Source organism: Brevundimonas sp. Root608 (genome assembly GCF_001427825.1).
Lineage (GTDB): Bacteria > Pseudomonadota > Alphaproteobacteria > Caulobacterales > Caulobacteraceae > Brevundimonas.
The window spans coordinates 1-55,389 of the sequence record NZ_LMGT01000011.1; the positions used below are offsets into that span (position 1 = coordinate 1).

Here is a 55,389-nt window from a genome sequence, read left to right on the forward strand (position 1 = left end):
CCCCGTCGGCTTGCGTGAACCGGTCGCGCGGAGCGAAGGCGGCGACGCCGAAAACACAGTCCGGTCCCCGTAACGCGAAAGCAGGGGGCCACATTCCGGTTCCGGGCTAGCCGCCCGCGCTCCGCGACCTCCCCGCACTTTCCGGCCCCGCGGTCGGAGAGGGCTTCAGCCTGCGGCAAAACATAAAGCTGTGACTGGACGCGCCTTCAATTCAGGCCATCATTCCCTATCTGCTCCATCTACTTCCCCAAACTGGACCACGAATGCCGCCGTCACGCAGGCCAGGTGAACAGAACGATGGAGGCCTCGGGGCCGCCACCGTCACCGAGACCAAGCCGAAACTTCAGAAGCCCTCGCTGTACCGGGTGCTGATCCTGAACGACGACTACACGCCGATGGAATTCGTCGTCTATGTGCTGGAGCGGTTCTTTCAAAAGGACCGCGAGGCCGCGACTCGCATCATGCTGCATGTGCATCAGCATGGAGTCGGGGTCTGCGGCGTCTTCACCTACGAGGTGGCCGAAACCAAGGTCGCACAGGTGATCGAGACCGCCCGCCGCCACCAGCACCCCCTGCAATGCACGATGGAAAAAGACTGAGAGGATCTGTCCATGCCCTCGTTTTCTCGTCCTCTCGAAGAGACCCTGCACCGCGCCGTGCACTACGCCAACGAGCGCCGGCATGAGTACGCCACGCTCGAGCATCTGCTGCTGGCGCTGATCGACGACCCCGACGCGGCCAATGTGATGACCGCCTGCAACGTCGACCTGGTGAACCTCAAGGCGGCGCTGACCCTGTATGTCGACACCGATCTGGCGGCGCTCGCCACCAGCGACGGCGAGGACGCCAAGCCCACGGCCGGCTTCCAGCGCGTGATCCAGCGCGCCGTGATCCACGTCCAGAGCTCGGGCCGCGAGGAGGTCACCGGCGCCAACGTTCTGGTCGCCATTTTCAGCGAGCGCGAAAGCCACGCCGCCTACTTCCTGCAGGAGCAGGACATGACCCGCTATGACGCGGTCAACTACATCGCCCACGGCATCGCCAAGAAGGCCGGCGGTTCGGGCGAGACGCGTCCGGCCAAGACCGGCGCCAGCCCCGAGGACGCCGAGGACGCGGCCGCCGCCAAGACCGGCGGAGAAGCGCTGGAGGCCTATTGCGTCGACCTCAACGAGAAGTCGCGCAAGGGCAAGATCGACCCCCTGATCGGCCGCCACGCCGAGGTCGAGCGGGCGATCCAGATCCTGTGCCGGCGCACCAAGAACAACCCGCTGCTGGTCGGCGACCCGGGCGTCGGCAAGACCGCTATCGCCGAAGGCCTGGCCCGCAAGATCGTCAACCACGAGGTCCCGGAGGTGCTGGAAGGCGCCACCATCTACAGCCTCGACATGGGGGCGCTGCTGGCTGGCACCCGCTATCGCGGCGACTTCGAGGAGCGGCTGAAACAGGTCGTCAAGGAACTGGAGACGCACGACAACGCCATCCTGTTCATCGACGAGATCCACACGGTGATCGGGGCCGGCGCGACCTCGGGCGGGGCCATGGACGCCTCCAACCTGCTGAAGCCGGCTCTGGCCTCGGGCAGCCTGCGCTGCATGGGCTCCACCACCTACAAGGAGTACCGCCAGCATTTCGAGAAGGACCGGGCCCTGGCCCGCCGCTTCCAGAAGATCGACGTCAACGAGCCGACGGTCGAGGACACGATCAAGATCCTCAAGGGGCTGAAGACCTCCTACGAAGGCCACCACAAGGTCCGCTACACCGACGCGGCCCTGCGCACGGCGGTCGAGCTGTCGGCCCGCTACATGACCGACCGCAAACTGCCGGACAAGGCGATCGACGTGATCGACGAGGCGGGCGCCAGCCAGATGCTGCTGTCCGAGTCGAAGCGGAAGAAGGTCATCGGCCAGAAGGAGGTCGAGGCCGTCATCGCCCGCATGGCCCGCATCCCGGCCAAGTCGGTCTCCAAGTCCGACACCGAGGGCCTGCGTCAGCTCGAGACCGACCTGAACCGGGTCGTCTTCGGCCAGTCGTCGGCCATCGAACAGGTTTCCGCGGCCATGAAGCTGGCCCGCGCCGGCCTGCGCGACCCGCAGAAGCCGATCGGCGCCTTCCTGTTCAGCGGCCCGACGGGCGTCGGCAAGACCGAGGTGGCCAAGCAGCTGGCCTCGACCCTCGGCATCGAGATGCTGCGCTTCGACATGTCCGAATATATGGAGCGGCACACCGTCAGCCGGCTGATCGGCGCGCCTCCGGGCTATGTCGGCCATGACCAGGGCGGCCTGCTGACCGACGCCGTCGACCAGCATCCGCACGCCGTGGTCCTGCTGGACGAGATCGAGAAGGCCCACCCGGACGTCTACAACATCCTGCTGCAGGTGATGGACAACGGCATGCTGACCGACGCGGTCGGCAAGAAGGTCGATTTCAGGAACACCATCCTGATCATGACCACCAACGCCGGGGCCGCCGACAACGCCCGCGCCTCGATCGGCTTCGGCCGGGGCAAGGTCGAGGGCGAGGACGACAAGGCCATCCAGCGCCTGTTCGCGCCCGAGTTCCGCAACCGTCTCGACGCCATCGTCGCCTTCAAGGCGCTGGACGCCGAGACCATCAAGTCGGTGGTGACGAAGTTCATCATCCAGCTGGAGGCTCAGCTGGCGGACCGGAACATCACCATCGAACTGACCGACGAGGCGGCCGACTGGCTGGCCAAGAACGGCTTCGACGAACTGTATGGCGCGCGGCCACTGGCCCGGGTCATCCAGGAGCACATCAAGAAGCCGCTGGCCGACGACATCCTGTTCGGACGCCTGACGCGCGGCGGCCATGTGAAGGTCACCCTGACTGACGGCAAGATCGCCTTCGACGTCAGCGGACCCAGCGCGGCCCAGACCAAGGCGGTCGAGGCCCAGGCCGCGGACTGACCGGCGTCGTCCGCCGCAACGATCGAGGCCCCGGCGGCGACGCCGGGGCCTTTTTCTTTGTCGCGGGCGGGGGCAAGGTCCCGGCGGAGCGGAGGAGCGGACCATGAAGAGCGGCGCGGGGCTGACCGAACGGCAGCGGAAATGGTTCGCCACGGTCGAGGCCAATTTCGAAACCGCCACCGGACGGCCGGTGGCGGTCTGGGTCGACATCCTCAAGGGCTGTCCGGAGACCCGGCCCAAGGCCCAGGCGGCTTGGCTGAAGGCGACGCACGGCCTCGGCGCCAACCACGCGGCCCATATCCTCAGCGCCGCGCGGCCGGCGGACGCCATGGGCTGGGACGACGCCGAGGGCCTGCGCGCCGCCCTGTGGGCGGAGCCGCGCTCGCTGGCCATCCTGGAAGCGCTGGAGCGCGCGGCGGCGGGGGTCGAGGGCGTCATCTCCGGCCAGCGGAAGGGCTACACCTCATTCTCGCGGGCGGTGCAGTTTGCGGCGATCCGGCCGCTGAAGGGCGGACGGGCCCTGCTCGGGCTGAAGCTGGATCCCGCCCTGTCGCCGCGGCTGGCTGAGGCTGTCCGCAGGGAGAGCTGGTCGGAGCGCCTGTCGGCCGTCGTCGAGCTGGATGGGCCGGGCGCGGTCGATGCCGAGATCGGCCGCCTGTTCGCACAGGCGGCCGACAACGGTTAGTCGGCGGTCTAGCGGCGGCGGCCGATGCCGCCCAGCAGGATGGCCAGACCGGCGACGATGCCGGTGGTCAGCAGCGGCTTGCGGCGGGCGAAGTCGAGGCCCTGGCGGGCCTTGTCCTGGTACTGGACCGGGGCCTTGGCGACGAGGCCGTCGAGGCCGTCGATGACGCGGCCATAGGCGTCGCGGGCCTGGCCCTTGACCTCGTTGAACTTGCCCTCGAGCTGCAGCTTGCTGTCGCCGGTCATGCGGCCGAGCCCGGACTGGGCCTTGCCTTCGAGTTCGGTGGCGGCTCCGTCGATGCGTTGGTCGGTCATGCGAGAATTCCTTGCTGTGAACAGGGCGGGGAGGCCTGCAACCGAAGCGTACGTCGGGGCCCGCGGTTCCTGCGGCAAGAGGTCCGGCGCGGATGTTTTCTGCGGCGGTCCAGGTCTGGCGTTCCTTCGCCGGCGGGGAGAGGAGGAATGGGTTACCCCACCTTCACCCGCGTCGCCGCCTCGGGCAGGTCCTCTCCGAACGCCCGCTGGTAGAACTCTGCGATCGTCGGCCGTTCCAGCTCGTCGCATTTGTTCAGGAACGTCAGCCGGAAGGCCAGGCCCACGTCGCCGGCGAAGATGATGGCGTTCTGGGCCCAGGTGATCACGGTGCGCGGGCTCATCACCGTGGAGATGTCGCCGTTCATGAAGGCGTTGCGGGTCATGTCGGCGACGCGGACCATGGCGGCGATGCGGCGGCGGCCCTCGGCGTCCTGCCATTCGGGGACCTTGGCGGCGACGATCTCGGCCTCGACGTCATGGTCGAGGTAGTTGAGCGTGGTGACGATGTTCCAGCGGTCCATCTGGCCCTGATTGATCTGCTGGGTGCCGTGGTACAGGCCCGAGGTGTCGCCGAGACCGATGGTGTTGGTGGTCGAGAACAGGCGGAACCACTTGTTCGGGCGGATGACGCGGTTCTGGTCCAGCAGGGTCAGGCGGCCCTGGGCCTCGAGCACGCGCTGGATGACGAACATCACGTCGGGACGGCCGGCGTCGTATTCGTCGAAGCACAGGGCGATCGGGCGCTGGATGGCCCAGGGCAGCATGCCCTCGCGGAATTCCGTGATCTGTTTCCCGTCCTTGAGGACGATGGCGTCCTTGCCGACCAGGTCGATGCGGCTGACGTGGCTGTCGAGGTTCACCCGCACCATCGGCCAGTTCAGGCGCGCGGCGACCTGTTCGATATGGGTCGACTTTCCGGTGCCGTGATAGCCCTGGACCATGACGCGGCGGTCGAAGGCGAAGCCGGCGCAGATGGCCGTCGTCGTCTGCGGGTCGAAGCGATAGGCCGGGTCGATCTCGGGCACATGGCTGTCGCGCTCGGTGAAGACCGGCACGACCATGTCGGAGTCGACGCCGAAGATCTCGCGCACCGTGGCGCGGCGATGCGGTTCAAGCGTCAGCAGGGGATCGGGGGTGGCGTCGAGCGGGGAGGTCATGAGGGTGCGATTACCGCACCGTCACCGGGTGGTCGAGGCCCATGCCGACACGAAGGCCCGCATTGAGCGCGAACGGCAGGTGCGAGAGCAGGGGCGGGACCACGCCCTTGAGCCAGTCGGCCAGCGGCGAGGTGTTGCGGATCAGGTTGGTCAGGCCGCGCACGCGCTCGACGACGGCGGCGTCGACGGGGTGGCGGATGCGGTTGTAGTCCTCGAGCCGGCCGGCCTCTCCGTTCAGGAAGTCGGCGGCGCAGGCGGCGTAGACGAAGGCGTCCTCGATGCCCAGGTTCATGCCCCGCGCGCCCATCGGCGAATGGATGTGGGCGGCGTCGCCGGCCAGGCAGATGCGGCCGACGGTCATGCGCTCGACCATGCGGTGCGAGATGCGGAAATCGCTTTCCCAGTGGATGGTCCCGACGGTCCATTCGGACGGCAGGTTCTCCAGCAGCGGGCGGCCGAAGCCGATCAGGCGGAAGGTCTTGCCCGAAAAGGGCAGGGCCAGCAGGACGCCCTCGTCGTGCAGGTCGACCCAGCCCTGGTCGGGCTGCAGCCCGTCGATGTCGACGTCCATCAGCTGCCATGGCTCGTCCCAGCCGTCGCCGGGGAAGTCGAGGTCCAGCGCCTTGCGGACGGTGGAATGCGCGCCGTCTGCGGCGAGAAGCAGGGGCGCGGTGATGGTCTCGCCGTGGGCGAGAGTCGCGGTGACGACGTCACCGGTCTGCGACACGGCGGTCAACGCACTGCCGCGCTCCGGGGCGACGCCGAACGGGGCGAGGGCTTCCGTCAGCAGGGCCTCGGTGCGGGCCTGGGGCAGGATGACCATCGGATGGGTCGCGCCCAGCGCCTTCCAGTCCGGCCTGACGGTCGTCAGCGGCTTGCCGTTGTGATGCACGAACAGGGTCCGCAATTCCTGCGCCTCGGCGAGGATGCGGGCGGTCACGCCCGTTTCCTCCAGCAGGACGTGGGTGCGCGGATTGACGCCCAGCGCCTTGGAGGTCCGGATCGGCTCAAGGGCCGCCTCGATGATGCGGACGGGCACGTCGCGCCGGCTGAGGAACAGCGCCGCGGCCAGTCCCGCGGGACCGGCGCCGACGATCAGGACCTGGGGCTGGGCCGCCATGACACGAGCCTAGATCGGAGCCGCGGACGGCTCAATCGGGAACGGCGCGTCAGGCCTTGTCGGCGGCGCGGCGAACGGTGCGGGCCCGCAGGAGCGCCGAAACCAGGGCGCCGAGCCTTGAGCCGAGGTCGTGGAGGTCGAAGGTGTGCAGGTCGCTGCCCCGTTCGCTGGCGAACCAGCGGGAAATCCGGGCCTTGCGGTTATTGCGGCGCGGGAATTTGCCGAACATGCGGGGGTAGCGCCTCCAAGCGCCGCGGATACCTCAAACCGTTCCGAAGAACGTTGGTTGCATCCGGGGCGTCAGCTCGCCAGCCCCGCCTTTTTCAGCGTCTTGTAGGCCTTGATGACGCTCTGCAGCTTGGCCTCGGCGCCGCGATCGCCCTGGTTCAGGTCGGGATGGAAGCGTTTCAGCATCTCGTGATAGCGCGCCTTGACCCCGGCCTTGTCCGTGCGGGCGTCGAGGTCGAGCACCGTCAGGGCCGCGCGCTCCAGCTTGCCGAGGCGAAGCGTGTCCTCGCCCGCGGGCCCGGCCTGCTCCTTCATGCGGCGGCCGAACAGCCCGAAGCTGTCCTGCCAGCTGCCGGTCCCCTTGTTATTGGCCGTGCCCATCTTCGAGGCGAAGGCGGCGGCCTCGCGGCTGAACTTTCCAGCTTTCATTTCCCAGGTCGGGCGACCGCCGGTCATGGCCTCGTTTTCCTTGGCCGCGCGGACCTCGCCGTCGCTCATGCCGGCGTAGAAATTCCAGCCCTTGTTGTACTCGCCCGCGTGGCGCTGGCAGAAATCATAGAAGTCGTTGAGCCGTTCGCGCGACTTGGGCGCCCGGGCCGTGGCGGGGGCGCGGCAATCGGGCCAGTTGCAGGCCTTCTCGCCGGGCTTCAGATGCAGGACGTCGGCCTCCGCCGCCTCCTCCTCGGGGCGCGGCGGCTTGATTCGCATGTCCTTGAAGCGGGGCTTGTATTCAAACTCGGATGACATCGGCGCCAGTGTAAGGTCGAATTGGTCACCAACAAGGACACAGCCATGCCGGAAGGCCCGATTGCGACGATTATCCGGGAAAAACTGACGGCGGGCCTGTCTCCCGCGCGTCTGGTGATCGAGGACGACAGCGGTCGGCACGCCGGACACCACCACGAGGGCGGACTGGATGGCCGGCCCGGGGGCGAAAGTCACTTCAACCTGACCGTGGTGTCGGCGGTGTTCGAGGGGCTGGGACGGGTGCAGCGTCAGCGGGCGGTCAACGACCTGTTGCGGGCCGAACTGGCGGGGCCGGTGCACGCCCTGTCGATCCGGGCGCTGACGCCGGCGGAAGCGGACGCGTGACGTTCGTCGAACCTCGACCTTGCAGAAATGTAATCGTTCATCTCGTCTTAGAGACTTCCCCATAGCGTTCGGCCCCGGGACCTAAAGGGGGCTGGGCGCGCGCATGGTGGAATCCGACGGCATCGGCAAGTCCATGAACGGCGAGCCGGGCGCTGGCGAAGCCGCGCAGGCGCTCCGTGCGATCCTGCAGACCCAATACCTGCGCTATATGATCATCGGCACATGGGCGCTCGGCCTGCTTGCCACGGTCGGCCTGGGCACCGCCGCACTCTGGTTCCTGGGGACAGTCGCCGCCGGCGCCGTCCGGGGCGCGGTCGAGAAACGCATCAGCGACCGGGTGGGCGCGGGCTGGGGCCTGGTGTTCCCCGCCGTGGCGACGGCGACCACCGCCGCATGGGCCACGGCGCCCTTGCTGGCCTGGTTCTCGGGCGCAGAGTTCGGCCACTCGCTGGCGATGGCCCTGCTGGTCTCGGGCTATGTGCTGGTGTTCGCCCAGCTGCGCAGTTCGCCGCGCCAGGCCATCGTGATTTCCTCGCCTTACGGCGTCGCCGCCCTCGTCATCGCCGCCAGCCTGTGGGGCACGCCGATCTTCTGGCAGTTCCTGGCCGTGGTGCCGTTCACCGGCGCGGGTCTGGTCGTCCTGGTCATGATGACCATGCTGCGGGAAGAACGCATCCGCGCCTTCCAGGAGCATCAGGCGCATCTGATCGAGGAGCTTGAAACGGCCCGCGACCGGGCGAACGCCGCCAACGAAGCCAAGTCCAGCTTCCTGGGCGTCATCTCCCACGAGTTGCGCACGCCCATGAACGGCGTCCTCGGCGCCGCCCAGCTGCTGGGCGCCACGCGTCTGGAGCAGACGCAGCGGGAGTATCTGTCGATCATCCGCAACTCCGGCGACAATCTGCTGAGCCTGCTGAACGACATCCTGGACATGACCAAGATCGAAGCGGGCAAGATGACCTTCGAGATCATCGACGTGTCCATCGACGACCTGCACAAGCGCGTCACGGGACCGTTCCAGGCCCAGGCCGAGGCCAAGGGCCTGACCTTCGCGACCCGTTTCGAGGGCGATATTCCCTCCGTGGTTCGCGGCGACCCGCTGCGGGTCTGTCAGGTCATCCACAATCTGCTGTCAAACGCCGTGAAATTTACCGACCGCGGCGACGTCACCTATGTCGTCCGCGGCGAACGTCTGGCCGAGGACCGGATCCGGTTCGACTTCGCCGTGACCGATTCCGGCGCCGGCATTTCACCGGAAGACCTGGCGCGGCTGTTCCAGCCGTTCACCCAGGTCGACGGCTCCTCGACGCGGCGTTTCGGCGGCACGGGCCTGGGCCTGACGATCGCCCGCCGCATGGCCAACATCATGGGCGGCGACATCACCGTGACGTCTGCGGTGGGCGCCGGCTCCACCTTCACCTTCTCGGTCGAGTCCGAGGTCGTCGAATGGGCGCGTCAGGAGGCGGCGGAACCGATCCACGCCGAGGTGGCCGACGGCCAGGCGCTGAACGTCCTGGTGGTCGAGGACCACCCCGTCAACCGAATGATCTTGGAGGCCTGGCTGGGCTCGGCCGGACACGCCTCGACCAGCGCCGAGAACGGCCAGGTCGCCGTCGCCATCGCGGCGGATCAGACCTTCGACCTGATCATCATGGATGTGAACATGCCGGTGATGGACGGCCTGACCGCCACCCGGGCCATTCGCGCGGGGGACGGAGCCAACCGCGAGACGCCGATCGTCGTTCTGTCCGCCTCGGCGCGGAGCGAGGACCACGCCGCCGGCCTGGACGCGGGGGCCGACGCCTATCTGAACAAGCCGATCGACTTCTCGGCCCTCGCCCATCTGATGAACCGCGTCGGCGCGGGCCGGGCCGGCCTCCGCAGCTGCGTCGAGAACCCCCAGGCCGCCGCGGCCTGAGCGCCAGTCGCTCCCGATAGCGTTCCAAAGGCGACCGCCGTCTGAACGACGGATGACCACGGGCGTTCACATCCGGCTCAAGGGCGGGGGACCAGAGTGCGGCCAAGTCGAAATCCTTCGGCCGCATCTGGAGACATCGGATGAAGAAGATTCTCACCGCCGCCATCGCCGCCACGCTCGCCCTGAGCTCGCTCGGCGTGGCCTCCGCGGCCGAAGCCCAATCGCGCGGCCATCACGAACACCGCCAGAACGGTCACGATGATCGCCGTGATGACCGCGGCGACCGCCGGGATGACCGCAGCGACCGCCGCGAATGGCGTCAGGACGCCCGCGAGGACCGTCGTGAGGCCCGTCAACAACAGCGCGCCTACGCTCGCTGGCAGCGGGCCGAGCGCCGCTACAACGCCGGCCGCTACCAGGCGCCGCGCGGATACCAGACCCGTCAGTGGGCCTATGGCCAGAGCATGCCGTCCTCCTACCGCTCGGACCAGTATGTCGTGGACGACTACGCCCGCTACGGCTTGCAAGCCCCGCCCCGCGGTTATCAGTACGTCCGCAGCGGCAATGACGCGGTCCTGTCCAACACGAACAGCGGCCTGATCGCCGCGGTGATCGCGAGCCTGTTCAACTAGACGGCTCCACGCCGGTGGACATGACGCCCCGGAGGGAAACCTCCGGGGCGTTTTCCGTTTGGGTCGGAGACACTTACATGAGGTCCGATGCGCGCCTTCGCCGAACTGCTGGACCGACTGTCGCTGACGGCGTCGCGTAACGCGAAGCTGGTGCTGCTGCGGGACTATCTGAGAGCGACCCCCGATCCGGACCGGGGCTGGGCGCTGGCGTCCCTGACAGGCGAGCTGAGCTTCGACGCGGCCAAGCCGGCGATGATCCGCAAGGCGGTCGAGGCCCGCGTCGATCCGGTGCTGTTCAGGTGGTCCCACGACTATGTCGGCGACCTGGCCGAGACGGTGGCGCTGATCTGGCCCCGCTATCCTGACTACCGGCCCAACCGGGAGCCGGACCTGGGGGAGGTGGTGGAGGCCCTGCGCACCGCCGGTCGGGGCGAGGTCAAGGATTTGCTGGAAGGCTGGCTGGACGCTCTCGAGCCCAAGGGACGGTGGGCCTTGCTGAAACTGATGACGGGCGGGCTGCGCGTCGGACTGTCAGCCCGCCTGGCCAAGACGGCGGCGGCGATGATGCGCCCCGCCGCCGTCAGCGAACCGCCGGATCCCGAAGGCGCGGAGGCCGTGACCGCGCTTGAGCCCGTAGACGCCTCGGACATCGAGGAAATCTGGCACGCGCTGGAGCCGCCCTACGCGGACCTGTTCGCCTGGCTGGAGGGAAGGTCCGAGCGCCCGAGCGGCGACGCCCCCGGCCGGTTCCGGCCGGTCATGCTGGCGGTGGCCATCGACGAGGCGGTCGACTTCCCCCGCCTGTCGCCCGCCGATTTCGCCGCCGAGTGGAAATGGGACGGCATCCGCGTTCAGGCGGTGCGCGAGGCCGGGGTGCAGAAGCTGTATTCGCGGACCGGCGACGAGATTTCCGGGGCCTTCCCCGATGTCATGGCGGGGCTGGCGTTCGAAGGCGCGCTGGATGGAGAGCTGGTGGTCTGGCGGGAGGGAGGGGTGGCGCCGTTCGGCGACCTGCAGCAGCGGCTGAACCGCAAGACGGTCGACGCTAAGACGATGGCGGCCTTTCCGGCGGCGATCGTGGCCTATGACATCCTGGCGGATCAGGGAGAGGACCTGCGGGCCCTGCCGCTTCGGGATCGGCGGGCGCGGCTCGAGGCCGTCGCCGGGCAGGGCGGGGACCGCCTGCACCTCTCGCCGGTGGTGACATACGCAAGCTGGGAGGACCTCGCGGTCCTGCGCGCCGATCCGCCCGTGGGGGCGGCGGCCGAGGGGCTGATGCTGAAACGCTGGGACAGTCCGTATGTGGCCGGCCGTCCCAAGGGGCCGTGGTTCAAGTGGAAGCGCGATCCGCACGTCATCGACGCGGTCCTGATGTACGCCCAGCGGGGTCACGGAAAGCGGTCCAGCTTCTATTCGGACTACACCTTCGGCGTCTGGACGGAGGAGGGGCCGCTGACCCCCGTCGGCAAGGCCTATTTCGGCTTCACCGACGAGGAGTTGAAGCAGCTCGACAAATTCGTGCGGGACCACACGGTCGAGCGGTTCGGCCCGGTGCGCTCGGTCCGGGCCGAGCGGGACTTCGGCCTTGTGCTGGAGATCGCCTTCGAGGGGCTGAACCGGTCGACGCGGCACAAGTCCGGGGTGGCGATGCGCTTTCCGCGGGTCAGCCGCATCCGCTGGGACAAGCCGGCGCGCGAGGCGAACACCATCGCCGACGTCATGGATCTGCTGGACGCGATCGAGAGCGGCGGCGGACGGATCGCTCAGCCGGCGGCGGGCTGACTCCGGCTCCGCCATGACGGGTCGCGCTGGTCGGTCAGGCCGCACAGTTGCAGGAAGCCGATCACGGGAACCTCGCGGCGCGGCTCGGCTCTGGCCAGAAACAGCTGCGGCGGCGCTTCGGCCCGCACCGTCAGGGGCAGCACAACCCACGACCGGGGGAAGGGGCGCACGTCGATGTTCGGATCGGCCTTCAGATGCGGGCAGTACCGCAGCGACCGGGTCGAACAGGCCTTGTGCAGGGGGGCGATGGCGCCGGCGTCGACGAGGACCCGGTCGTCCTCGATGTCGGCCGGAAGGGCGCCCCCGCGTCCGGTCGCGCGCAGGGCTCCCGCCGTGAACGGGTGCGCGACCTGGGTGTAGCGGTCTTCCGGCGACGTCGGCTTTCCGCACATCGGGCACAGCATGTCGCGAACCGACAGCCGCTGCCGCACCGCATGGTTCTGCGAATACAGCGGCTTTCCGTGGCCGGCGTGGTCGGCCTGGACGATGGCCAGCGCGCCGTTCACCGAAGGGCAGGGCCGCACGCCCAGCACCGGCTCGCCGGTCCAGCTGGTGACCCAGGGCACGTCGACGCCGACCTTGAGAGCCGAAAGTTTCGCGGAGTCGGTCATGGTCATGGTCTAGAATGGCGGCGGTCCGGCCAGAAGCGGAAATGCAGGGGCCGGGGTTCCAAATCAGGGCCAAGGCGTTAGACCCGGCTCATGTCCTCCCCCGTCGCTCCCCTGAACGAGGCGGTTTCCGCCGGCCAGAAGGCCGCCGCGGTGGACGCCGTCATGATCGCCAAGCTGACCGACATGGCCGGCGATTTCGCGGTCAATCTGACCGTGGCCCTGATCATCCTGATCGCGACGGTCTTCATCTCGCGCTGGGCCTGCGGCCTGACGCGCCGGGCCCTGTCCCGCGTGCGGGGGTTCCGGCACGATCCGACGGTGCTCAGCTTCGCCGTGCAGGTGGTGCGGGTGCTGGTCTACATCATCGGCCTGATCGCCGTGCTGCAGCGGCTGGGCGTGCAGACGACCTCGATCATAGCGGTTCTGGGCGCCGCCTCCCTGGCGGTCGGCCTGGCCCTGCAGGGGACGCTGTCGAACGTGGCGGCGGGCGTGATGCTGCTGATCCTGCGGCCGTATCGCGTCGGCGACCTGATCGACGTGGGCGGACGGGTCGGCACGGTCCAGCGCCTGGACCTGTTCCTGACCCAGATGTCGGACGCCAACAACGTCAAGATCGTCGTCCCCAACGCCAAGGTGTTCAGCGACACCATCCTGAACCTGTCCGGCCAGAAGACCCGGCGGATGGAGCTGAAGATCAGCGTCGGCTACGGCGACAATCTGAACACCGCGCGGGAGGCGCTGATCGGCGCCGCCTCGGCGCATGAACACGTCCTGGCCGATCCCGCGCCCTGGGCCGGGGTGACGCTGCTGAAGGACAGTGCGGTCGAGATGACGCTGCAGGCGTGGACGAAGTCCGACGACTACTGGCAGGCCAAGGCCGACGTGTTTCAGGCCGCCAAGGAGGCGCTGGACGCCGCCGGGATCGAAATCCCGTTTCCCCATCAGGTCGCCGTGCCCTATGGCGGGAACATCCCGGCCGAGGCGTCTCCGGCGCGCAAGGCGGGGCGGGGTACGTCCAGCGATCCGTCGCCGGGCGACGCCCATCAGGACAGCGGCAGCGAGGGCTGAGGCGTGCGCTACGATTTCGGATCCGACAATACGGCGGGCATGGCGCCGGCGGCGATGCAGTCGCTCATCGAGGCCAACGACGGCTTCGCCCGGGCCTATGGCTCTGACGACGTCACGGCGCGCGCCGCCGACCTGATCCGCCGCCGGCTGGACGCGGACGCGGACATCCGCTTCGTCTTTTCGGGCACGGCGGCCAACGCCATCGCCCTGTCCATGCTGGCCTGGCCGCACGAGGCGGTGCTGGCCCATCACGCCGCCCATGTGTGCACGGACGAGACCGGCGCGCCGGGCTTCTTCGGCTCGGGCGTGGGCCTGATCGGCCTGCCGGGCTTTTCGGGCAAGATCGATCCGCTGGCGCTGCACGCCGCCCTCGACGAGCCGGAGGTCGGCCATCGCCAGCCACCGGCGGCGCTGAGCCTGACCCAGTCGACCGAATACGGCACGGTCTACACCGAGGAAGAACTGCGCCACCTGATCGAACCGGTGAAGCTTAAGGGCTTCGGCGTGCATATGGACGGCGCCCGGCTGGCCAATGCGGCGGCGGCGGGCTTCGACCTGACCCAGATCGCGCGGCTGGGCGTGGACGTGCTGGTGTTCGGCGGGGCCAAGGCCGGAGCCAATTGCGCCGAGGCCATCGTCATGTTCGACAAGAGCCTGTCGCGGCGGATCGACAATCGGCTGAAACAGGCGGGGCAGACGGCGTCCAAGGCGCGCTTCCTGTCCGCGCCCTTCCTCGGTCTGCTGGAGACCAACGCCTGGGAGGACGGCGCCGCCCACGCCAATCTGATGGCCCAGCGGCTGGCGGCCGGCGTCGCCGCCCGCTCGCCCTTCACCCTCGCCCATCCCGTCGAGGCCAATGCGGTGTTCGTGCGCATGCCCCCCGCGGCGCACCAGCGGCTGAACGACATGGGCTGGGCCTGCTACCGCTTCGACGACGGTTCGGTCCGGTTCGTCTGCTCCTGGGCGACCGAAGAAGCGGCCGTCGACGAGGTCATCGAGGCCATCTCCACGCTTTAGGCGCCGCCGGGCGCTTGAAGCGTCACCGGGAGTTCCTAACTTGGAACAAACCGGGACCCCGGGCCGTTCGAAGCCCGAGCGCCGGTCCGGCGTCAACTGCCAGGGGCGGACCAGATGAACGCGCCATCGCCCATCCCCGACGGGATCGCCGGGGACCTGACGCGCTATCGCGAGGTCCGGGCGGCCATGCCCGCGCTGGCGACCGGTCTCGGCGCCGAGGATCTCTCGGCCCAGTCCATGCCCGACTGCAGCCCGGGCAAATGGCATCTGGCGCACAGCAGCTGGTTCTTCGAGGCCCTGATCCTGGCCGGGGAGCCCGGCTACCAGCCTGTCGATCCGCGGTTCCAGACCCTGTTCAACAGCTATTACGAAGCCCTCGGCCCGCGTGTGGAGCGCGGCGAGCGCGGCCTGATGACCCGGCCGTCGCTGGAGGAGGTCCTCGCCTATCGCCGCGAGATCGACCGGCGCATGACGGCCTGGCTGGGGCAGGGGGATGCGGACCCCCTGCGCCGCTATCTGTTCACCCTGGGCCTGCATCACGACCAGCAGCATCAGGAGCTGTTCCTGATGGACCTGCTGAACCTGATGTCGCGCTCGCCGCTGGATCCCGCGGCCTATGACCGGACGCCGCGTTCGAGCCCGCTGGAACCGCCGCGCGGCGGCTGGACGCGCTGCGACGGCGGCCTGGTGGAAATCGGCCACGGCGGCGCGGCCTTCGCCTTCGACAACGAGGGGCCGGCCCATCGCGTCTGGCTCGAGCCCTATGCGCTGGCCAACGATCTGGTCACCAACGGCGACTGGATCGCCTTCATCGAGGATGGCGGCTACGCCCGTCCGGAGCTGTGGCTGGCGGACGGCTGGGCGATGGTGAAGGCCGAGGGCTGGACCGCGCCCCTGTACTGGCGCGACGAGGCGGACCGCCGGACGCGGATGACCCTGACCGGCCGCGTGGACGTCGATCCGGCCGAGCCGGTCGCGCATGTGAGCTTTTACGAGGCCGACGCCTACGCCCGCTGGGCCGGCAAGCGGCTGCCGAGCGAGGCCGAGTGGGAGCATGCGGTGCGATGCCGCCCCGACGCCTTCGCCTTCGCCAACGCCTTCGGCGAGGCCTGGCAATGGACCGCCAGCGCCTACGCCCCCTACGCCGGTTTCCGGCCGACCGAGGGCACGGCCTCGGAATACAACGGCAAGTTCATGGCCAACCAGATGGTGCTGCGGGGTTCGTCCTTCGCCACGCCGCCGGGCCACGCGCGGGTCACGTACCGCAACTTCTTCTATCCGCATCAAAGGTGGGCGTTCATGGGACTGCGACTGGCCGAGGACGCCCCGGCGCCGCTGAAACGGGAAAACGAACCCGGCGAAACCGCCCGTTTCCGCAGGGACCTGATCGCCGGGCTCTCCCGCTCGCCCAAGGTCGCCTCGCCGAAATGGTTCTATGACGCCGAAGGGTCGCATCTGTTCGAGGAAATCACCCGGCTGCCCGAATACTATCCGACCCGGCAGGAAGCGGCGCTGTTGCGTCGCGTGGTGTCGGAATGGGCGGGCCGGTTCGGCCCGGACGCGGTGCTGGTCGAGTTCGGCTCGGGCGCCAGCGAGAAGACGCGGATCGTGCTCGATGCGGCCCCGGACCTGTCCGCCTATGTGCCGATCGATATCAGCGCCGACGCCCTGGACGCGGCCGCCCGGCGGATCGCCGAGACCTATCCGACGCTGAAGGTCGCCCCCCTGGTCGGCGATTTCCTGCATCTGGGAACCCTGCCGGCGGGGATCGGCCAGGGCCGGCGGGTCGGCTTCTTCCCAGGTTCGACCATCGGCAATCTCGAGCCGGAAGAGGCTGTCGCCTTCCTGAAGGCCGCGCGCTCGCTCCTGGGCGACGACGCCCTGTTCATTCTCGGCGTCGATCTGGTCAAGGCGCCGGAGACGCTGATCGCCGCCTATGACGACGCCGCCGGCGTGACCGCGGCCTTCAACCGGAACCTGCTCGTCCGGGCCAATCGTGAACTCGGGGCCAATTTCGACGTCGACGCCTTCGCGCACAGGGCCGTCTGGAATCCATCGCAGTCACGGATGGAGATGCATCTGGAGGCGACGCGCGACATGACGGTCGACCTCGACGGCCAGGTCATCCGGTTTGTCCGGGGTGAAACGATCCACACCGAGAACTCACGGAAATTCAGCGAGCAATCCGTGCGCGACCTTACGGGGGCGGCGGGTTGGTCCGTGGCTGCGTTCGAAAAGGGCGAGGAGCCCGCCGTGGCGCTGGCGCTCCTGGAGGCCTGACGCCACAAGGGACGGCGCCCTTGCGGACGCCGTCCCTCTGTTGGTCTGGATCGCGCGTCAGTCCGTCGCGCCGGGCTCGCGAACGCGAGAGCCGTGGGAGGCTTCACCCCCCTTGCGGCCGGCCTGTGCGGCGAGGCTGCGGTCCTGGGAGAAGCTGCGTTTCTCGCTGGGCACGCTGGCCCCGCCCTTGCGGGCGATCTCGCGCTGACGTTCCGGGTCCATCGAGGCGAAGCCCCGTTTGGACACGCCCGAGGCACGTGTGGGCTGACCTTGAGCCATCTGGGTTTCCTTTCGTGGCGGCGGTGGCGGTTGCTGGACTGAACCCTCCCGTCCGCGTCCGGTTCCGGCGTCCCGGTCACGGAATTGCGAACGAATCACAGGGTTTGCGTCATCACCCGCCATAGGGACGGGCGTCACCCGGCTCGCCGCCGGGAACATCCTGTTGCGGCATTTCCTCCGGAGCGGCGCCCGGATCCATGTCCGGCCCCGGCGTTTCCGGCGGCATGATCTCGGGCTGGCCGCCCGGGCTGTCTGGCTCGATATAGGTCATCGGGGTCTCCTTGCTGGAGAGGAAACGTCCCGCGGCAGGAAGCTGTTCAATCACGTTTCGGGAGGGCCGCGTTTTGCCCGGAACCCGGTCCCCTGGCGGCGGTTTGACCGGCTTACCCCCCACAGCCCGCAGGAGCCCTTCCATGACCGAGACCTACACCGGCCAGACCAACGTCGAGGACATCGAGGACGCCGCCGAAACCACGGCCGCGCTGGAGCGTCAGGCCGACGCCATTCTGGCGGAGGACGAGGCCCGGAGTTTCGGCGCGCGGCCGCTGCACCGGGCGATCCCCGAGGATGCACGGCATGCGCGCGACTGGGGCCGGGCCCGGGCCGAACGTTTGCGCGGGGCGGTCGAGGCGGAGCCGGTCAAGGCGACCCTCTACGCCCTCGGCATCGGCGTGGTGATCGGCCTTCTGGCCGCACGCTAGCCGCCCGCGCGCCAGGACAGGCGCATCAGGACGGGCCGGACGCCGGGCGCGCGATCGGCGCCCGGCGCATCGCCTCGTCCGAGACGAACGGATTGGTCCGGCGCTCGGCCCCGAAGGTCGAGGTCGGGCCGTGCCCCGGAACGAAGGCGACATCGTCGCCCAGCGGCCAGAGCTTCGTCGTGATCGCGTTCAGCAGGCTGGCGTGGTCGCTGCGCGGGAAGTCGGTGCGGCCGATGGAGCCCTTGAACAGGACATCTCCGACCTGGGCGAACCGGGCGGCGCGGTTGAAGAAGATGACATGGCCCGGCGTATGCCCCGGGCAGTGCCAGACCTCCCAGGTCGTCTCCCCCAGGGTCAGCACGTCGCCGTCGGCCAGCCAGCGGGTCGGGGTGAAGCTGCGGGCGTCCGGCAGGCCGTACATCTGGCCCTGGGCGGGGATGCCGTCGATCCAGAACTGGTCGTCCGGGTGGGGGCCGATGATGTCGAGGCCGGTCTTCTCCTGCATCTCCGCCGCGCCGCCGGCGTGATCGAGGTGGCCGTGGGTGATCCAGATGGCGTCCAGCGTCAGTCCCTGGCTGGCCACCGCGGCCAGCAGGGCGTCGACCGAGGCCCCCGGATCGATGACCGCGGCCTTCATCGTCTTGCGGCACCAGACAAGGGTGCAGTTCTGCTGCAGCGGCGTGACCGGGAAGACGGCGACGCCGATGGGGGCGGGGGAGGGGCTCATGGGGTCTGGATAGCGCGCCTTCGCCTCAATCGAAACCGTCCCTTGCCCCGCGTCTCACGTTGACCTTTGGGACCGTCCTCGACATAAGGGCGGGCTTCAAAGGCGCCGCCTCCAAAGGGCGGCCCTTGTTGCTTTACCCACACCGCGCAGCGCCTGCCTCAATGGCGCCGCCACAGAGCGTCAGAATCCCGGCCATGCAAGTTGTCGAAAAGTCCAACGAAGGTCTCAGCCGCGTCATCGCGGTGACCATTCCCGCCGCCGAGCTGAACCAGAAGCTGGACGCCAAGCTGAAGGAAGTTGCGCCGCAGATGAAGCTGAAGGGCTTCCGTCCCGGCAAGGTGCCGATGTCGCACGTCAAGAAGACCTTCGGCCGCGACCTGATGGGCGAAATCGTCAATGACGCGCTGAACACCTCGAGCCAGAAGGCCCTCGACGACGCCAAGGTGCGTCCGGCCGCGCCCGCCGAGATGAAGCTGACCTCGGACATGGACAAGGTCATCGCAGGGACGGAAGACCTGGCCTACGAAATGGCCTTGGAGGTCATGCCCGACTTCACCCCCACCGACGTCAAGAAGCTGAAGCTGGAACGCCCGACCTATGAAGCGTCGGACGCCGATCTGGACGAGGCCCTGACCGAACTGGCCGGCCAGGCCAAGTCGTATGTCGAAAAGACCGGCAAGACCGTGAAGGCCGCCGACGGCGACGAGGTCACCATCGACTTCCTCGGCAAGCTGGACGGCGAGCCCTTCGAGGGCGGCGCCGCCGAGGACACCCAGCTGGTGATCGGCTCCAACCGCTTCATCCCCGGCTTCGAAGAGCAGCTGAAGGGCGCCAAGGTCGGCGACGAGAAGGTCCTGAACGTGACCTTCCCGGCCGACTACCAGGCCGCCCATCTGGCCGGCAAGGCCGTGACCTTCGACGTCAAGGTCAAGGCCATCAAGGCCGAGGCCCCCGCCGTGGTGGACGAGGAATTCGCCAAGCGCATCGGCATCGAGTCGCTGGACAAGCTGAAGGAACTGCTGCGCACCAATCTGAACCAGCAGTACGTCGGCGCCGCCCGCTTCAAGCTGAAGCGCGCCCTGCTGGACGCCCTGGACAAGGCCCATGACTTCCCCCTGCCGCCCAAGATGGTCGAGGCCGAGTTCGACGGCATCTGGGGCCAGGTCCAGGCCGACAAGGAAGCCGGCCGCCTGCCGGAAGAGGACGCCAAGAAGTCCGAGAAGAAGCTCAAGGAAGAATACCGCAAGATCGCCGAGCGCCGCGTGCGCCTGGGTCTGGTGCTGGCCGAGATCGGCCGCGCCAACAACGTCCAGGTCACCGACCAGGAGCTCAACAACGCCATCATGAACGAGGCCCGCAACTATCCGGGTCAGGAGCGTCAGGTGCTGGACTTCTATCGCCAGAACCCCAACGCCGCCGCCCAGATGCGCGCCCCGATCTATGAGGAGAAGGTCTGCGACCTGATCTTCGACACGGCCAAGGTGACCGACACGCCGATCACCAAGGAAGAGCTGCTCAAGGAAGACGACGACATCTGATCGTCCGGTCCCGGCCGGCGCTGTGAACGGCGACCCCGGCCGGGCGTCTGCCCTGAGACATTGCGGCCCTTGTCCGGCCATCTTGTCGACCTAGCTCTGGCTCTCGTCATGCGGGAGGGAAGTCCATGTCGTTTTCAGCTCTGGCGTTAGCCTTGGGTTTGCTGGTCCAGACCCCCGGAGGACCCCAGGTTCCGCCGGCCCAGGAGCCGGCCCAGCTGGAGGACGTGGTGGTCGAGGGCCGTCGCCTGCGCTCGGTTATCCTGGATTTCGTGGGCGAGGTGGCCGCTCCGGCCGGGGTTCGCGGACCGGCTCGCTGGAACGGCCCGGTCTGCATCGGCGTCGTCAACCTGCGCGGCGAGGTCGCCCAGTATATCGTGGACCGGGCCTCGGATGTCGCCCGGGAGCTGGGCCTGACCGCGGGGGAGCCCGGCTGCAGCCCCAATGTCCTTATTATCGCCGCCGCCGACGGCCGCGCGGTGGCTGGCCGCATCGTCGAGGCGCGAAGATCGGCCTTCCGGCCCGGCGGCTCGGGGATGACGCGGTCGCTGCAGGCGCTCGAGGAATTCAGAACCTCCGAAGCGCCGGTCCGGTGGTGGCACGTCAGCGCGCCGGTGGATTCGGAGACGGGCCATTTGGCCACGCGCCTTCCCGGATACGACGCGCCCATGACCAACGTCTCGGCCGCCTCGCGCATTCGCACCGACATCCGCGATGATTTGCTGAAGGCCATCATCGTGGTCGACGTGCAGAAGACGGCGGGGGTTTCGCTGGCGCAGCTGGCCGACTACTGCGCCCTGGTGGCTCTGGCCCAGGTGGATCCCCTGGCGGACGTCGCGTCGTTCGAGACGGTGCTCAACGTCTTCTCGGACCCGGCGGTCCCGGGTCTGACGCCTTGGGACATGGACTATCTCAGGGCCCTTTACAGCGTCGAGCAGAACAGCGTGGGGGCCAATGCGCGCGGCGCGGAGATCGTCGATCAGATGATGCGGCGGGCGCGCGCGGCCGAGGCGGCTCCGGAAGCGGAGTAGCGCGGTCGTCGACCCGATCTCCAGCCCCGCTTCGGTTCCGCCGGGGCGGGGCTCTGCATTTCGGGAACCCGGCGATTGACGGCGCCGGTTTTCGGGACGAGGGTTCAACTCCGGCTCCGGCGTTGCTGCAACCTGTGGGACCAAGATGATCAGCGCATCCCTGATCGCGGCCCTGACCTTCGCGGCCCTGTTTCCGCAGGATGCGGCCCCGACGCCGCGGACTCCGCCCGCCGTCGCGGGCGCGCCGACCGGGGACCCCGCCACCCTGACCGATGTCGTCGTCGACGGTCGACAGCTGGACCAACTCGCGCAGGACTACGTCGAGGCCGTCGCCGCCCCCGCCAGACGCCGGGGCCTGGCGCGCTGGCCGGGCCGGGTGTGCGTCGGCGCCGTCAACATGCGCGCCGAGGCGTCCCAGGCGGTGATCGACCATGTATCGCGCCGCGCGCTCGAACTGGGCCTGCGCATCGGCGAACCGGGTTGCCGGCCCAATGTCGTGATCATCTTCGCGGCGGACGCCCGGTCGCTGGCGACCAGCCTGGTCGAGGCGGACCGCCGGGCCTTCCATCTGGGCGTCGGGGGCCTGGACCGCGGCAGCGTCGCGCTGGACGCCTTCGCCAGCTCGGACCAGCCTGTCCGCTGGTGGCACGTCAGCATGCCCGTCATCGGCGCCAGCCACGCCCGCGCCATCCGCATGCCGGGCGACACGGGGCCGATATACGTGCCCGGCGAAGGGATCGTGAACCGCGGGCGGCCGATCAGCGATGATCTCAACAAGGCGATCATCATCGTCGATGTCGATCAGCTGGCCGGCACGACCCTGGCCAGCCTCAGCGAATACCTTTCTATGGTGGCCCTGGCCCAGGTGGATCCCGACGGCGACACCGCCGGGCAGGACACGATCCTCAATCTTTTCGAGGATACGGCGTCCGTGCAGTCCATGTCGGAATGGGACATGACCTATCTGCGGGCCCTGTACGCCGCCCCGTCCGAACGCCTCAATCCCGATCGGCAGGCCGGCGCCCTGGCCCGGCGCCTGAAGCGCGAGCGTCAGGCCGCGCCTCCCGAGGGCGCGTCGTGACCGGCCCGTCCGGCGCTCACGGACCGGTCTTTTATCCATCATGGCTTCCAGTCTGATCAGGAGTTCAAGATGCTCGCCGCACTCATGATGACCGCCGTCCTGTCGGCCCTGCCGCCGCAGGACGGTCAGGCCGCCGGGACCCGCACGCCGCCTGATCCGGCCGCCGCCGTTCGCCTCGAGGATGTCGTCGTCGACGCCCGCCGGCTGGAGGACGCCGCGCGTGAATTCGTCGACGAGGTCGCCAACCCCGTCGGTCGGCGCGGTCTCGCGCGCTGGCATCGGGGCGTCTGCGTCGGCGTGGCCAATCTCCGGCCCGAGCTGGCCCAGCAACTGATCGACCGGGTTTCGGACGTGGCGCGCGGGATCGGGCTGACGTCCCACGAACCGCCGTGTCACCCCAGCATCCTGATCATGGCGACGAGCGACGCGGACGCCTTCACCGAGAGGTTCATCGCCATGCGACCGGCGCTGTTCCAGCCCGGCGGCTCCGGCATGAACCAGGGCCCGGCGGCGCTGGAGCGGTTCAGGAGCTCGGATCAGGTCGTCCGGTGGTGGAGCGTCAGCCAGCCCACGGACTCCGACACAGGGGTGTCGGCCGTGCGGATGCCGGGTCAATGCAACCTCAATTGCATCGGGGCCGGTTCCGCCGTCCAATATGCGCCCAACACCGCGGTCCGCGGCACGGCCCGGCTGTCCTCGCAGTACCGTCAGGACCTGAAGCGGACCTTCGTCATCGTCGACGTCGACCGGCTGGGCGGCGTCACCCTGACCCAGCTCGCCGACTACATCGCCATGGTCGCCCTGGCGCAGATCGACCCCGACGCGGACACCAGCCGGTTCGAAACGGTCCTCAACCTGTTCGACGACCCCGCCGGCGTGCAGGGTCTGAGCGGCTGGGACCAGGCCTATCTCGAGGGCCTGTATGGCGCCTCGTGGTACCGGATCAGCCAGAACAGCCAGGTCCATGCGGTCTCGGACAACATCGCGCGGGAATACCGCCAGGACCGGGCAGCCGAGGACAGGGACGAGGGCGGGGACGGCAGATAGCGGTCGCCCCGCCGGCCTTGCGTCAACGCTCTGGCAAGACGATATCCTGTCCAACAGGGCAGCGGCCGGTGAGTCGCGCCAGAAGCATCCCGAGAAGGCCTGAATGCGCGATCCGATCGAACTGATGAACATGAACCTCGTCCCCATGGTGGTGGAGCAGTCCAGCCGGGGCGAGCGGGCCTTCGACATCTTCTCGCGCCTGCTGCGCGAGCGGATCATCTTCCTGACCGGGCCGTTCGAGGACTCGATGGCGTCGCTGATCTGCGCCCAGCTGCTGTTCCTGGAGTCGGAAAACCCGAAGAAGGAAATCAGCATGTATATCAACAGCCCGGGCGGTCAGGTGACCTCGGCGCTCGCGATCTACGACACCATGCAGTACATCCGCTCGCCGGTGTCGACGGTGTGCATGGGCATGGCCGCCTCGGCCGGTTCCCTGATCCTCGCCGCCGGCGCCGCGGGCCAGCGCGTGGCCCTGCCGAACGCGCGCATCATGGTGCACCAGCCCTCGGGCGGCTTCCGCGGCCAGGCCTCTGACATCGAACGTCACGCCGAGGATATCCGCTACACCAAGCGCCGCCTCAACGAGATCTACGTCCATCACACCGGCCGGACCTATGAGGAGGTCGAGAAGACGCTCGACCGCGACCACTTCATGAGCGCCGAAGAGTCCAAGGCCTGGGGCATCGTCGACCACGTCTACGACCGCCGCGAACAGGCCGAGGGCGACGGCGTCAAGACGGTCTGACCCGACCTCGTCAGCAACTATGGAAGGGGCGCGCCGTGATCGGTGCGCCCTTTTTCTTTTGTGCTATCAGGCCGCCATGGAACAGACGCGCGAAACCAGCGGGACCGTCGAGGTCGACGGCGAGACCTATGAGTGGGCGATCCGCCGCCAGCCCCGCCCGCTGCCCGGCGGCAAATGGGACGGGATGGGGCTGAGCCTGCGCCTGAAGGACTTTCCGCGCGAGGCGGTTGTCCTGTTTCCCATGCCGATGCGGCCCAACGGACGGCCCGACATGGAGAAGCAGCGGGTCGATCTGGACAGCGTGCGCAACGCCGTGGCCTCGGCGATCGCGGCGGGCTGGAACCCCACGTCGCGCGGCAAGGCCATGGTGTTCGACGTCGACGCCGACGGTCGCTGACGGTCAGGCCCGGTCCTTGAACCGTCGGAACCCGGCCTCGTCGGCGATGGCCAGCATTTCGGTGTCGCCGCTGGTGTCGCCATAGGCCGCGGCCAGCTTCATGTCCTGGCCGAAGGCCGCGCGCAGCCGCCGCACCTTTTCCTCACCCCGGCAGTTGGGGCTGGCGAAGGCGCCGGTGACGCGGTCGTCGGCGTCGAATGTCAGCGGCGTGCCCAGCAGGGCCTCGGCGCCCAGCCGGCGGGCGAACGGCGCAACCGTCGTCTCCGGCGAGGCGGTGACGATGACCCGGTAGGCGCCCCTGGCGCCCCAGTCCTTCCAGCAGGCGAGGGCGTCGTAGCGCAGGAATCCGGGCCAGACCTGGCCGGCGAAGGCTTCCGCGTCGGCTTCCAGCTGACTGCGCGGGACGCCCTTGAGGAATTCCCGCACCGAGGCCGCCTTCAGCCGTCCGCGGTCCCGATCCGAGACATAGGCCGCCAGATCCGGCGCCATCCGCGCCAACCCCCGGTACCAGGCGCCTGAACCCGCCCGCCAGCGCAGGAATTGGGTGAAGCTGTCGCGAACCGTCAGCGTCCCGTCGAAATCGAAGGCGACGATGGCCTGATCCTTGCGGGGCGGCTGGCGAACCAGCCCCGGACTTCCCATGTCAGACATTCGCCGCGATCTCCCTCAACAGTGAACCGTCCGCTTCGCACTCCGGCCACGCTTGGTCGGGGTTGTGGCGGGCGTCCGTATGGGTGATTGTCAATTTTTGAAGACCTTTGCGCCCATGTTCGGGGAATCAACGCGAAGGATGCGCGTTAGCCCCATATCGGGGTGAACCGCGGGAGTGAGAAGGCTCGATGACCAAAGCCGCCGGCACAGACGCCAAAAGCACGCTCTACTGCTCGTTCTGCGGCAAGAGCCAGCACGAGGTGCGCAAGCTCATCGCCGGGCCGACCGTGTTCATCTGCGATGAATGCGTCGAACTCTGCATGGACATCATCCGTGAAGAGCACAAAATCTCGTTCTCCAAGGCCAAGGACGGCGTTCCGTCGCCCAAGGAGATCCGCGAGGTCCTCGACGATTATGTGATCGGGCAGAGCCACGCCAAGAAGGTGCTGAGCGTCGCCGTTCACAACCACTACAAGCGGCTGAACCACGCGACGAAGAACAACGACGTCGAACTGGCCAAGTCGAACATCATGCTGATCGGGCCGACCGGCTCGGGCAAGACGCTGCTGGCCCAGACGCTGGCGCGCATCATCGACGTGCCCTTCACCATGGCCGACGCCACCACCCTGACCGAAGCCGGTTATGTGGGCGAGGACGTCGAGAACATCATCCTCAAGCTGCTGCAGTCGTCCGACTACAACGTCGAACGGGCCCAGCGCGGCATCGTCTACATCGACGAGATCGACAAGATTTCGCGCAAGTCGGACAACCCCTCGATCACCCGCGACGTCTCGGGCGAGGGCGTGCAGCAGGCCCTGCTGAAGATCATGGAAGGCACCGTCGCCTCCGTGCCGCCGCAAGGCGGCCGCAAGCATCCGCAGCAGGAGTTCCTGCAGGTCGACACCGCCAACATCCTGTTCATCGTCGGCGGCGCCTTCGCCGGCCTCGAGAAGGTGATCGCGGCGCGCGGCGACGGGGCCTCGATCGGGTTCGGCGCCAAGGTCAAGGAAATCGACGAACGCCGCACGGGCGACATCCTCAAGGGCGTCGAGCCGGACGATCTGATGCGCTTCGGCCTGATCCCCGAGTTCATCGGCCGTCTGCCGGTGCTGGCCACGCTGGAGGACCTCGATGAGGAAGCCCTGGTCACAATCCTGACCGAGCCCAAGAACGCCCTGGTCAAACAGTACAAGCGGCTGTTCGAGATGGAGAACGTCGACCTGACGTTCACCGACGACGCCCTGATCGCGGTGGCCAAGAAGGCGATCACCCGCAAGACCGGCGCCCGCGGCCTGCGCTCCATCCTGGAAGGCATTCTGCTGGAGACGATGTTCGAACTGCCGACCTTCGAGGGCGTCGAGGAAGTCGTCGTCAACGCAGAGGTCATCGAGGGCAAGGCCCAGCCGCTGCTGATCTATTCGGAAACCAAGTCCAAGAAGGCCGCGCCCGACAGCGCCGCCTGATCCTCGGATCGGAATGAAACGAGGGCGGGTCCAGCGATGGACCCGCCCTTTTTGCTTGGCGCAGCGGATGTTGTGTGATCGGCCGATGCGCCTCAGGGGACCAGATAATTGACCCTCAGGCCCAGCGCGAAGTTGTTCTCCATCAGCCCCTGCCGGGCGTATCCATACCGGCCTTCAACCTCCAGCGACCAATCGGGGTTGAACTGATGGGCGACGCCCAGGCCGAAGAACGGCGCTGCTACATTGGTACGCGTCGTAATCGTTCCCACCTGTTCGCCGATGGACCTCAGCTGCGCCGCCTCGATCCCGATTCTGGAATAAAGCAACGTGTCTCCCAACGCCCAGCCGAGTTCCCCGCTCGCCGCTACCGCAACGGTGCGGCGATGATGATAGAGCGCATCCGGACTGCTGAACGGCGGCTGCACGTCGTACAGCTCGGATGGACTGGGCCCTATCGGCGCGCTGACCGACACCTCGCCGCCAAACACCCACGACCCGCTCTGCCAGCGCCTGCCGAACTGGACACTCACAAATCCCGCCGATGTTTCCGGCGCGCGGTAGGCGTAAAAATCGGACACATAAGGCTCGTGGTTAAGCACTTCGCTTCGGCCGATCTGGCCACCGACGTAGCTTACGTCCCATGTATCCCGTGACGACGTTGACGTTGACATCGACCCAGGCGTAGGCGGCGGAGACGCCGTTACGATCGCGGTGGGGGGAGGGGCAGGCCGCTCCTGTTCTGTCACCAGCCGCTCAAGACGGGCCTCCAGGTCGCGGTTGCGGGCCTCCAGCGCCTCGATCCTCGCCACCAGTGATGCCGGGTCCTGAGCCGCTATCCCGCCCGCGAGTGTCACCGCCAACAAGATTGACATAGCTCTTCGCTCCGCAATGTGACCGGTAGCGTATGTGTATTTGACAAACCCGCCGGGAGATAGTTCCGGACAGCAGCGGGACTCTCTGGCAGTATTGCCGGATGGCTCGAGGGTTGTTGCTCATCCCACATGGCGATGAGGCGGAGCGGGTCGCGGCCATATGCCGCCAAGCGTTCGGCCAGGTTGAAGCCTTTCACAGCAATTGGGGCGACCCGCTTCCCGGGGCGCTCGCCGACTGGCAAGGGGATTTGATCCTGTCCTACTGCTCGCGCTGGATCGTCCCGCAATGGCTGCTCGACCGCGCGCCCCTCGCTCTCAACTTCCATCCCGCCCCGCCGGAACATCCCGGCATCGGCGGCCTGAACTGGGCGCTCTACCACGGCGACACCTCCTTCGGCGTCACCTGTCACCACATGACCCGCAAGGTGGATGCGGGGCCGATCGTTGACGTCCGGCGCTTTCCGATTTTGCCCGAGGATGACGCGCCGGCCCTGTTCCATCGGACTCATCACCAGCTGGAGGCGATGGCCCGAAGCGTCATCAGGCGGCTGGCCGAGGGCTGGGATGCTCCAGCTGGCGGTCACGAGTGGGCGCCCGTTGCCCGACTCCGGAGAGAGCTGGACGCCATGATGGATGTGCCTCGAGGAACGGGATGCGGCGAGGTTGAAAGGCGGCGGCGGGCGTTTGAATTCGGGCGCTGGAAGCTACTTGAGCGAGCCTGACTTCCCCGGTGCTCGCCGGATCCGGACCGGTGGCTTCTTCGGCCGGCTTCTGGTCAGGCGGCCGGGGGCCAGGGCGCCGGCGGCACAGATGATTAGTGTCGCATGGTTGGTTCCTCCCGGATTGCCCTTTCCCAACGGCCAAGCTGGGTCAGGGTTGCGCCGCGTCACGCCTGATGCCGCCGCGCCACAGGGGGGCGAGGGCGAGTTTTGAACGTTCCGGCGCACCAAGCGCATGATTTCCGCGGCATCTCTCCCGGAGAGCGCCCATCCGTGCAGCTTGAGCGCTTGTGGATGGAAGCGCGTCGCGCTTACCGGCGACGCTTGAACCCGGCGTCGGCAGAACCACATACTCAATCGAAGGCCGCCGAATGGCGGGCCGAGTCGAAACGGGGAAGCACAGGCGCTCCCAACGTCGGCGCGGCGGGTCCGAGATCAACGAGGACCCCGTAGAAAGTACGCATCCATGTCCGAGACCAAAACCCTGCCCGTCCTGCCGCTGAGAGACATCGTCGTCTTTCCGCACATGGTCGTGCCGCTGTTCGTGGGACGCGAGAAGTCGGTCAAGGCGCTCGACGAGATCATGAAGGGCGAAAAGCAGATCCTGCTGGCCACCCAGAAGAACAGCGTCGATGACGACCCGTCCGCCGACGCCATCTATCCGATCGGCGTCCTGGCCACCGTACTGCAGCTGCTCAAACTGCCCGACGGGACCGTCAAGGTGCTGGTCGAGGGCAAGAGCCGCGCGCGCCTGACCAAATTCACCGACCGCACCGAGTATTTCGAGGCCGAGGCCGTCGAGATCGCCGACGATCCGGGCGAGCCCGCCCAGTCGGAAGCCCTGCTGCGCGCCGTGATCGAGCAGTTCGAAAACTATGTGAAGCTGAACAAGAAGGTGCCGCCCGAGGCCCTCAGCTCCATCCCCCAGATCACCGACCCGTCCAAGCTGGCGGACTCGGTCGCCGCCCATCTGTCGGTCAAGATCGCCGACAAGCAGGGCCTGCTGGAAACCATCGCCGTGCCGTCGCGGCTGGAGAAGGTCTACGGCCTGATGGAGGGCGAGATTTCCGTCCTGCAGGTCGAGAAGAAGATCCGCTCGCGCGTGAAGCGCCAGATGGAGAAGACCCAGCGCGAATATTATCTCAACGAGCAGATGAAGGCGATCCAGCGCGAGTTGGGCGAGACCGACGACGCCCGCGACGAGATCATGGAGCTGGAGAAGCGCATCCGTAAGACGCGCCTCTCCAAGGAAGCCCGGATCAAGGCCGAGGCCGAGGTCAAGAAGCTGCGCAACATGAGCCCGATGTCGGCGGAATCGACGGTGGTGCGGAACTACCTCGACTGGCTGCTGTCGATCCCGTGGGGCAAGGCCAAGACCAAGCCGATCGACCTCGACAAGGCCGAGGCCATCCTCGAGGAGGACCACTACGGCCTCGAGAAGGTCAAGGAACGGATCATCGAATATCTGGCCGTCCAGGCGCGCACCAACAGCCTGAAGGGGCCGATCCTGTGCCTCGTCGGCCCTCCGGGCGTCGGCAAGACCTCGCTGGCCAAGTCGATCGCCAAGGCCACCGGCCGGGAATACATCCGCATGTCGCTGGGCGGCGTGCGCGACGAGGCCGAGATCCGGGGCCACCGCCGGACCTACATCGGCTCCATGCCGGGCAAGATCATCCAGTCGATGAAGAAGGTGAAGACCACCAACGCCTTCATCCTGCTGGACGAGATCGACAAGCTGGGCGCCGACTGGCGCGGGGACCCGTCCTCGGCCCTGCTGGAGGTGCTGGATCCGGCGCAGAACAACGCGTTCGGCGACCACTACCTCGAGGTCGACTACGACCTGTCCAACGTCATGTTCGTGACCACGGCCAACAGCCTGAACATGCCCCAGCCCCTGATGGACCGGATGGAGATCATCCGGGTCAGCGGCTACACCGAGGACGAGAAGGTCGAGATCGCCAAACGGCACGTCCTGCCCAAGGTGACGGCCGAGAACGGGCTCAAGCCGGCCGAATTCGTCGTGCCGGACAGCTCGATCCGCGACCTGATCCGCTACTACACCCGCGAAGCCGGCGTGCGGTCGCTGGAACGCGCCCTGGGCGGCCTGGCGCGCAAGTCGGTGCGCGAGATGTCGAAGAACAAGACGCTGTCGGTCACCATCGACGAGGCCAAGCTGGCCGAGTTCGCCGGGGTTCGTAAGTTCCGCTACGGCGAGACCGACGAGGAGGATCAGGTCGGGATCGTCACCGGCCTGGCCTGGACCGAGTTCGGCGGCGAGATCCTGACCATCGAGGCGATCAAGATGCCAGGTCGCGGCCGCATGACCGTGACCGGCAACCTGAAGGAGGTGATGAAGGAGTCCATCTCCGCCGCCGCCTCCTACGTCCGGGCCCGGTCGCTCAGCATCGGCGTCAAGCCGCCAGCGTTCGAGAAGACCGACATCCACGTGCACGTGCCGGACGGCGCGACGCCCAAGGACGGTCCCTCGGCGGGCGTGGCCATGACGGTCGCCATGGTCTCGGTCCTGACCGGCATCCCGATCCGCAAGGACATCGCCATGACCGGCGAGATCACCCTGCGCGGCCGGGTCACCGCCATCGGCGGCCTGAAGGAGAAGCTGCTCGCGGCGCTCCGTTCGGGCATCAAGACGGTGCTGATCCCGGAAGAGAACGAGAAGGACCTCGCCGATGTGCCCGACAATGTGAAGTCGGCGCTGGAGATCGTCCCGATCAAGACGGCGGACGAGGCCCTGAAATGGGCCCTGACCGGAACCCTGACCCCGGTGGAATGGGACGAGGCGACCGATCCGCTTCCGGCCGCTCCGCCTATTCAGGATGTGGGCACGGTGCCCGCGACGCACTGACGGTCTGAGCCTGACAAAAGAACCCCGCCCGGAGCGATCCGGGCGGGGTTTTTCGTTGGGGCACGCTTCATTCCGTTTTACGCCGTCATCCTCGGGCTTGACCCGAGGATCAGAGGCGGCGGCGGTCTGGCAGCCGGGGGATGGCCCACGGGCCGTCGGGTCTCCCCCGACCACTGCGCACCGGACGGTCCGGCCCTCGGGTCAAGCCCGAGGGTGACGGCCGTGCAAGTTAGAGCGAGTCCACCATCACCAGCTCCGCGTCCGCCTTCGCCGTGATCGTGATCTCGGCCTCGTCCCTGATGGCCGCGCCGTCGCGGGCGTTCAGGGGCACGCCGTTGACCTCGACTGCGCCGACGGCGGGGACCAGATAGGCGTGGCGGCCCTCGGCCAGGCTGTAGGTCAGGCTCTCGCCCGCATTCAGCGTAGCGCCCAAGACCTTCGCGTCGGCGTTGATGGTCAGGGCTTCGTCGGTCGGATCGCCGGACGCCAGGACCGAGAATTGGCCGGTGCGGTCGTGCTTCGGAAACACCTTGGCGCCCCAGGCCGGTTTCGCCCCGCGCACATCGGCCTCGATCCAGATCTGGAACAGGGTGGTGGTCTCGTCCTCGAGATTGAACTCCGAGTGCCGCACGCCCGTGCCCGCACTCATCACCTGGACGTCGCCGGCGCCGGTGCGGCCCTTGTTGCCCATGGAATCCTCATGGGTGATGGCCCCGGTGCGGACATAGGTGATGATCTCCATGTCGGCATGGGGGTGGGGCGGAAAGCCGGACTTCGCGGCGATCTCGTCGTCGTTCCAGACGCGCAGCCGGCCCCAGCTCATGCGGCTCGGGTCATAGTAGTTGGCGAAGGAGAAATGGTGTTTGGCGTTGAGCCAGCCGTGGTTGGCGCCACCGAGGCTGTTGAAGGGTCGAACGTCGATCATGGGGTTGCTCCCGGGACTCCGAGGGTTATGAACCTCGCTGGCGCCTATATAAGCAACAGTGTCGGTGACGAAAAGGGGTCAGCCGACCTGCGCCCGATGCCTCAGCATTGCGTCCGCCAGAACGCAGGCCGCCATGGCCTCGACCACGGGCACGCCGCGCAGGGCCACGCAGGGATCGTGACGGCCTTTGGTGCGCAGGTCGGTTTCCTCGCCGTCCCGGGTGATGGTCTGTCGCGGCGTCAGGATGGAGGAGGTGGGCTTGAAGGCGATCCGGGCCGTCAGCGGCTGGCCGGTCGAGATGCCGCCCAGCACGCCGCCGGCGTGGTTGGACAGGAAGACGGGCCGGCCGTCGTCGCCCATCCGCATCTGGTCGGCGTTTTCCTCGCCCGACAGCTCGGCCGAGCCGAAGCCGGCGCCGATCTCGACCCCCTTGACCGCATTGATCGACATCAGGGCGGCGGCCAGTTCGGCGTCGAGCTTGCCGTAGACGGGGGCGCCCCAGCCGGCGGGAACGCCCGTGACTTCAAGCGCCACCACGGCGCCGATGGACGAGCCCGCCTTGCGGACCCCGTCGAGGTAGTCTTCCCACGCCGGCACGACCGAGGCGGACGCCGCGAACAGTGCGTTGTCGTAGACCGCGTCGAAATCCACCGCCCCGGGCGCGATCCGGTGCGGGCCCAGCTGGACCACGCCGGCGCGAATCCGTACGCCGTCGCCCAGGATCCTGCGCGCCACCGCTCCGGCCGCGACCCGGACGGCCGTCTCGCGCGCCGACGACCGCCCGCCGCCGCGATGGTCGCGGACGCCGTATTTGGCCTGGTAGGTGTAGTCCGCGTGGCCGGGCCGGAAGGCGCGGGCGATCTCGCCATAGTCCTTCGAGCGCGCGTCCTCATTGTCGATCTGGATGGCGATGGGGGCGCCGGTGGTGACCGGGCCGTTTCCGTCGTCGAATACGCCGGACAGGATGCGGGCGGTGTCGCTCTCCTGCCGCTGGGTGACGAAGCGGCTGCCGCCCGGCTTGCGCCGGTCAAGCCACGGCTGGAGGTCCGCCTCGGTCAGCGGGATCAGCGGCGGACAGCCGTCGACGACGCAGCCGATCGCCGGCCCGTGGCTCTCGCCCCAGGTCGTCACGCGGAACAGATGGCCGAAGGTGTTGTGCGACATCCGGCGACGCTAGGCCGCCAGCCGGTCCGGCGTCCAGACGCGCGTGAACCGGACCAGCAGATCCTCGGCCGCCGACGGCGCGTCCTGGGAGGGCTCCAGCGTCACGAACAGATGGCCTTGTGGTCTCGCGCCGCGCGCGGGCAGACCCAGGCCCTTGAGGCGCAGCCGCAGAGGTTGATGGCCGCCGACCAGCCAGGCCGAGCGCGGCCCGGCGTGGGTCTCGATCTCCAGCCGCCCGCCCTCGTCAAGCAGGCGTGGAGCCACGGGGCAGGTCATGTAGAGGTCGTCTCCAACGGCGCTGAGCCGCCCGTCGCCGCGCACCAGAACCGGCAGATAAAGGTCAGCGCCCGCGTCTCCCGCGGCCTTGAGCCGCAGATGCTCGCCGCTGCGCAGGCCCGCTGGCACGCGAACGCGAAGCTTGCGGCCTCCCAGCCTCACCTCGACCACGCCGCCGTTCAGGGCCGCGTCCGGGCTCAGGCCGACGACGGGCAGGGCGGGCGCGCGAGGCGCGGGTGCGGCCAGCGCCAGCGGGGCCGTGTCCTGCCGGATCAGACCCCAGGCGGCGATGACCTTGCGGAACCGGGCCTCGCTGCCGCCCGGCGTATCGGGCCGCGCGGCCTTGATCGCGGTGCGGAAGGCGGCCGTCAGCACCTCGCCCTCGGCGGGGCCCGTCAGGCCGAGCACGGCGTAAGCCTCGCGGGTCGAGGCGACCTCAGGAACGGACCGGGCGCGCATGCCGCCACTAAGGCGCGACATAGAGTCAATGCCCGGTTAACCGTGACGCTCTCGCCCGCCCGCGCGGGATGCACTATCTGAGGCTCATGACCGCACCCGTGATCCCGTCCAGCCCGACCCGTGAAGAGTATGCCCGCGACTACGCCGCCGCCCTGGCGGCGAACGGCGATGAGACGATCTTCGAGCGGCCAGAGCCTGTTGCGCTGTTCATCGACTGGCTGAACGACGCCAGGGCGACAGAGCCGAACGACGCCAACGCCATGACCCTGTCCACGGTCGATGCGAACGGAACGCCGGACAGCCGGGTGGTGCTGCTGAAGGATGTCGATGCCGGCGGCTTCACCTTCTATTCCAATGCCGAGAGCGCCAAGGGCGAGCAACTGGCGGCGCAACCGCGGGCGGCCCTGCTGTTCCACTGGAAATCGTTGCGGCGTCAGGTGCGGGTGCGCGGACGGGTCGAGCCGGTGACCCCGGCCGAGGCCGACGCCTATTTCGCCAGCCGGGCGCGCGAGAGCCGCATCGGCGCCTGGGCGTCGGAGCAGTCGCGGCCCCTGGAGAGCCGCGAGGCGCTGGAACTGGCCGTGGCGCGCGAAACGGCCAGGTTCGAAGGCCAGGACGTGCCGCGGCCCGAACGCTGGAGCGGCTGGCGCATCCGCCCGGACCAGGTCGAATTCTGGCGGGACCGGCCGTTCCGCCTGCACGACCGGCTGCGGTTCGACCGGGACGGCGCGGGCTGGACCCGGACCCGGCTTCAGCCCTGACGCATCAGACGCCGTAGCGGGCGAGGAAGGTCTCGACAGCGTCGGCGGCGATCTGGTCCAGACCGCGCGCGGGCATGACCTCGTCCCCGGTGACCAGGGGCATGAAGAAGACGGGATGCTCGATCATCCCCATCAACTGGCCCGCCGCCCAGGACGGACGCTCGATCCGGAGCTCGCCCCGCTCGACCAGTTCGCGCAGGGCGTCGATCAGCACCTTGCCGAAGTCCGCCTTGCCACGGTCGAAAAACTGCATGGCGACGTCCCGAAACCGGGGCCGCTCGGCCACGACCAGACGGAACACCGAGCGGATGAAGGGGTCGGCCATGAAGCCGGCATAGGCGGTGGCGAAATAGGTGAGCCGCTGGCGCGCGGGACCGCCGACCGTGCGGACGTGGCGCATCAGGCGGTCGAAATCCACGGCCGCGTCCTCGATCACCGCTGTGAACAGCTCGGCCTTGCCGTCGAACAGGGCATAGAGGGTCGCCGTGGAGACTCCGGCGTCGCGCGCGATGGGTTCGATCCGGGCTCCGGCATAGCCGTCCGTGACGAACGCCCGCCGTGCGTGCCGCAGGATCGCCTCGCGCTTCGGATCCGTGGGGGAGGGGTGTCGCGCCGCCGTGGCCTGCATGAATTCGCTGCTCGTTGAGACCGCCAAGGTGGCCGGTCATCGAGCGGGGAGCAAGAGGGAGCGGTCCGCTCTGGACAATCAGCGGTCGAGCAGGGCCGCCAGCAGCGGATGGGCCAGCACCGGGGCGACCAGCCGCACCACGGCCTGGGGATCCTCCAGCCGCACCGCGGCCGTGGCGTCGGCGACCACGAAGTCGGCGTTCAGGCGCGACGGTTCGGTCAGGCGCTCATGTCCGGGCCGGACCGTGGCCAGATACTGGTCGATGACGGAGTCCGCCGTGCGTCCGCGCTCGGCCTGGTCGCGCAGCAGGCGGCGAATGAAGCGGATGTCGGCGGGGGTGTCGACGAACACCCGGATGTCGAACAGGCTGACCAGGCCGGGCGTGCACAGCACATGGGTGCCCTCGACGATCACCACCTCGGCCGCCGCGACGGCTTCTCCGCCCGGTTCGCGCCCGTGCCGGATGAAGGAATAGACCGGGGCCGTGACGCCCTCGCCCGCCTTCAAGGCGGTCAGGTCGCGGATCATCAGGTCGTGGTCGCGCGCGGCCACGTCGTCGAAGTCGAAGGTCCGCGGGTCGAAGTCCGGCAGGTCCGCCGCGTCGCGGTAATAGGAGTCCTCGCGCAGCAGGACCGCGCTGCCGTCCGGCAGGGCCGAGACCAGGGCTTCGGCCAGGGTGCTCTTGCCGGAGCCGGAGCCCCCGGTGATGGCGATCAGGATGGACATGATGTGCTTCTAGGACCCCGCGGCCGGTTTCGCCAAGCCGGGCGGGCCTCCGGCTGACCTTGCGTCACGTTGCTTATCGGTGATCACGCCGATAGCGTGACTTTCAAAGCGTCTCGAAAGCAGGCGCGGGCTTGAGGGATCGTGATGCTCGGATTGATGCAGGACTGGCCGTTGACGGTCGACAAGATCCTGGACCATGCGAAGAACTGGCATGGCCACCGCGAGGTGGTCACCCGTTCGGTCGAGGGCCCGATTGTCCGCGCCACCTACGCCGAGATTCACGCCCGCGCCAAGCGCGTCTCCAGCGTGCTGAAGGACTGGGACGTCAAGGTCGGCGACCGCATCGCCACCCTGGCGTGGAACTCCGGCCGTCACATGGAAGTCTGGTACGGCATCATGGGCATGGGCGCCGTCTGCCACACCCTGAATCCGCGCCTGTTCCCCGAGCAGCTGGCCTACATCATCAACCACGCCGAAGATAAGATCATCTTCGTCGACCTGACCTTCATCCCCCTTCTGGAAGCGGTTCTGCCCCATTGCCCCTCCGTCGAGCGGGTCGTGGTCCTGACCGACGAACTGACCATGCCGGCGACGAAACTGCCGGGCGCCGAATGCTATGAGGCCCTGCTGGCCACGGCCTCGGAAGACGTGGCCTGGGGCGGGTTCGACGAGCAGACGGCCTGCGGCCTCTGCTACACCTCGGGGACGACCGGCAATCCCAAGGGGGTGCTGTATTCGCACCGGTCCAACTTCATCCATACCCTGCTGGGCATGCAGTCGACCGTGCTGGGGCCGTCGCCGAAGGAGGTGATCCTGCCGGTGGTGCCGATGTTCCACGCCAACGCCTGGGGCATCGCCTTCGCCGGACCCGCCTCGGGGGCCAAGCTGGTCATGCCCGGCGCGCGGATGGACGGCGCGGCCATCTATGAGCTGATCGAGAGCGAGGGCGTGACCTTCTCGGCCGCCGTGCCGACCGTCTGGCAGGGCCTGCTGACCCATCTGCGCGAGAACAATCTGCGCATCCCCACGGTGAAGAAGGTTCTGATCGGCGGCTCGGCCGTGCCCGAAAGCCTGATCCGCGCCTTCCAGGAGGAGTTCGGCATCGAGGTGCTGCAGGGCTGGGGCATGACCGAGACCTCGCCGATCGGCACCCTGTCCAACCTGCCGCCCGAACTCCTGGCCCTGCCGTACGACGAGCAGATGAAGTGGCGGGTCAAACAGGGCACGCCGCCGCTGGGCGTCGAGCTCAAGCTCAAGAACTACGCCGGCCAGGAAATGCCCCACGACGGGGTCACCTACGGCCGGCTCATGATCAAGGGCCCGACCATCGCCGGCGCCTATTTCAGGGGCGAGGGCGGCGACATCCTCGACCACGAGGGCTTCTTCGACACGGGCGACGTCTCGACCATCGACGAGCAGGGCTTCATGCAGATCACCGACCGCGCCAAGGACGTGATCAAGTCCGGCGGCGAGTGGATCAGCTCGATCGAGATCGAGAACATCGCCGTGGGCCATCCGAAGGTCGAACTGGCCGCCGTCATCGGCGCCGCTCACCCCAAATGGGACGAACGCCCGGTGCTGGTCATCAAGCTCAGGCCGGGCGAGACCCCGGACAGGCAGGAGCACCTCGATTTCCTGCAGGGCAAGATCGCCAAATGGTGGATGCCCGACGACGTCGTCTTCGTGGACGACATCCCGCTGGGGGCCACGGGCAAGGTCGACAAGAAGCTGATCCGCGACCGGATGAAGGACTATCGCCTGCCGACGGCGGGGGCCTGACGCCGTGGCCCGGGGGCAGGCCAGGGGTCAGGGCGCGGTCGGGGCCTTGCTGGCCCTCAGCCTGGCCGCGCCCCTGCTGGTGCTGGGCGCCGCGCTGGGGACCCGCGCGGGTGGCCTGTCCCCGGAGACGGGTTATGACCTGCTGACGATGCGCGTCGGCTGGGGACTGGCCATCGTCGGCGCGCTGGCCGCGCTCGCGGCCGTCGTCCTCGCCCTGCGGGATGTCAGCCGGCTGGGCCTGCTGGCCCTGGCGGCGGTTCTGGCGGGTGGAGGAACGCTGGCCGGCTACGTCTGGCACAACGGCCGCATGGCCGCCGCCCCGTCCGAGGATATCAGCACCGATCTGGTCGATATCCCCGGCTTCGGCGATCTGGCCGACGAACGCCGCGGGCAGGGGCCCCGCGCCAGGGCGGGGGTCGAGGCCTGTCCGGGCGCCCTGCCGGTGATGCGGCAGATCGCGCCCGGTTCCGCCGTATGGGCGCTGCAGCAGGCGGGCTTCACGATCCGCGGGGCCGGGGTGGCGCGCGCGGACGGAAGCCGGGAGAGCTTCTGGTTCGGCTTCGACCATGACGCCGTGATCCGCATCCGTCCCGGGCGCACCGACATCCGCGTCGCCGCGCGCGACGACCGGCCCCATGGCGGCGACGCCTGCCGCATGGCGTCGCGCATCAGCGAGGCGCTGCGGACCAGCCGCTGAGTCTCAGGTCAGGGTCCAGTCGGCGTCGATCGCCGGACCGGGCCGGGCCCGCACGCGTCCGGCGGCTTCCAGGGCGATCAGATGCGCCCAGACCGACAGGCTGGCCGCCGGCCACAGGCGCGCGTCCACGGCCGCGTACAGGTCCGGCACGATGTCCGATATGCGCCGGTTTCCGGCCGTCAGCCGTTCGACGATCTGGGCTTCCCGCGCCAGGCGGTGCGCCCTGCAGGCGGCCAGGAGGGGTTCGGGCTCTGTCACCGGCGCGCCGTGGGTCGGCCACAGGGTGTCGAAGCCGCGGGCGATGACCCGGTCGAGGCTGTCCATATAGGCGGCCATGTCGCCGTCAGGCGGAGCCACCACGCTGGTCGACCAGCCCATCACATGGTCGCCGCTGAACAGGGCGTTCTCCTCGCGCAGCACGAAGGCCATGTGGTTCGAGGCGTGGCCGGGCGTGGCCATCGCCTCCAGGGTCCATCCGTCGCCCGCGATGACCTCTCCGCCGGCCAGCAGGACGTCCGGCGCGAACGCCTCGTCGTCGTCCTCGTCCAGCATCGCCGAGGCGTGGACCGTTCGGCCCGGCGGCCGCGCGGCCAGGATCGGCGCCCCGACCACCTCTGCGAACGGCCGGGCGAGGGGCGCGTGGTCGCGGTGGGTGTGCGTCACCAGCACATGGGTGACGCGCCGGTCCGCCACGGCCGCGCGCAACGCCGCCAGATGGGCGTCGTCCAGCGGCCCGGGATCGATCACCGCCACGCCCGCCCCGGCCTCGGAACGGCCGACGATATAGGTCCCCGTCCCGGTGAAGGTGAACGGCCCCGGATTGTTGGCGATCACGCGCTGGATCAGCGGCGAGACCGCGTCGGCGCGGCCGTATTCGAACGGGGGCATGGGAACAAAGGGGATCATCCGCGGCGGCCCGGGCCTTGCGTTAGGACTTCGTAAACCTTCTGCGGAGTGCGCATCGTGGCCGTTTCCATCGCCCTGGCTGTCTCAAATCGGCTCCAGCCCGTGGCTGCGGCCTTCCTGTGTCTCATGGCGATGCACCTGGCCGTGGCCTCCTGCACGCCGGAACCCGCCCCCTACGCCGCCCGCGCCGCGATCCTTCGCTGATCCTCAGAGCGGCAAACGGCTGAGGTCGTAGCCGGCGCCCGCCGCCGCCGCGCGCAGCTCATCCGCATCGACGCCGCGGAGTCGTTCCGACATCGCCCAGGCCGCGGCGGAGCGCGTGCCCGAACGGCAGAACATCACCGTCGGTCGACCGTCGGCCAGCAGCTCGGCCACGGCGGCGGCCTGCGCCGGTCCCGGCATCCCCGATACGGGAACCCAGGCGAAGTCCATGCCGGCGTCCCGGGCCGCGTCTTCCATCTCGGCGGCCGTCGGTTGTCCGGGGTCCTCGCCGTCCGGCCGGTTGCTGATAACCTGTTGAACGCCCGCCGCGGCCAGGGCCGCCAGGGTCTCCGGCGCCAGCTGGGGCGAGGTCCAGACGGTCGGGGAAAGCGGGCGGGGCGCCATGGCTATTGCCGCCGCACCCGCACGGCGCGGCTGCCGCCGACGGTCATCAGGAAGCTGCCCAGGCTGGCCTTGCGCACGCGCACGGCGTCGCCCTGGCGGGGCCGGATCCGCAAGGGATCTGAATCGATCTGGCGCCACACTCCGCCGTCCGCCAGGCGGAAGACCCAGCGGTTGTCGGCGTTCTGGGTGGCGCTTTGAAGCGTGGTCTCGATCGAGTCGATCTGGGCCGCGCCGTCGGCCCCGAACAGGCGAGGCAGGGTCGGCATCTCGAAACCGAAGAGCTGGCGCCGGGCCTCGCCGAGCTGGGCGCGGTCCATGACGACGACCTCGCCCTGCCGCTCGGCGGAGTCGAGCGCGCTGACGGCGGTGTCGTAGCAGCTCAGGCGCGCGGCGCTGTCGGCGATGGCCCGGCAGGCGGTCAGGCGGGACAGGGTTTCGGCCCGCTCCTGCGGCGGCGCGGCCTGACCGGACAGGGATGCGACGGCCACTGCGGCCGCAAGACCGGATATGAATGACATGGTTGGTCCTCGTCCGAGCTGTCGGCTCGCCCTGATCTAAGTCGGACAAGTCGTTCCCAGCGTCAACCGGATTGGCTGCAACCGCGGCGGTGACCGTATCGTGGCCTAAATACGACAGTCGCGCTTCGACAGGGTTACAGCCGTGTAATTATGGTGGCGAACGGTACGGCGCAGAGCATAACGTCTGGCAACTGCGGCGGGGGAATCTGTCCGTGGGAGAAGGGAATATTCCATTCTAAGGCCTCGACGCCCCGGAAACGGGCGATGTCGAACATCAGGAGACGACCTTTGAGAACCCAGAAAACCCGTATTCGGCTGCTGTCGACGACGATGATCGGCGGCTTCGCCGCCCTCGCTTTCGCCGCACCCGCCATGGCGCAGACCGCGCCGGCGCCGCAGGACGAGGCGCAGCTTGACGAAGTCGTCGTCACCGGCTCGCGCATTCCGCAGACCAACCTGGTCACCACCAGCCCCGTCACCCAGGTGACCGGCGAGGACATCGACATCGCGGGCGTGACCCGGGTCGAGGACCTGGTTTCGCAACTGCCGCAGGCTTTCGCCGCGCAGAACTCGACCGTCTCCAACGGCGCTTCCGGCACGGCCACCGTGTCGCTGCGCAACCTCGGCTCGTCGCGCACCCTGGTGCTGATCGACGGCCGCCGCATGGGCTACGGCTCGCCCAACGACGACGCGGCCGACCTGAACCAGATCCCGGAACAGCTGGTCGAGCGCGTTGAAGTCCTGACCGGCGGCGCCTCGGCCGTCTACGGTTCGGACGCCGTCGCCGGCGTCGTCAACTTCATCATGAAGAAGGACTTCGAAGGCCTTCAGATCGACGCCCAGTACGGCTTCTATCAGCACCACAACGACTATGACGGTCCGGGCAATCTGCGGAGCGTCATCGCCGGCCGCGCGGCCAGCAACCCGTCGCAGTTCCGCCTGCCCGACGATGACGTCGCCGACGGCGAGAGCCGCTCGATCAACGTCATGATGGGCGTGTCCTCGCCGGACGGCAAAGGCAACATCACGGCCTACGCCGGCTATCGCAACAACAACCCCGTCCTCGGTGGCGACCGCGACTACTCGTCCTGCTCGCTCGGCGGACAGAACGCCGCCGGCACCGAATTCACCTGCGGCGGCTCCAGCACCGCCTTCCCGGGCCGCTTCATCTCCCTGACGAACGGCGCCAACCTGACGGTCGGCGGCGCAGCAGGGGCCGGCAACGGCACCTTCACGCCCTTCAGCGCCGCGACCGGCCAGTACAACTTCGGCCCGCTGAACTACTATCAGCGTCCGGATGAGCGTTACACCCTCGGCGCCTTCGGCCACTACGAAGTCAACGACAAGGTCGAGGCCTTCGCCCAGCTGATGTTCTCGGACTACGAGTCCGTGGCGCAGATCGCTCCGTCGGGCGCCTTCCTGGGTCCGATCATCCCCCTCCAGTGCTCCAACCCCCTGCTTTCGGCGCAACAGCGCACGGCGGTCGGCTGCGTGGGTCCGGTGACTTCGGTCAACATGCTGATCGGTCGCCGGAACGTTGAAGGCGGCGGTCGTCAGGACTCGCTCAACTACACCTCCTACCGCGGCGTCGCAGGCATCCGCGGCGAGATCGCGGAAGGCTGGAACTACGACGTGGCCGCGCAGTTCTCGCGCGTTCGCCTCGCCCGCACCTATCTGAACGACTTCTCGAGCACCCGCATCGGTCGCGCGCTCGACGTCGTCAGCGTCGGCGGCACCCCGACCTGCCGGTCGGTCGTCGACGGGACCGACCCCAGCTGCGTGCCCTACAACATCTTCTCGCCGGGCGGCGTAACCCAGGCGGCTCTCGACTACCTGCAGATCCCGCTGATCCAGACCGGCGAGACCACCCAGCAGGTGATCACCGCCGCGGTCACGGGCGACACGGGCTGGTCCATGCCCACCGCATCGCGCAACGTTCAGGTCGCCTTCGGCGCCGAGTATCGTCGCGACTCCCTGGGCTCGGTGACCGACACCTCCTTCGCCACCGGCGACGGCGCCGGTCAGGGCGGCCCGACGATCGGCTTCACCGGTGATACGGACGTCGCCGAAGTGTTCGGTGAAATCCAGATCCCGCTGGCCGACGATCAGCCGTGGGCCTATTCGGCCTCCATCGACGCCGCCTACCGTCGGTCCGAGTACGAGACCTTCGGCGCCGACACCTACAAGGTCGGCGTGGACTACGCGCCGATCGAGGACATCCGCCTCCGCGCCAGCTACTCGCGCGCCGTGCGGGCGCCGAACGTGATCGAACTGTTCACCGCGCAGGGCTTCAACCTGTTCGACCTGGACTTCGATCCCTGCTCGGCTCCGGGCCGTGCGGCGGCCGGCGCGGGCCCCGTCCCCGCCAGCTGCGTCGGCGCCAACCCGTGGCAGGTCACGACTGGCGAACGCGACGGCGGACTGCTCGACAGCCCGGCCGGCCAGTACAACTTCCTCCAGGGCGGCAACCCCAACCTGGAGCCGGAGTCGGCTGACACCTACACGGTCGGCGTGGTCCTGACGCCTTCGTTCCTGCCCCGCTTCAACCTGTCGATCGACTACTACAAGATCAAGGTCGACAACCTGATCGGTTCGATCGGCGCGCAGAACACGCTCGACGCCTGCTACACGGCCGGCAACGCGCTCGCCTGTTCGCTGATCGTGCGTGACGGTCCGACGGGGGCCCTGTGGCTCAACACCGGCAATGTCATCGACACCAACGTCAACATCGGTGGCGTTTCCACCTCCGGCGTCGACGTCAACGCGAACTATGCGGTCGATCTGGAAGACTGGGCCATGCCCGCCTACGGCTCGCTGCAGTTCTCGTTCGTCGGCACCTGGCTGGAATCGCTGGAGACCGACACCGGCCTCGGCTTCGCCAACAGCGTGTATGACTGCAAGGGCTTCTATGCGAACCAGTGCGGCGTGCCGAACCCCGAATGGCGTCACCGCGCCCGGGTGACCTGGGTCTCGCCGTGGGACATGAACCTCTCGGCCACCTGGCGTCACTATGGCGAGGCTGAAATCGGCGTCCTCGGCGCTGACGGCAGCCTGAACAACAGCGCCCCGCGGATCGACAAGGTTCTGGACTCCCAGAACTACCTCGACCTGGCGGCGACCTGGCAGGTGATGGAAACCGTCAGCCTCCGGGCCGGCGTCAACAACGTCCTGGACAGCGATCCGCCGCTGTCGCCCAGCGTCGGTACGACCGGCAACAACAACACCTATCCGCAGCTCTATGATGCGCTGGGTCGTTACGTCTTCTTCGGCATCACGGCCAACTTCTAGGCCACGTCGGGAAGAAACAATCGGGGCGGCGGACCATGGTCCGCCGCCCTTTTTGCTGTCCGGATGTCTGCGACCGGCTCAGCCGTTCATGCCGGGCGGGTTCTTGTTCCATTGCGTGCAGGGTTCGGCCGACAGTTCGATGTAGTAGGGAGTGACCTCGCCCCAGCCGCGGAACTGCCGCTGGCAGTTGTTCATCCAGTAGCCGACCTGGACTGTGTAGGTGGCGTCTGAATAGTACTCCCGCTCGCGGATATAGTCTGTCGCGCTCGCGGGGGCGGCATAGGCCGCTGACAGCGCCGTGGCGCCGATGACGGTGAGTTTCATCAGTCTGGCAAACATCAGATAGTCCTCCGGGCGACCGAACGCCGCCTAACCATAGAGTGCGCCGTCGCGTGTATACCCGTCAAGGTCGTCCGCTGGCGGGTATTTCGCCGCCGTACAAAAACCATCCGGCCTGTTCAGACGTTGCTGTCTGACCGTTCCTCGAAATCGGATTCCCATGCTGATCACCCTCGTCTCCGCCCTGATGCTGTCCACCCAGACGCCCGCCCCCGCGCAGGACGGCGGCGTGGTCTCCACCGCCCCCGGCGTGGAAGCGGTGGAAACCGAGCGCTTCCGCGAAGCGGTCGCCTACGCCAATCCGATGCCGCGCGGCGCGCCCGAGAGCGACTATCCGCTGGTGGCCTGGTGCGAGGCGCTGGTGAACGGCCACGTCGCCCTGGGCGAGACCCTGACCAATCGCGATCCGCTGGATCTGGACATCATCCGGCTGGGCAAGCTGGAGGCCGCCGACTTCCGCGCGGCCCTGGACGCCGCCGAGCCGCGCCAGACCGCGTCCAGCCGCGCCGCCGCCCGCGCCGCCGCCGCCGAGGCCACGGCCAAATGGACGCCCCTGATCGGGCAGGACGAGGTCGTGCGCAGCCAGGCCTTCGGCCTGTTCTTCGGCCTTCCGGGCCGGTGCGAGCACGCCGCGCGCCGCATCCGCGGCAACATCACGACCGCCCCGGCGACCCCTGCGGACGTCGGTCTGGAATAGACAGGGAATTCGACGACGGATTCGCGGGGAATTCGAAGACTCTTCGCTGAGACTTCGACGACTTGAGCGAACCGGTCGCTCAAGTCGTCGGTATTCAGCACCGTCATCCTCGGGCTTGACCCGAGGATCAGACGTCGGGCCGTGCTGGGTCGCGGGGCCGGCCCGACGATCGCGACCGCACCCGCGACCACCCCGCACCGGACGGTCTGATCCTCGGGTCAAGCCCGAGGATGACGGCCGGGTGGACGGTCAGGCCGCGTCGCTGCGGGCGGGGGCGCCGGGATCGTAGTTGAGGATCGGCGACAGCCACCGCTCGGCCGTCCCCACATCCCAGCCCTTGCGCCGCGCATAGTCCGCGACCTGGTCGGGGTCGATCTTGCCGACGCCGAAATAGTGGCTCTCGGCATGGCCGAAATAGAGGCCTGACACGGACGCCGGCGGCGTCATGGCGAAGCTTTCCGTCAGGGCCATGCCGGCGTTTTCCTCCGCCCGCAGCAGGCGGAACAGGGTCGCCTTCTCGGTATGGTCGGGCTGGGCCGGGTAACCGGGGGCGGGGCGAATGCCCTGATATCGCTCGGCGATCAGGTCCTCGACCGTGGTTTCCTCGTCCGGCGCGTGACCCCACAGCTCGGTGCGCACCTTCTTGTGCAGCGCCTCGGCGAAGGCCTCGGCCAGACGGTCGGCCAAGGTCGTCGCCATGATGGCGGAATAGTCGTCGCCGGCCGCCTTGAACCGTCTGGCGATCTCCAGCTCGCCATGGCCCGCAGTGACGGCGAAGGCGCCGATATAGTCCCGGCCCGTCCCGGCGACGAAGTCCGACAGGGCGAGGTTGGGCTTGCCGTTCGCCTTCCGGATCTGCTGGCGCAGGGTGTGGAAGCGGGCGATCTCCTCGCTGCGGCTCTCGTCGGCCCAGACCACGATGTCGTCGCCGACGGCGTTGGCGGGCCAGAAGCCGACCACGCCGCGGGCGGTGAACCATTTCTCGTCGACGATCCGCTTCAGCATCGCCTGCGCGTCCTTGAACAGATCGCGCGCGGCCGAGCCGACGATCTCGTCCTCGAGGATCAGCGGATAGCGGCCAATCAGCTCCCAGCTGGCGAAGAAGGGCGTCCAGTCGATGTGGTCGGCCAGATCGCCCAGATCCCAGCTGTCGAAGGCGCGCACGCCCAGGAAGGACGGGGCCGGGGGCAGGGGCGTCGCCGGGTCGGGTTTGAACCGGTTCTCACGCGCGGCGGGCAGGGCGGCGCGCGCCTTGACCTCCTGACCGCGCGCATACTGTTCGCGGATGCGGACGTATTCGTCGCGCGTGGCGGCCTCGTTCTTCGCCCGCTCGGTCTTCGACAGGAGGCCGGAGACGACGCCCACGGCGCGGCTGGCGTCGATGACATAGGTGGTCGAGCCGCTGCGATAGCCGGGCTCGATCTTGACCGCCGTATGGGTCCGGCTGGTGGTCGCCCCGCCGATCAGCAGGGGAATGTCGAAGCCGCGCCGTTCCATCTCGCGGGCCACGAACACCATTTCGTCCAGCGAGGGGGTGATCAGGCCCGACAGGCCGACGATGTCGACCTTGTGCTCGACGGCGGCGTCCAGGATGCGGTCGGCCGGAACCATGACGCCCAGGTCGATGACCTCGTAGTTGTTGCACTGCAGGACGACGCCGACGATGTTCTTGCCGATGTCGTGGACGTCGCCCTTGACCGTGGCCATCAGGATGCGGCCCGCCTGCTCGCGCGGCTTGCCGGCCTTTTCGGCCTCCATGAAGGGCTCCAGCCAGGCCACGGCCTGTTTCATCACCCGGGCGGACTTCACCACCTGCGGCAGGAACATCTTGCCCGAGCCGAACAGGTCGCCGACCACGTTCATCCCGTCCATCAGCGGGCCTTCGATGACGTGCAGCGGGCGGTCGAAGGACAGCCGCGCCTCCTCGGTGTCGGCGTCGATGAACTCCGTGATGCCGTTGACCAGGGCGTGTTCGATCCGCTTGCCGACCGGCTGGTCGCGCCATTTCAGGTCGACGACGCGGGCCACGCCCTTGTCGCCCTTGTAGTTGGGGGCGAGGTCGACGAGGCGTTCGGTGTTGGAGACGTTCGTGCGCTGGCGGCGGTTCAGGATCACGTCCTCGACCGCCTCGCGCAGGACCGGGTCGAGCGTGTCATAGACCGGCAGGTCGCCGGCGTTGACGATGCCCATGTCCATGCCCGCCTGGATGGCGTGGTACAGGAAGACGCTGTGGATCGCCCGCCGCACCGGTTCGTTGCCGCGGAAGCTGAACGAGACGTTCGACACGCCGCCCGACACCCGGGCCCAGGGCAGGGTGGCCTTGATGACCTTCGTCGCCTCGATGAAGTCGACGGCGTAGTTGTCGTGCTCCTCGATCCCCGTCGCCACGGCGAAGATGTTGGGGTCGAAGATGATGTCCTCGGGCGGGAAGCCGACCTCGTCCACGAGAATCCGGTAGGCGCGGGTGCAGATCTCGATCTTGCGCGCGGCGGTGTCGGCCTGGCCGACCTCGTCGAAGGCCATGACCACCACGGCGGCGCCGTAGCGCAGGCATTTGACCGCCTGTTCGCGGAACTCGGTCTCGCCCGCCTTCATCGAGATCGAATTGACGATCGGCTTGCCCTGAACGCATTTCAGCCCGGCCTCGATCACCTCCCATTTCGAGCTGTCGATCATCACCGGTACCCGGGCGATGTCGGGCTCGGCCGCGATCAGGTTGAGGAAGGTGACCATGGCCTGCTTCGAATCCAGCAGGCCCTCGTCCATGTTGATGTCGATGACCGAGGCCCCGGCCTCGACCTGCTGACGCGCCACCGACAGGGCGGCGGAATAGTCGCCGTCGATGATCAGCTTCTTGAACTTGGCCGAGCCGGTGACGTTGGTCCGCTCGCCGACGTTGATGAAGGTGGGACGCATCAGCTCGGATTCAGCGGGTGAAGGTTGCGGAGAGTCACGAACATCTGTCTGTCATCGTGCCCGTAAGGCACTGTGAGGGCGCCTTGGGCCTTGGCGAGGTGGGCCGCTGCGACCGTCATTTCCCAGCCGAGATCAACGACGCGATCAGACGTCCACCGAGGCTTGATCAACAACTCTACGCCGCGCTGGATTCCGAACTGATGGATGCCTTCCGCGTCCCGCGTGACCTCCGTTGGTATGGATTCATTGGCCCATGCCCAAAGCCAGTCGCCGTCTCCGCCTGTCGTTCCGATCACCTGTACATCGGCCTTCAGACGCGCAATCCGGTCATCATAGAAGGTCAGCTCACCATTGAGCAGATCGCATTGTCTGTCTTTGTACGGGGCGCAGATTTCGTCAGTCGAACGCCAGGTGCCTTGGAAAGACGCATAGGCGTCATCCATCCACGTATCGAACTCGTCTTCGGTCATCACGCCACCAGCTCGAACGGTTCCAGCCCCGCCAGCCGCATCGCCACCGGCCGCTCGGGAATCTCACGCGTCGGCAGTTTCGACACCGCCTCCGCCGTGTGCCGGATATGCTCGGGCGTGGTGCCGCAGCAGCCGCCGACGATGTTGACCAGGCCCGAGGCCGCCCATTCCTCGAGGAAATGGGCCGTCTCGTGCGGCTGTTCGTCATACTGGCCCATGGCGTTGGGCAGGCCGGCGTTGGGATAGGCGGCGACCAGGGTGTCGGCGACCCGGCTCAGCTCGGCGATGAAGGGCCGCATCAACTCGGCGCCGAGGGCGCAGTTGAAGCCGACGGCGAAGGGCTTGGCGTGGCGCACGCTGTTCCAGAAGGCCTCGGCCGTCTGGCCCGACAGGGTCCGGCCCGAGCGGTCGGTGATGGTGCCCGAAATCCAGATCGGCAGGGCCTCCATGCCCTCGTCCTCGAGGTCCTTGATCGCCTTGATCGCGGCCTTGCAGTTCAGCGTGTCGGTGATGGTTTCGATCAGATACAGGTCGACGCCGCCCTCGTTCAGCGCCCTCACCTGATGGCGATAGGCGTCATAGACCTGGTCGAAGGTCACCAGACGGGCGCCGGGGTCGTTCACGTCGGACGACATCGACAGCATCTTGTTCAGCGGCCCGATCGAGCCGGCGGCGAAGCGCGGCTTGTGCGGCTCCTTCGCGGTCCAGCGGTCGGCGGCGGCGCGGGCCAGTTTCGCGCCTTCCAGATTGATGTCCCACACCGACTGTTCGTCGAGTTTGTAGTCGTCCTGGGCGATCGTCGTGGCCGAGAAGGTGTTCGTCTCGGAGATATCGGCCCCGGCGGCGAAATACTGGTCGTGCAGATCGGCGATGAGGTCGGGCCGGGTCAGGCACAGGATGTCGTTGTCGCCCTTCAGCTGGACCTCATGCGCGGCGAAGCGGTCGCCGCGGAAATCCTCTTCCGACAGATCGCGGCGCTGGATCATCACGCCCCAGGCGCCGTCGAGGACGAGGATGCGCGCCTTCGCGGCCCGGTGCAGGGCGGCGATGCGCTCGCTGCGGGTAGTGGAGGGGCAGGTCACGCAGACACCGTCTTTTGCTCACGCACGCCCAGCACCCGGCAGATCGCATAGACCAGGTCGGCGCGGTTCAGGGTGTAGAAGTGGAAGTCGGCGAAGCCTTCCTCCTGCAGCCGGGCGCAGGTCTCCGCCGCGACCGAGGCGGCGATCAGCTTGCGGGTCTCGGGGTCGCCGTCCAGACCCTCGAAATGCGCCGCCAGCCAATCCGGCACGGCCGCGCCGCAGCCGGCCGACATCCGCTTCAGGCCTGTGAAGTTCGTCACCGGCATCACGCCGGGGATGATCGGAATGGTCACCCCCGCCTCCCGCACCCGATCGCGGAAGCGCAGGAAGGCGTCGATGTCGAAGAAGAACTGGCTGATCGCGCGCGTGGCCCCCGCGTCGACCTTGGCCTTCAGGACCTCGATGTCGTGGCTGATCGAGGGGCTTTCGGGATGGCCCTCGGGATAACAGCCGACGCTGATGTCGAACCCGCCCTTCGCGGAGATCGCCGCCGTCAGCTCGGTCGCATTGGCGTAGCCGTCCGTATGCGGAACATAGGCGCCGCCGATCCCTGCCCCACCGGGCGGATCACCGCGCAGAGCCACGATATGGCGCACGCCGGCGGCCCGGTAACTCTCGATGACGGCGTCCGCCTCGCCCCGGGTGGCGTCGACGCAGGTCAGGTGCGCGGCCGGAGTCAGGGCTGTTTCGGTCAGGATGCGGTGGACCGTCCTGTGCGTCCGCTCACGCGTCGAGCCGCCCGCGCCATAGGTGACCGAGACAAACTCGGGGGCCAGCGGAGCCAGGCGCGTGACGGCCGTCCACAGGCCGGCTTCGGCCTCATCGGACCTGGGCGGGAAGAATTCGAAGGACACCCGGGGCCGTGACGAATTTTGCCCGGCGCGCGCTACGGGGCCGAGGGGCGACAGGAGCAGCGCCCGCGCCTCGGCCAGACTGCGAGGAGCGACGGTCATGCGACCTTCGCATCCGCCACGGCGGGCTTTTCGGCGGTCCAGATGCACACGGTCAGGCCATCCGTATCCGGGGGCAGGGCGACCGGTTCGCTGGCGACCAGACCGGCTTCACCCAGCCACCGGCGCATCTCGTCGTCGGCGAAACCCAGACGGCGGTGCTGGTGTTCCGCGCGCAGATGCTCAAGCGCGTGGGGGGCGAAGTCCACGATCAACAGCCGCCCGCCGGGCATGACCAGTCGGGCCGCCTCGGCGATGGCCGCCTGGGGGTCCACGAGGTAGTGCAGCACCTGATGGACCAGCACCAGATCGGCGCTGGCCTCGGGCAGGCGGGTGGCGAAGATGTCGCCGTGGCGCAGTTCCACCTTTTCCAGGCCCGCCTTGCTGACGTTGGCGCGGGCGATGTTGAGCATGTTGTGGCTGAGATCCAGCCCGAGCGACATCTTCGCCTTCTTGCCCAGGAGCGTCAGCATTCGCCCCGATCCGGTGCCGAGGTCGACCACCCGCTCGAACGGCCCGTCGCCGGCGGCGCGCTTGATCGCCGCCTCGACGGCGGTTTCGCAGACATACAGCGACCGGATGCGGTCCCACTGCGGCGCGACACGCTCGAAATAGGCGCTGGCGGCGGCGCCCCGGTCGAGGCGCACGTCCTCCAGCCGGCGGTCGTCGGCCTCGTGGGCGGCGGCGTCCAGAAGGTCCAGCACCGTATCGACCAGGCGACGGGCCCGCGGGTCGGACGACAGGCCGTAGAAGACCCGGGCGCCGTCCGGAAACCGCTCGATCAGGCCCGCGTCGGCCATGAGCTTCAGGTGGCGCGACACGCGCGGCTGGCTCTGGTCCAGAATCCGCGACAGCTCCATCACCGACAGTTCCTCGCCTGCAAGCAACGACAGCACCCTGAGGCGGGTGGGCTCGCCCGCGGCGCGCAGGGCTTCGATAGTTTGGTCAGGCGTAAACGACATTCGTTTATATAAGGATATCCTTATACGATTTGGCAAGCGAATTGCGAGGCGCGACAAGGATCCGGAAAGGGGGGTACACTCCGTGGATCAAGCGGAGCCCAGCAGGAGACACGCCATGATCCGCATTCCCGTCGCCCCCCTCGTCCTGGCCGTCATCGGACTTGGAACGGGGGCTGTCGCCCAGACCCCGCCGCCCGGCATGGGCGGCATGGGCATGGGCGGGCCCCAGACCCTGGAAGCCATGCAGACGCGTCAGGACCAGATGTTCGACCGTCTGGACGTCAACGCCGACGGCATGATCACCGGCAATGAACTGGCGGTCCTGACCCAGCCGCCCATGAGCCAGGCCGGCGGGCCGCGGATGCGGTCGATGATCACGCGCGCCGACGCCGACCGGAACGCCCGCATCACCCGCGACGAGATGCGCAGCGCCGCCGCCGCCCTGTTCGCCAGCCTCGACGCCGATCACGACGGCCTCGTCACCCCGGCCGAGCGCGCCAGCATGATGCCCGCCCCTCCGGCGACGGCGCCCGCGCGGATGACGGTTCCCTCGAGGGCCCCGGCCGATCAGACCGGCATGCCGCCCGGCATGGACGTTCCGCCCGGCGGCTAGTCGGGCGTCGGCGTCTTCAGCGGTTCGCCGGCGAAGGCCGCCGTCAGGTTCTGCATCAGCAGCATCAGCATGCCCTGCACGGCCTCGGTCGTGGCCCCGGCCGTGTGTGGCGTCAGGACGGTGTTGGGCACATCGATCCAGCGCGCTGGATCGGTCGGCTCGTCCTCGAACACGTCCAGGGCCGCCTGACCCAGCCGGCCGTCCTTGAGCGCCGTGATCAGGGCGTCCTCGTCGACCAGCTGGCCGCGCGCGACATTGACCAGCAGGCCATGGGGACCCAGCGCCTCGATGACCTCCCGCGAGATGAGGCCGATATTGCTGTCGTCGGCCTTGCAGGCCACCACCAGAATGTCGCTGTCCCGCGCCAGCTCCAGCAGGGAGGCGGCGCGGGGCCAGGCGGCGGCCTTCTCGCGCGGCCCCCACCATTTGACCGTCATGCGCAGCGCCTCGGCCCGGCGCGCCACGGCCTCGCCGATGCCGCCCAGTCCGACGACGCCGACCCGCTGCCCGTGCAGCGACGGCGTGATCATCTTCGACTCCGCCGTCCATTCCCCGGCCCGGAAGGCCCGGTCGCCGGCCGCGATCTGGCGGCGCGCGGCCAGGATCAGGCCGATGGCGTGGTCGGCCACGTCCTCATGGTTGACCCCCGGCGCATGGGTGACCGGCAGGCCGCGGGCCTTGCACCAGGCGGTGTCGATACGGTCATAGCCCGAGGTGAAACAGGCGATCAGCTGCAGCTTCGGCAGCTGTTCGATCAGCGTCTTGTCGAGCGGAAACTCGCCGGCCACGACGAGGGCGCGGATCTCCGCCTGCGCCTCCAGCGGCGGCCCCTCCCAGAACCGGTAGACGGTCCACTGGCTCTCGAGAAACGCCGTCAGCGGCGCCAGATGCCGCTGCATGATGAGGAGGGCGGGACGGTCGGTCATGCGCCGACACTAGTCCACTCGCGGCCAATGAAAAACGGCCTCCCGACGGATCGGAAGGCCGTTTCGCAAAGGCTTCGGGTCTAGCGCCCGAACTTCTGGAACTTGATCCGGTGCGGGATCAGGCTGTCGACGCCGAGGCGACGCTTCTTGTCTTCCTCATAGGCCTCGAAGTTGCCTTCGAACCATTCGACGTGGCTGTCGCCCTCGAAGGCCAGGATGTGGGTGGCCAGACGATCGAGGAACCAGCGGTCGTGGGAGATGACCACGGCGCAGCCGGCGAAGCCTTCCAGCGCTTCCTCGAGGTTCTGCAGCGTCTCGATGTCCAGGTCGTTGGTCGGTTCGTCGAGCAGTAGCAGATTGCCGCCGGTGGCCAGGGTCTTGGCCAGGTGGACGCGGTTGCGCTCGCCGCCCGACAGCTGGCCGACCTTCTTCTGCTGGTCGCCGCCCTTGAAGTTGAAGCTGCCGACATAGGCGCGGGTGTTGATCTCGCGCTTGCCGACCATCATCACGTCGGTGCCGCCCGAGATGACCTCCCAGATGGTCTTGTTGGGCTCGAGGTCGTCGCGACTCTGGTCGACATAGGCCAGCTTGACCGTCTCCCCGACCCGGATCGTGCCGGCGTCGGGCTGTTCCTGGCCGGTGATCAGGCGGAACAGCGTGGATTTACCCGCCCCGTTCGGACCGATGACGCCGACGATGCCGTTGGGCGGCAGTTTGAAGCTCAGGTCCTTGAACAGCAGTTTGTCGCCGTAGGATTTCTGCAGGCCGTCGGCTTCCAGCACGACATTGCCGAGGCGCGGGCCGGGCGGGATCTGGATCACGGCGTGGGTCTGGGCCCCGCGCATGCTTTCCTGCTCGTCGACCATCCGCTCATAGGCGGCCAGACGGGCCTTGGACTTGGCCTGACGGGCCTTGGCGCCCGAACGGACCCATTCCAGTTCGCGGGTCAGGGCGCGCTGGCGGGCTTCGGATTCCGACTGCTCCTGCACCACCCGCTTGGTCTTGGCCTCCAGCCAGCTGGAGTAGTTGCCCTCATGCGGGTGGCCCTTGCCGCGGTCCAGCTCCAGCGTCCACTTGGTCACCAGATCCAGGAAATAACGGTCGTGGGTCACCAGGATGACGCAGCCGGGGAAGGCCTCGAGGTGGTGCTGCAGCCAGGCCACCGACTCGGCGTCGAGGTGGTTGGTGGGTTCGTCGAGCAGCAGCATGTCGGGCTTGGACAGCAGCAGCCGGGCCAGAGCCACGCGGCGCTTCTCACCGCCCGAGAGGTTGGTCGTCTCCCAGTCGTCGGGCGGGCAGCGCAGGGCGTCCATGGCCATTTCGATGCGGCTGTCGATGTCCCAGACGTCGCCGGCGTCGATCTTTTCCTGCAGGGCCGTCATCTCGGCCATCAGCTCGTCGGTGTATTCCTCGGCCATTTCCATGGCGATGGCGTTGAAGCGGTTGACCCACTGCTTCTCCTCGCACCAGGCCTCGACGTTCTCGCGGACGTTCAGGCTGTCGTCGAGTTTCGGCTCCTGCTCCAGATAGCCGCGCTTGATGCCGTCGGCGGCCCGCGCCTCGCCGGTGAACTCCGTGTCCAGCCCGGCCATGATTTTCAGCAGGGTGGATTTGCCCGAGCCGTTGACCCCGACGACGCCGATCTTGGCGTCGTTGTAGAAGCTCAGCCAGATGTTCTCGAAGATCTTCTTGCCGCCGGGGAAGGTCTTGGTCAGACCCTGCATCTGGAAAATATATTGCTGCGCCATGAGGTGCGGTGCGCCCTTCGGTCTCGTCTGAATGGGGAGTAGGCGCGGGATGTAGCGACCCTCTGCGAGGAGGGCAAATAAGGCGGAAAAGGAGGAGCCTTCCGGGGTGATCGCGGACCGCGCGGCGCCCGGGGCGCGCGCGACTCGCTCAGCCGGGACCGCCGGCCGTCATCCCCGCGGGGGCGCCCCCTCGGCCCGACCGAGCCGGACCGGCCAGGTTACGCCGGGCGGGACCTCGGGATCGGGCAGGTAGCGCGCGCCGAGATAGGAGACGGCCAGCCACAGCGAGGTCCACAAGCCCCACATCACCACCGCCAGGGGGATGTCGGTGCTGGCGTCTCCCGCCGCGTCGATCTGGCCGATCAGACCGACCGCCGCCGCCGCCAGGGCGGTCGCATACACGACAATCCGCGACCAGGACCGGCACGCCAGCAGCGCCACGGATCCAATCACCAGCAGGGAGCCCGTCAGAAGCCACGGAAATTGGGGCACCCACATGCCGATGACCATGTGGAAGCCGCTGTAGAGCAGCAGGATCACACCGGTGGCGCGGGGCAGGAACATCAGCGGTCAATCAACGGGCGGGGTGCCCGGGCCCCCATAGTGAGCCGACAAGGTTGTCATCGCCCTAACCCACAGGCTTAACGGCGCGGGGGCTGCCCCCCCCTCAGGCGTAGTTGAAGCTGACCGAGATGCGTTCGGCCCGGGCGGCGTTCGGCGGCACCTCGTGGCGCAGCCAGCTTTCCCATATCAGCACCGTGCCTGCCTGCGGGGCCAGATAGACGAACGGCTTTTCGGCCTCGGGCGCGTCGGCATGGACGCCGGGGCGGGCCATCATCAGCGGCAGGCGCGGATCCTCCAGCTTCAGCGCCGAGGCGCCGTCGGGGACCTCGACATAGACCGTGCCGCTCAGGAAGGCGTGGGGATGGATATGGCCGCTGTGCCCGCCGCCGGGCTTGAGAATGTTGACCCACAGGTTGTCCAGCCGCGGCTTGCGCGCCAGATCGAAGTTCA

The 55,389-nt window shown here is 68.2% G+C and carries 56 protein-coding genes (1 of these 56 only partly in view); 27 read left to right on the forward strand and 29 right to left on the reverse strand.

Translation table 11 applies throughout. The features are described from left to right. Positions 1–263: 263 nt before the first annotated feature. The 3 genes from clpS to ASD59_RS13445 all read left to right on the forward strand — a co-directional run bounded on the left by clpS (position 264) and on the right by ASD59_RS13445 (position 3,609). Positions 264–599, forward strand: a complete 336-nt coding sequence (gene clpS / locus ASD59_RS13435) for an ATP-dependent Clp protease adapter ClpS (protein ID WP_055832546.1) — start codon at positions 264–266, stop codon at positions 597–599. Between the two features lie 12 nt (positions 600–611). Next, positions 612–2,924 (forward strand): ATP-dependent Clp protease ATP-binding subunit ClpA, encoded by a 2,313-nt coding sequence (gene clpA, locus ASD59_RS13440; protein WP_055832548.1) that lies wholly within the window; start codon positions 612–614, stop codon positions 2,922–2,924. 103 nt (positions 2,925–3,027) lie between these two features. Continuing rightward, positions 3,028–3,609, forward strand: a complete 582-nt coding sequence (locus ASD59_RS13445) for a DUF4287 domain-containing protein (protein WP_055832550.1) — start codon at positions 3,028–3,030, stop codon at positions 3,607–3,609. Positions 3,610–3,617: 8 nt separating this feature from the next. On the opposite strand, the gene ASD59_RS13450 is transcribed toward ASD59_RS13445, so the two are convergent. The 5 genes from ASD59_RS13450 to ASD59_RS13470 form a co-directional block, all read right to left on the reverse strand. Next, positions 3,618–3,923 (reverse strand): CsbD family protein, encoded by a 306-nt coding sequence (locus ASD59_RS13450; protein ID WP_055832552.1) that lies wholly within the window; start codon positions 3,921–3,923, stop codon positions 3,618–3,620. Between the two features lie 152 nt (positions 3,924–4,075). Next, positions 4,076–5,080 carry a cobaltochelatase subunit CobS gene (gene cobS / locus ASD59_RS13455; protein WP_055832554.1) on the reverse strand — a complete coding sequence of 335 codons (1,005 nt, stop codon included), beginning with the start codon at positions 5,078–5,080 and terminating at the stop codon, positions 4,076–4,078. A gap of 10 nt (positions 5,081–5,090) precedes the next feature. After that, complete coding sequence (locus tag ASD59_RS13460) at positions 5,091–6,200, reverse strand: FAD-dependent oxidoreductase (protein WP_055832556.1); 1,110 nt, start codon at positions 6,198–6,200, stop codon at positions 5,091–5,093. Positions 6,201–6,249: 49 nt separating this feature from the next. Continuing rightward, the gene (locus ASD59_RS13465; protein ID WP_055832558.1) at positions 6,250–6,429 is read right to left on the reverse strand and encodes a hypothetical protein; all 180 of its coding nucleotides are present in this window, start codon (positions 6,427–6,429) and stop codon (positions 6,250–6,252) included. A gap of 71 nt (positions 6,430–6,500) precedes the next feature. Further along, positions 6,501–7,175, reverse strand: coding sequence for a J domain-containing protein (locus ASD59_RS13470; RefSeq protein ID WP_055832559.1), 675 nt, complete (start codon positions 7,173–7,175; stop codon positions 6,501–6,503). A gap of 45 nt (positions 7,176–7,220) precedes the next feature. On the opposite strand from ASD59_RS13470, the gene ASD59_RS13475 reads away from it, so the two are divergent. The 4 genes from ASD59_RS13475 to ASD59_RS13490 all read left to right on the forward strand — a co-directional run bounded on the left by ASD59_RS13475 (position 7,221) and on the right by ASD59_RS13490 (position 11,852). Next, a complete protein-coding gene (locus ASD59_RS13475) occupies positions 7,221–7,520 on the forward strand; it encodes a BolA family protein (protein WP_055832652.1) in 300 nt (99 codons plus the stop codon). A gap of 103 nt (positions 7,521–7,623) precedes the next feature. Beyond that, a complete protein-coding gene (locus ASD59_RS13480) occupies positions 7,624–9,438 on the forward strand; it encodes an ATP-binding protein (RefSeq protein ID WP_055832562.1) in 1,815 nt (604 codons plus the stop codon). A 140-nt stretch (positions 9,439–9,578) separates the two neighbouring features. After that, on the forward strand, positions 9,579–10,070 hold the full coding sequence (locus ASD59_RS13485) for an RcnB family protein (protein WP_055832564.1): 492 nt from the start codon (positions 9,579–9,581) through the stop codon (positions 10,068–10,070). An 87-nt stretch (positions 10,071–10,157) separates the two neighbouring features. Next, entirely contained in the window at positions 10,158–11,852 is a 1,695-nt protein-coding gene (locus tag ASD59_RS13490) for a cisplatin damage response ATP-dependent DNA ligase (protein WP_055832565.1), read from the forward strand. Here ASD59_RS13490 and ASD59_RS13495 read toward each other — a convergent pair. Continuing rightward, on the reverse strand, positions 11,834–12,463 hold the full coding sequence (locus ASD59_RS13495) for a hypothetical protein (protein WP_055832655.1): 630 nt from the start codon (positions 12,461–12,463) through the stop codon (positions 11,834–11,836). The two genes, ASD59_RS13490 and ASD59_RS13495, sit on opposite strands and share 19 nt — an antisense overlap. Before the next feature lie 90 nt (positions 12,464–12,553). Here ASD59_RS13495 and ASD59_RS13500 point away from each other — a divergent pair, with 90 nt between their 5' ends. The 3 genes from ASD59_RS13500 (at position 12,554) to egtB (ending at position 16,828) form a co-directional block, all read left to right on the forward strand. Further along, positions 12,554–13,531, forward strand: a complete 978-nt coding sequence (locus ASD59_RS13500) for a mechanosensitive ion channel family protein (RefSeq protein WP_082560207.1) — start codon at positions 12,554–12,556, stop codon at positions 13,529–13,531. Positions 13,532–13,534: 3 nt separating this feature from the next. Then, positions 13,535–14,548, forward strand: coding sequence for a threonine aldolase family protein (locus tag ASD59_RS13505; RefSeq protein WP_082560208.1), 1,014 nt, complete (start codon positions 13,535–13,537; stop codon positions 14,546–14,548). Positions 14,549–14,662: 114 nt separating this feature from the next. Then, positions 14,663–16,828, forward strand: a complete 2,166-nt coding sequence (gene egtB / locus ASD59_RS13510; protein WP_055832567.1) for an ergothioneine biosynthesis protein EgtB — start codon at positions 14,663–14,665, stop codon at positions 16,826–16,828. Positions 16,829–16,885: 57 nt separating this feature from the next. Here egtB and ASD59_RS13515 read toward each other — a convergent pair whose 3' ends face one another. After that, positions 16,886–17,107 (reverse strand): general stress protein, encoded by a 222-nt coding sequence (locus ASD59_RS13515; RefSeq protein ID WP_055832569.1) that lies wholly within the window; start codon positions 17,105–17,107, stop codon positions 16,886–16,888. Positions 17,108–17,219: 112 nt separating this feature from the next. Then, positions 17,220–17,378 carry a hypothetical protein gene (locus ASD59_RS14465; RefSeq protein WP_200943720.1) on the reverse strand — a complete coding sequence of 53 codons (159 nt, stop codon included), beginning with the start codon at positions 17,376–17,378 and terminating at the stop codon, positions 17,220–17,222. Positions 17,379–17,520: 142 nt separating this feature from the next. Here ASD59_RS14465 and ASD59_RS13520 point away from each other — a divergent pair, with 142 nt between their 5' ends. Next, positions 17,521–17,808, forward strand: coding sequence for a hypothetical protein (locus ASD59_RS13520; RefSeq protein ID WP_055832570.1), 288 nt, complete (start codon positions 17,521–17,523; stop codon positions 17,806–17,808). Between the two features lie 25 nt (positions 17,809–17,833). Here ASD59_RS13520 and ASD59_RS13525 read toward each other — a convergent pair whose 3' ends face one another. Continuing rightward, on the reverse strand, positions 17,834–18,535 hold the full coding sequence (locus ASD59_RS13525; RefSeq protein ID WP_055832572.1) for an MBL fold metallo-hydrolase: 702 nt from the start codon (positions 18,533–18,535) through the stop codon (positions 17,834–17,836). A 194-nt stretch (positions 18,536–18,729) separates the two neighbouring features. On the opposite strand from ASD59_RS13525, the gene tig reads away from it, so the two are divergent. The 6 genes from tig (at position 18,730) to ASD59_RS13555 (ending at position 24,371) form a co-directional block, all read left to right on the forward strand. Then, the gene (tig, locus tag ASD59_RS13530) at positions 18,730–20,073 is read left to right on the forward strand and encodes a trigger factor (protein ID WP_055832573.1); all 1,344 of its coding nucleotides are present in this window, start codon (positions 18,730–18,732) and stop codon (positions 20,071–20,073) included. 125 nt (positions 20,074–20,198) lie between these two features. Then, complete coding sequence (locus tag ASD59_RS13535; protein WP_156377045.1) at positions 20,199–21,101, forward strand: hypothetical protein; 903 nt, start codon at positions 20,199–20,201, stop codon at positions 21,099–21,101. Between the two features lie 145 nt (positions 21,102–21,246). After that, the gene (locus ASD59_RS13540) at positions 21,247–22,182 is read left to right on the forward strand and encodes a hypothetical protein (RefSeq protein WP_055832577.1); all 936 of its coding nucleotides are present in this window, start codon (positions 21,247–21,249) and stop codon (positions 22,180–22,182) included. 69 nt (positions 22,183–22,251) lie between these two features. Then, entirely contained in the window at positions 22,252–23,229 is a 978-nt protein-coding gene (locus ASD59_RS13545) for a hypothetical protein (RefSeq protein ID WP_056621510.1), read from the forward strand. A 103-nt stretch (positions 23,230–23,332) separates the two neighbouring features. Beyond that, positions 23,333–23,974: an ATP-dependent Clp protease proteolytic subunit gene (locus ASD59_RS13550; RefSeq protein ID WP_055832581.1), complete on the forward strand. Its 642-nt coding sequence runs from the start codon at positions 23,333–23,335 to the stop codon at positions 23,972–23,974. A gap of 76 nt (positions 23,975–24,050) precedes the next feature. After that, the gene (locus ASD59_RS13555) at positions 24,051–24,371 is read left to right on the forward strand and encodes a hypothetical protein (protein ID WP_055832658.1); all 321 of its coding nucleotides are present in this window, start codon (positions 24,051–24,053) and stop codon (positions 24,369–24,371) included. A 3-nt stretch (positions 24,372–24,374) separates the two neighbouring features. Here the strand turns inward: ASD59_RS13555 and ASD59_RS13560 are convergent, their stop codons facing one another. Continuing rightward, positions 24,375–25,022: an HAD-IB family hydrolase gene (locus ASD59_RS13560; protein ID WP_055832582.1), complete on the reverse strand. Its 648-nt coding sequence runs from the start codon at positions 25,020–25,022 to the stop codon at positions 24,375–24,377. Positions 25,023–25,210: 188 nt separating this feature from the next. On the opposite strand from ASD59_RS13560, the gene clpX reads away from it, so the two are divergent. Further along, positions 25,211–26,485, forward strand: a complete 1,275-nt coding sequence (clpX, locus tag ASD59_RS13565; RefSeq protein WP_055832584.1) for an ATP-dependent Clp protease ATP-binding subunit ClpX — start codon at positions 25,211–25,213, stop codon at positions 26,483–26,485. Positions 26,486–26,577: 92 nt separating this feature from the next. On the opposite strand, the gene ASD59_RS14400 is transcribed toward clpX, so the two are convergent. After that, on the reverse strand, positions 26,578–27,063 hold the full coding sequence (locus ASD59_RS14400; protein ID WP_156377046.1) for an outer membrane protein: 486 nt from the start codon (positions 27,061–27,063) through the stop codon (positions 26,578–26,580). 410 nt (positions 27,064–27,473) lie between these two features. Here ASD59_RS14400 and ASD59_RS13575 point away from each other — a divergent pair, with 410 nt between their 5' ends. Next, positions 27,474–28,079 (forward strand): formyltransferase family protein, encoded by a 606-nt coding sequence (locus ASD59_RS13575; protein ID WP_162246638.1) that lies wholly within the window; start codon positions 27,474–27,476, stop codon positions 28,077–28,079. A 463-nt stretch (positions 28,080–28,542) separates the two neighbouring features. Continuing rightward, the gene (gene lon / locus ASD59_RS13580; RefSeq protein ID WP_055832590.1) at positions 28,543–30,939 is read left to right on the forward strand and encodes an endopeptidase La; all 2,397 of its coding nucleotides are present in this window, start codon (positions 28,543–28,545) and stop codon (positions 30,937–30,939) included. A 229-nt stretch (positions 30,940–31,168) separates the two neighbouring features. Here the strand turns inward: lon and ASD59_RS13585 are convergent, their stop codons facing one another. The 3 genes from ASD59_RS13585 to ASD59_RS13595 all read right to left on the reverse strand — a co-directional run bounded on the left by ASD59_RS13585 (position 31,169) and on the right by ASD59_RS13595 (position 33,763). Beyond that, a complete protein-coding gene (locus tag ASD59_RS13585; protein ID WP_055832592.1) occupies positions 31,169–31,864 on the reverse strand; it encodes a pirin family protein in 696 nt (231 codons plus the stop codon). Between the two features lie 78 nt (positions 31,865–31,942). After that, the gene (gene aroC, locus ASD59_RS13590; protein ID WP_055832595.1) at positions 31,943–33,028 is read right to left on the reverse strand and encodes a chorismate synthase; all 1,086 of its coding nucleotides are present in this window, start codon (positions 33,026–33,028) and stop codon (positions 31,943–31,945) included. A 9-nt stretch (positions 33,029–33,037) separates the two neighbouring features. Further along, a complete protein-coding gene (locus tag ASD59_RS13595; RefSeq protein ID WP_055832597.1) occupies positions 33,038–33,763 on the reverse strand; it encodes a DnaJ C-terminal domain-containing protein in 726 nt (241 codons plus the stop codon). Positions 33,764–33,849: 86 nt separating this feature from the next. Between ASD59_RS13595 and pdxH the strand changes: the two genes are divergently transcribed. After that, positions 33,850–34,524: a pyridoxamine 5'-phosphate oxidase gene (gene pdxH / locus ASD59_RS13600; RefSeq protein WP_055832660.1), complete on the forward strand. Its 675-nt coding sequence runs from the start codon at positions 33,850–33,852 to the stop codon at positions 34,522–34,524. Positions 34,525–34,528: 4 nt separating this feature from the next. On the opposite strand, the gene ASD59_RS13605 is transcribed toward pdxH, so the two are convergent. Then, the gene (locus tag ASD59_RS13605; protein ID WP_235561831.1) at positions 34,529–35,179 is read right to left on the reverse strand and encodes a TetR/AcrR family transcriptional regulator; all 651 of its coding nucleotides are present in this window, start codon (positions 35,177–35,179) and stop codon (positions 34,529–34,531) included. A gap of 51 nt (positions 35,180–35,230) precedes the next feature. Next, positions 35,231–35,878: a uridine kinase gene (udk, locus tag ASD59_RS13610; protein WP_055832601.1), complete on the reverse strand. Its 648-nt coding sequence runs from the start codon at positions 35,876–35,878 to the stop codon at positions 35,231–35,233. 144 nt (positions 35,879–36,022) lie between these two features. Here udk and ASD59_RS13615 point away from each other — a divergent pair, with 144 nt between their 5' ends. Together ASD59_RS13615 and ASD59_RS13620 are read left to right on the forward strand one after the other, a co-directional pair. Next, positions 36,023–37,657 carry a long-chain-fatty-acid--CoA ligase gene (locus ASD59_RS13615; protein ID WP_055832602.1) on the forward strand — a complete coding sequence of 545 codons (1,635 nt, stop codon included), beginning with the start codon at positions 36,023–36,025 and terminating at the stop codon, positions 37,655–37,657. A 4-nt stretch (positions 37,658–37,661) separates the two neighbouring features. Next, positions 37,662–38,354 (forward strand): hypothetical protein, encoded by a 693-nt coding sequence (locus tag ASD59_RS13620; RefSeq protein WP_055832604.1) that lies wholly within the window; start codon positions 37,662–37,664, stop codon positions 38,352–38,354. 3 nt (positions 38,355–38,357) lie between these two features. Here the strand turns inward: ASD59_RS13620 and ASD59_RS13625 are convergent, their stop codons facing one another. Then, complete coding sequence (locus ASD59_RS13625) at positions 38,358–39,260, reverse strand: MBL fold metallo-hydrolase (RefSeq protein WP_055832606.1); 903 nt, start codon at positions 39,258–39,260, stop codon at positions 38,358–38,360. A 57-nt stretch (positions 39,261–39,317) separates the two neighbouring features. On the opposite strand from ASD59_RS13625, the gene ASD59_RS14470 reads away from it, so the two are divergent. Continuing rightward, on the forward strand, positions 39,318–39,464 hold the full coding sequence (locus ASD59_RS14470) for a hypothetical protein (RefSeq protein ID WP_200943656.1): 147 nt from the start codon (positions 39,318–39,320) through the stop codon (positions 39,462–39,464). Positions 39,465–39,467: 3 nt separating this feature from the next. Here ASD59_RS14470 and ASD59_RS13630 read toward each other — a convergent pair whose 3' ends face one another. Continuing rightward, complete coding sequence (locus ASD59_RS13630; RefSeq protein WP_055832608.1) at positions 39,468–39,866, reverse strand: TIGR01244 family sulfur transferase; 399 nt, start codon at positions 39,864–39,866, stop codon at positions 39,468–39,470. Positions 39,867–39,868: 2 nt separating this feature from the next. After that, complete coding sequence (locus ASD59_RS13635) at positions 39,869–40,384, reverse strand: hypothetical protein (protein WP_156377047.1); 516 nt, start codon at positions 40,382–40,384, stop codon at positions 39,869–39,871. Positions 40,385–40,672: 288 nt separating this feature from the next. Here ASD59_RS13635 and ASD59_RS13640 point away from each other — a divergent pair, with 288 nt between their 5' ends. After that, positions 40,673–43,672 carry a TonB-dependent receptor plug domain-containing protein gene (locus tag ASD59_RS13640; protein ID WP_200947910.1) on the forward strand — a complete coding sequence of 1,000 codons (3,000 nt, stop codon included), beginning with the start codon at positions 40,673–40,675 and terminating at the stop codon, positions 43,670–43,672. Positions 43,673–43,750: 78 nt separating this feature from the next. Here the strand turns inward: ASD59_RS13640 and ASD59_RS13645 are convergent, their stop codons facing one another. Continuing rightward, positions 43,751–44,011 (reverse strand): DUF6289 family protein, encoded by a 261-nt coding sequence (locus ASD59_RS13645; RefSeq protein WP_055832613.1) that lies wholly within the window; start codon positions 44,009–44,011, stop codon positions 43,751–43,753. Between the two features lie 160 nt (positions 44,012–44,171). Here ASD59_RS13645 and ASD59_RS13650 point away from each other — a divergent pair, with 160 nt between their 5' ends. Further along, positions 44,172–44,708 carry a hypothetical protein gene (locus ASD59_RS13650; protein ID WP_055832615.1) on the forward strand — a complete coding sequence of 179 codons (537 nt, stop codon included), beginning with the start codon at positions 44,172–44,174 and terminating at the stop codon, positions 44,706–44,708. Positions 44,709–44,957: 249 nt separating this feature from the next. Here ASD59_RS13650 and metH read toward each other — a convergent pair whose 3' ends face one another. From metH to ASD59_RS13675, 5 genes are read right to left on the reverse strand one after another with little or no spacing between them, the layout of a single operon-like run. Further along, on the reverse strand, positions 44,958–47,624 hold the full coding sequence (metH, locus tag ASD59_RS13655) for a methionine synthase (RefSeq protein ID WP_082560209.1): 2,667 nt from the start codon (positions 47,622–47,624) through the stop codon (positions 44,958–44,960). Next, positions 47,624–48,094 carry a DUF6882 domain-containing protein gene (locus ASD59_RS13660; RefSeq protein ID WP_055832617.1) on the reverse strand — a complete coding sequence of 157 codons (471 nt, stop codon included), beginning with the start codon at positions 48,092–48,094 and terminating at the stop codon, positions 47,624–47,626. The genes metH and ASD59_RS13660 overlap by 1 nt, the downstream gene beginning before the upstream one ends. After that, complete coding sequence (locus ASD59_RS13665; protein ID WP_055832619.1) at positions 48,094–49,176, reverse strand: homocysteine S-methyltransferase family protein; 1,083 nt, start codon at positions 49,174–49,176, stop codon at positions 48,094–48,096. Before ASD59_RS13665 ends, ASD59_RS13660 begins: the two co-directional genes overlap by 1 nt. Continuing rightward, positions 49,173–50,129 (reverse strand): methylenetetrahydrofolate reductase [NAD(P)H], encoded by a 957-nt coding sequence (metF, locus tag ASD59_RS13670; protein ID WP_055832621.1) that lies wholly within the window; start codon positions 50,127–50,129, stop codon positions 49,173–49,175. Before metF ends, ASD59_RS13665 begins: the two co-directional genes overlap by 4 nt. After that, complete coding sequence (locus ASD59_RS13675; protein ID WP_055832622.1) at positions 50,126–51,088, reverse strand: ArsR/SmtB family transcription factor; 963 nt, start codon at positions 51,086–51,088, stop codon at positions 50,126–50,128. The genes metF and ASD59_RS13675 overlap by 4 nt, the downstream gene beginning before the upstream one ends. A gap of 115 nt (positions 51,089–51,203) precedes the next feature. On the opposite strand from ASD59_RS13675, the gene ASD59_RS13680 reads away from it, so the two are divergent. Then, entirely contained in the window at positions 51,204–51,701 is a 498-nt protein-coding gene (locus ASD59_RS13680) for an EF-hand domain-containing protein (RefSeq protein WP_055832625.1), read from the forward strand. Here the strand turns inward: ASD59_RS13680 and ASD59_RS13685 are convergent. From ASD59_RS13685 to ASD59_RS13700, 4 genes are all read right to left on the reverse strand, one after another. Next, the gene (locus ASD59_RS13685; protein ID WP_055832627.1) at positions 51,698–52,627 is read right to left on the reverse strand and encodes a 2-hydroxyacid dehydrogenase; all 930 of its coding nucleotides are present in this window, start codon (positions 52,625–52,627) and stop codon (positions 51,698–51,700) included. The two genes, ASD59_RS13680 and ASD59_RS13685, sit on opposite strands and share 4 nt — an antisense overlap. A gap of 80 nt (positions 52,628–52,707) precedes the next feature. Continuing rightward, positions 52,708–54,375 carry an energy-dependent translational throttle protein EttA gene (ettA, locus tag ASD59_RS13690; RefSeq protein WP_055832629.1) on the reverse strand — a complete coding sequence of 556 codons (1,668 nt, stop codon included), beginning with the start codon at positions 54,373–54,375 and terminating at the stop codon, positions 52,708–52,710. A 168-nt stretch (positions 54,376–54,543) separates the two neighbouring features. After that, positions 54,544–54,939, reverse strand: coding sequence for a hypothetical protein (locus tag ASD59_RS13695; protein WP_055832630.1), 396 nt, complete (start codon positions 54,937–54,939; stop codon positions 54,544–54,546). A gap of 103 nt (positions 54,940–55,042) precedes the next feature. Continuing rightward, positions 55,043–55,389, reverse strand: partial view of a TIGR02466 family protein gene (locus ASD59_RS13700; RefSeq protein WP_055832633.1) — the 3' portion only. It continues 265 nt past the right edge of the window; the window shows 347 of its 612 coding nt (coding positions 266–612); the start codon falls outside the window, past its right edge; it ends in the stop codon at positions 55,043–55,045.

Bases quoted from the DNA above. Each gene is read 5' to 3' on its own strand.
- ASD59_RS13485 (WP_055832564.1), top strand. From the start codon at position 9,579: ATGAAGAAGATTCTCACCGCCGCCATCGCCGCCACGCTCGCCCTGAGC.
- ASD59_RS13525 (WP_055832572.1), bottom strand. From the start codon at position 18,535: ATGAGCCCCTCCCCCGCCCCCATCGGCGTCGCCGTCTTCCCGGTCACG.
- ASD59_RS13495 (WP_055832655.1), bottom strand. From the start codon at position 12,463: ATGACCGACTCCGCGAAACTTTCGGCTCTCAAGGTCGGCGTCGACGTG.
- ASD59_RS13500 (WP_082560207.1), top strand. From the start codon at position 12,554: ATGTCCTCCCCCGTCGCTCCCCTGAACGAGGCGGTTTCCGCCGGCCAG.
- ASD59_RS13545 (WP_056621510.1), top strand. From the start codon at position 22,252: ATGCTCGCCGCACTCATGATGACCGCCGTCCTGTCGGCCCTGCCGCCG.
- ASD59_RS13645 (WP_055832613.1), bottom strand. From the start codon at position 44,011: ATGTTTGCCAGACTGATGAAACTCACCGTCATCGGCGCCACGGCGCTG.
- ASD59_RS14465 (WP_200943720.1), bottom strand. From the start codon at position 17,378: ATGACCTATATCGAGCCAGACAGCCCGGGCGGCCAGCCCGAGATCATG.
- ASD59_RS13625 (WP_055832606.1), bottom strand. From the start codon at position 39,260: ATGATCCCCTTTGTTCCCATGCCCCCGTTCGAATACGGCCGCGCCGAC.
- ASD59_RS13520 (WP_055832570.1), top strand. From the start codon at position 17,521: ATGACCGAGACCTACACCGGCCAGACCAACGTCGAGGACATCGAGGAC.
- ASD59_RS13680 (WP_055832625.1), top strand. From the start codon at position 51,204: ATGATCCGCATTCCCGTCGCCCCCCTCGTCCTGGCCGTCATCGGACTT.
- ASD59_RS13465 (WP_055832558.1), bottom strand. From the start codon at position 6,429: ATGTTCGGCAAATTCCCGCGCCGCAATAACCGCAAGGCCCGGATTTCC.
- udk (WP_055832601.1), bottom strand. From the start codon at position 35,878: ATGTCCATCCTGATCGCCATCACCGGGGGCTCCGGCTCCGGCAAGAGC.
- aroC (WP_055832595.1), bottom strand. From the start codon at position 33,028: ATGTCGCACAACACCTTCGGCCATCTGTTCCGCGTGACGACCTGGGGC.
- ASD59_RS13535 (WP_156377045.1), top strand. From the start codon at position 20,199: ATGTCGTTTTCAGCTCTGGCGTTAGCCTTGGGTTTGCTGGTCCAGACC.
- ASD59_RS13550 (WP_055832581.1), top strand. From the start codon at position 23,333: ATGCGCGATCCGATCGAACTGATGAACATGAACCTCGTCCCCATGGTG.
- ASD59_RS13660 (WP_055832617.1), bottom strand. From the start codon at position 48,094: ATGACCGAAGACGAGTTCGATACGTGGATGGATGACGCCTATGCGTCT.
- ASD59_RS13675 (WP_055832622.1), bottom strand. From the start codon at position 51,088: ATGTCGTTTACGCCTGACCAAACTATCGAAGCCCTGCGCGCCGCGGGC.
- ASD59_RS13635 (WP_156377047.1), bottom strand. From the start codon at position 40,384: ATGTCATTCATATCCGGTCTTGCGGCCGCAGTGGCCGTCGCATCCCTG.
- ASD59_RS13540 (WP_055832577.1), top strand. From the start codon at position 21,247: ATGATCAGCGCATCCCTGATCGCGGCCCTGACCTTCGCGGCCCTGTTT.
- ASD59_RS13650 (WP_055832615.1), top strand. From the start codon at position 44,172: ATGCTGATCACCCTCGTCTCCGCCCTGATGCTGTCCACCCAGACGCCC.
- clpA (WP_055832548.1), top strand. From the start codon at position 612: ATGCCCTCGTTTTCTCGTCCTCTCGAAGAGACCCTGCACCGCGCCGTG.
- ASD59_RS13475 (WP_055832652.1), top strand. From the start codon at position 7,221: ATGCCGGAAGGCCCGATTGCGACGATTATCCGGGAAAAACTGACGGCG.
- clpX (WP_055832584.1), top strand. From the start codon at position 25,211: ATGACCAAAGCCGCCGGCACAGACGCCAAAAGCACGCTCTACTGCTCG.
- ASD59_RS13480 (WP_055832562.1), top strand. From the start codon at position 7,624: ATGGTGGAATCCGACGGCATCGGCAAGTCCATGAACGGCGAGCCGGGC.
- ASD59_RS13450 (WP_055832552.1), bottom strand. From the start codon at position 3,923: ATGACCGACCAACGCATCGACGGAGCCGCCACCGAACTCGAAGGCAAG.
- cobS (WP_055832554.1), bottom strand. From the start codon at position 5,080: ATGACCTCCCCGCTCGACGCCACCCCCGATCCCCTGCTGACGCTTGAA.
- ASD59_RS13560 (WP_055832582.1), bottom strand. From the start codon at position 25,022: ATGTCTGACATGGGAAGTCCGGGGCTGGTTCGCCAGCCGCCCCGCAAG.
- ASD59_RS13515 (WP_055832569.1), bottom strand. From the start codon at position 17,107: ATGGCTCAAGGTCAGCCCACACGTGCCTCGGGCGTGTCCAAACGGGGC.
- pdxH (WP_055832660.1), top strand. From the start codon at position 33,850: ATGACCGCACCCGTGATCCCGTCCAGCCCGACCCGTGAAGAGTATGCC.
- clpS (WP_055832546.1), top strand. From the start codon at position 264: ATGCCGCCGTCACGCAGGCCAGGTGAACAGAACGATGGAGGCCTCGGG.
- ASD59_RS13555 (WP_055832658.1), top strand. From the start codon at position 24,051: ATGGAACAGACGCGCGAAACCAGCGGGACCGTCGAGGTCGACGGCGAG.
- metF (WP_055832621.1), bottom strand. From the start codon at position 50,129: ATGACCGTCGCTCCTCGCAGTCTGGCCGAGGCGCGGGCGCTGCTCCTG.
- tig (WP_055832573.1), top strand. From the start codon at position 18,730: ATGCAAGTTGTCGAAAAGTCCAACGAAGGTCTCAGCCGCGTCATCGCG.
- ASD59_RS13445 (WP_055832550.1), top strand. From the start codon at position 3,028: ATGAAGAGCGGCGCGGGGCTGACCGAACGGCAGCGGAAATGGTTCGCC.
- ASD59_RS13585 (WP_055832592.1), bottom strand. From the start codon at position 31,864: ATGATCGACGTTCGACCCTTCAACAGCCTCGGTGGCGCCAACCACGGC.
- ASD59_RS13490 (WP_055832565.1), top strand. From the start codon at position 10,158: ATGCGCGCCTTCGCCGAACTGCTGGACCGACTGTCGCTGACGGCGTCG.
- ASD59_RS13630 (WP_055832608.1), bottom strand. From the start codon at position 39,866: ATGGCGCCCCGCCCGCTTTCCCCGACCGTCTGGACCTCGCCCCAGCTG.
- lon (WP_055832590.1), top strand. From the start codon at position 28,543: ATGTCCGAGACCAAAACCCTGCCCGTCCTGCCGCTGAGAGACATCGTC.
- ettA (WP_055832629.1), bottom strand. From the start codon at position 54,375: ATGGCGCAGCAATATATTTTCCAGATGCAGGGTCTGACCAAGACCTTC.
- ASD59_RS13595 (WP_055832597.1), bottom strand. From the start codon at position 33,763: ATGCGCGCCCGGTCCGTTCCTGAGGTCGCCTCGACCCGCGAGGCTTAC.
- metH (WP_082560209.1), bottom strand. From the start codon at position 47,624: ATGCGTCCCACCTTCATCAACGTCGGCGAGCGGACCAACGTCACCGGC.
- ASD59_RS13695 (WP_055832630.1), bottom strand. From the start codon at position 54,939: ATGTTCCTGCCCCGCGCCACCGGTGTGATCCTGCTGCTCTACAGCGGC.
- ASD59_RS13470 (WP_055832559.1), bottom strand. From the start codon at position 7,175: ATGTCATCCGAGTTTGAATACAAGCCCCGCTTCAAGGACATGCGAATC.
- ASD59_RS13460 (WP_055832556.1), bottom strand. From the start codon at position 6,200: ATGGCGGCCCAGCCCCAGGTCCTGATCGTCGGCGCCGGTCCCGCGGGA.
- egtB (WP_055832567.1), top strand. From the start codon at position 14,663: ATGAACGCGCCATCGCCCATCCCCGACGGGATCGCCGGGGACCTGACG.
- ASD59_RS13685 (WP_055832627.1), bottom strand. From the start codon at position 52,627: ATGACCGACCGTCCCGCCCTCCTCATCATGCAGCGGCATCTGGCGCCG.
- ASD59_RS13615 (WP_055832602.1), top strand. From the start codon at position 36,023: ATGCTCGGATTGATGCAGGACTGGCCGTTGACGGTCGACAAGATCCTG.